At 57.2% G+C, this 56,782-nt stretch carries 57 protein-coding genes and 1 tRNA gene (2 of these 58 only partly in view); 39 read left to right on the forward strand and 19 right to left on the reverse strand.

Going from position 1 to position 56,782, the window contains the following annotated elements; genetic code table 11:
• Positions 1-340, reverse strand: partial view of an SRPBCC family protein gene (locus ACXAE6_RS00765; RefSeq protein ID WP_475143203.1) — the 5' portion only. It extends 107 nt beyond the left edge of the window; the window shows 340 of its 447 coding nt (coding positions 1-340); the start codon lies at positions 338-340; its stop codon lies beyond the left edge, outside the window.
• A 102-nt stretch (positions 341-442) separates the two neighbouring features.
• Entirely contained in the window at positions 443-1,663 is a 1,221-nt protein-coding gene (locus tag ACXAE6_RS00770) for a multidrug effflux MFS transporter (protein ID WP_475143206.1), read from the reverse strand.
• A 148-nt stretch (positions 1,664-1,811) separates the two neighbouring features.
• On the opposite strand from ACXAE6_RS00770, the gene xylB reads away from it, so the two are divergent.
• Positions 1,812-3,260 carry a xylulokinase gene (gene xylB / locus ACXAE6_RS00775; RefSeq protein ID WP_475143210.1) on the forward strand — a complete coding sequence of 483 codons (1,449 nt, stop codon included), beginning with the start codon at positions 1,812-1,814 and terminating at the stop codon, positions 3,258-3,260.
• On the opposite strand, the gene ACXAE6_RS00780 is transcribed toward xylB, so the two are convergent.
• On the reverse strand, positions 3,257-4,165 hold the full coding sequence (locus tag ACXAE6_RS00780) for an oxidoreductase (RefSeq protein ID WP_475143214.1): 909 nt from the start codon (positions 4,163-4,165) through the stop codon (positions 3,257-3,259). The genes xylB and ACXAE6_RS00780 overlap by 4 nt on opposite strands.
• 163 nt (positions 4,166-4,328) lie before the next feature.
• Here ACXAE6_RS00780 and ACXAE6_RS00785 point away from each other — a divergent pair, with 163 nt between their 5' ends.
• Positions 4,329-4,757 carry a PilZ domain-containing protein gene (locus ACXAE6_RS00785; RefSeq protein WP_475143217.1) on the forward strand — a complete coding sequence of 143 codons (429 nt, stop codon included), beginning with the start codon at positions 4,329-4,331 and terminating at the stop codon, positions 4,755-4,757.
• Positions 4,758-4,789: 32 nt separating this feature from the next.
• Here the strand turns inward: ACXAE6_RS00785 and ACXAE6_RS00790 are convergent, their stop codons facing one another.
• A complete protein-coding gene (locus ACXAE6_RS00790; protein WP_475143219.1) occupies positions 4,790-5,539 on the reverse strand; it encodes a ParA family protein in 750 nt (249 codons plus the stop codon).
• 118 nt (positions 5,540-5,657) lie between these two features.
• Here ACXAE6_RS00790 and ACXAE6_RS00795 point away from each other — a divergent pair, with 118 nt between their 5' ends.
• The 5 genes from ACXAE6_RS00795 to ppa all read left to right on the forward strand — a co-directional run bounded on the left by ACXAE6_RS00795 (position 5,658) and on the right by ppa (position 9,493).
• A complete protein-coding gene (locus ACXAE6_RS00795) occupies positions 5,658-5,975 on the forward strand; it encodes a DUF6482 family protein (RefSeq protein WP_475143222.1) in 318 nt (105 codons plus the stop codon).
• Positions 5,972-6,382 (forward strand): DUF3429 family protein, encoded by a 411-nt coding sequence (locus ACXAE6_RS00800; protein ID WP_475143225.1) that lies wholly within the window; start codon positions 5,972-5,974, stop codon positions 6,380-6,382. Before ACXAE6_RS00795 ends, ACXAE6_RS00800 begins: the two co-directional genes overlap by 4 nt.
• Before the next feature lie 118 nt (positions 6,383-6,500).
• Positions 6,501-7,478: a 6-phosphofructokinase gene (gene pfkA, locus ACXAE6_RS00805; protein ID WP_475143228.1), complete on the forward strand. Its 978-nt coding sequence runs from the start codon at positions 6,501-6,503 to the stop codon at positions 7,476-7,478.
• Positions 7,479-7,590: 112 nt separating this feature from the next.
• Entirely contained in the window at positions 7,591-8,877 is a 1,287-nt protein-coding gene (gene aroA, locus ACXAE6_RS00810) for a 3-phosphoshikimate 1-carboxyvinyltransferase (protein WP_475143231.1), read from the forward strand.
• Between the two features lie 85 nt (positions 8,878-8,962).
• Positions 8,963-9,493, forward strand: coding sequence for an inorganic diphosphatase (ppa, locus tag ACXAE6_RS00815; protein ID WP_392800129.1), 531 nt, complete (start codon positions 8,963-8,965; stop codon positions 9,491-9,493).
• Between the two features lie 54 nt (positions 9,494-9,547).
• On the opposite strand, the gene ACXAE6_RS00820 is transcribed toward ppa, so the two are convergent.
• Positions 9,548-10,609, reverse strand: a complete 1,062-nt coding sequence (locus ACXAE6_RS00820) for a DUF2333 family protein (RefSeq protein WP_475143236.1) — start codon at positions 10,607-10,609, stop codon at positions 9,548-9,550.
• A gap of 253 nt (positions 10,610-10,862) precedes the next feature.
• Here ACXAE6_RS00820 and aroQ point away from each other — a divergent pair, with 253 nt between their 5' ends.
• From aroQ to coq7, 11 genes are all read left to right on the forward strand, one after another.
• Positions 10,863-11,303, forward strand: coding sequence for a type II 3-dehydroquinate dehydratase (gene aroQ / locus ACXAE6_RS00825; RefSeq protein ID WP_475143239.1), 441 nt, complete (start codon positions 10,863-10,865; stop codon positions 11,301-11,303).
• Between the two features lie 11 nt (positions 11,304-11,314).
• Positions 11,315-11,776, forward strand: a complete 462-nt coding sequence (gene accB, locus ACXAE6_RS00830; RefSeq protein WP_475143241.1) for an acetyl-CoA carboxylase biotin carboxyl carrier protein — start codon at positions 11,315-11,317, stop codon at positions 11,774-11,776.
• Positions 11,777-11,787: 11 nt separating this feature from the next.
• A complete protein-coding gene (gene accC, locus ACXAE6_RS00835) occupies positions 11,788-13,134 on the forward strand; it encodes an acetyl-CoA carboxylase biotin carboxylase subunit (protein WP_475143244.1) in 1,347 nt (448 codons plus the stop codon).
• Between the two features lie 128 nt (positions 13,135-13,262).
• The gene (gene prmA / locus ACXAE6_RS00840) at positions 13,263-14,162 is read left to right on the forward strand and encodes a 50S ribosomal protein L11 methyltransferase (RefSeq protein WP_475143247.1); all 900 of its coding nucleotides are present in this window, start codon (positions 13,263-13,265) and stop codon (positions 14,160-14,162) included.
• A gap of 120 nt (positions 14,163-14,282) precedes the next feature.
• Entirely contained in the window at positions 14,283-15,386 is a 1,104-nt protein-coding gene (locus ACXAE6_RS00845) for a DUF3426 domain-containing protein (protein ID WP_475143250.1), read from the forward strand.
• Positions 15,387-15,493: 107 nt separating this feature from the next.
• On the forward strand, positions 15,494-16,486 hold the full coding sequence (gene dusB / locus ACXAE6_RS00850) for a tRNA dihydrouridine synthase DusB (protein ID WP_475151684.1): 993 nt from the start codon (positions 15,494-15,496) through the stop codon (positions 16,484-16,486).
• The gene (gene fis / locus ACXAE6_RS00855; protein WP_108164517.1) at positions 16,483-16,797 is read left to right on the forward strand and encodes a DNA-binding transcriptional regulator Fis; all 315 of its coding nucleotides are present in this window, start codon (positions 16,483-16,485) and stop codon (positions 16,795-16,797) included. Before dusB ends, fis begins: the two co-directional genes overlap by 4 nt.
• A 93-nt stretch (positions 16,798-16,890) precedes the next feature.
• Entirely contained in the window at positions 16,891-18,471 is a 1,581-nt protein-coding gene (purH, locus tag ACXAE6_RS00860; RefSeq protein WP_475143254.1) for a bifunctional phosphoribosylaminoimidazolecarboxamide formyltransferase/IMP cyclohydrolase, read from the forward strand.
• A 19-nt stretch (positions 18,472-18,490) separates the two neighbouring features.
• Positions 18,491-19,780, forward strand: coding sequence for a phosphoribosylamine--glycine ligase (gene purD, locus ACXAE6_RS00865; RefSeq protein WP_475143257.1), 1,290 nt, complete (start codon positions 18,491-18,493; stop codon positions 19,778-19,780).
• Positions 19,781-19,866: 86 nt separating this feature from the next.
• Positions 19,867-22,236: a hybrid sensor histidine kinase/response regulator gene (locus ACXAE6_RS00870; RefSeq protein ID WP_475143260.1), complete on the forward strand. Its 2,370-nt coding sequence runs from the start codon at positions 19,867-19,869 to the stop codon at positions 22,234-22,236.
• On the forward strand, positions 22,211-22,852 hold the full coding sequence (gene coq7, locus ACXAE6_RS00875; RefSeq protein WP_475143263.1) for a 2-polyprenyl-3-methyl-6-methoxy-1,4-benzoquinone monooxygenase: 642 nt from the start codon (positions 22,211-22,213) through the stop codon (positions 22,850-22,852). The genes ACXAE6_RS00870 and coq7 overlap by 26 nt, the downstream gene beginning before the upstream one ends.
• 79 nt (positions 22,853-22,931) lie before the next feature.
• On the opposite strand, the gene ACXAE6_RS00880 is transcribed toward coq7, so the two are convergent.
• From ACXAE6_RS00880 to ACXAE6_RS00890, 3 genes are all read right to left on the reverse strand, one after another.
• On the reverse strand, positions 22,932-24,407 hold the full coding sequence (locus ACXAE6_RS00880; RefSeq protein WP_475143265.1) for a CYTH domain-containing protein: 1,476 nt from the start codon (positions 24,405-24,407) through the stop codon (positions 22,932-22,934).
• Between the two features lie 174 nt (positions 24,408-24,581).
• Positions 24,582-25,391, reverse strand: coding sequence for an adenosylmethionine decarboxylase (gene speD, locus ACXAE6_RS00885; RefSeq protein ID WP_392800093.1), 810 nt, complete (start codon positions 25,389-25,391; stop codon positions 24,582-24,584).
• A 70-nt stretch (positions 25,392-25,461) separates the two neighbouring features.
• Positions 25,462-25,881, reverse strand: a complete 420-nt coding sequence (locus ACXAE6_RS00890) for an OsmC family protein (protein WP_475143267.1) — start codon at positions 25,879-25,881, stop codon at positions 25,462-25,464.
• Positions 25,882-26,159: 278 nt separating this feature from the next.
• On the opposite strand from ACXAE6_RS00890, the gene crp reads away from it, so the two are divergent.
• From crp to pyrF, 3 genes are all read left to right on the forward strand, one after another.
• The gene (gene crp, locus ACXAE6_RS00895) at positions 26,160-26,807 is read left to right on the forward strand and encodes a cAMP-activated global transcriptional regulator CRP (protein WP_108164509.1); all 648 of its coding nucleotides are present in this window, start codon (positions 26,160-26,162) and stop codon (positions 26,805-26,807) included.
• Between the two features lie 62 nt (positions 26,808-26,869).
• The gene (gene argA / locus ACXAE6_RS00900) at positions 26,870-28,138 is read left to right on the forward strand and encodes an amino-acid N-acetyltransferase (protein ID WP_475143271.1); all 1,269 of its coding nucleotides are present in this window, start codon (positions 26,870-26,872) and stop codon (positions 28,136-28,138) included.
• A gap of 15 nt (positions 28,139-28,153) precedes the next feature.
• Positions 28,154-28,969, forward strand: a complete 816-nt coding sequence (pyrF, locus tag ACXAE6_RS00905) for an orotidine-5'-phosphate decarboxylase (protein WP_475143273.1) — start codon at positions 28,154-28,156, stop codon at positions 28,967-28,969.
• Here pyrF and msrA read toward each other — a convergent pair.
• Positions 28,966-29,586, reverse strand: a complete 621-nt coding sequence (gene msrA, locus ACXAE6_RS00910) for a peptide-methionine (S)-S-oxide reductase MsrA (protein ID WP_475143275.1) — start codon at positions 29,584-29,586, stop codon at positions 28,966-28,968. The genes pyrF and msrA overlap by 4 nt on opposite strands.
• 112 nt (positions 29,587-29,698) lie before the next feature.
• Between msrA and ACXAE6_RS00915 the strand changes: the two genes are divergently transcribed.
• The 6 genes from ACXAE6_RS00915 (at position 29,699) to oppF (ending at position 36,103) form a co-directional block, all read left to right on the forward strand.
• Positions 29,699-30,088, forward strand: coding sequence for a PilZ domain-containing protein (locus tag ACXAE6_RS00915; RefSeq protein ID WP_475143277.1), 390 nt, complete (start codon positions 29,699-29,701; stop codon positions 30,086-30,088).
• A 313-nt stretch (positions 30,089-30,401) separates the two neighbouring features.
• On the forward strand, positions 30,402-32,069 hold the full coding sequence (locus ACXAE6_RS00920) for a peptide ABC transporter substrate-binding protein (RefSeq protein WP_475143280.1): 1,668 nt from the start codon (positions 30,402-30,404) through the stop codon (positions 32,067-32,069).
• A gap of 199 nt (positions 32,070-32,268) precedes the next feature.
• Positions 32,269-33,192 carry an oligopeptide ABC transporter permease OppB gene (gene oppB, locus ACXAE6_RS00925; protein ID WP_475143283.1) on the forward strand — a complete coding sequence of 308 codons (924 nt, stop codon included), beginning with the start codon at positions 32,269-32,271 and terminating at the stop codon, positions 33,190-33,192.
• A 12-nt stretch (positions 33,193-33,204) separates the two neighbouring features.
• Entirely contained in the window at positions 33,205-34,131 is a 927-nt protein-coding gene (locus tag ACXAE6_RS00930; RefSeq protein WP_475143285.1) for an ABC transporter permease subunit, read from the forward strand.
• Positions 34,132-34,142: 11 nt separating this feature from the next.
• Complete coding sequence (locus ACXAE6_RS00935; protein ID WP_475143288.1) at positions 34,143-35,114, forward strand: oligopeptide/dipeptide ABC transporter ATP-binding protein; 972 nt, start codon at positions 34,143-34,145, stop codon at positions 35,112-35,114.
• Positions 35,111-36,103, forward strand: coding sequence for a murein tripeptide/oligopeptide ABC transporter ATP binding protein OppF (gene oppF, locus ACXAE6_RS00940; protein ID WP_475143291.1), 993 nt, complete (start codon positions 35,111-35,113; stop codon positions 36,101-36,103). The genes ACXAE6_RS00935 and oppF overlap by 4 nt, the downstream gene beginning before the upstream one ends.
• Before the next feature lie 52 nt (positions 36,104-36,155).
• On the opposite strand, the gene ACXAE6_RS00945 is transcribed toward oppF, so the two are convergent.
• Positions 36,156-36,680 (reverse strand): hypothetical protein, encoded by a 525-nt coding sequence (locus tag ACXAE6_RS00945; protein ID WP_475143293.1) that lies wholly within the window; start codon positions 36,678-36,680, stop codon positions 36,156-36,158.
• A 220-nt stretch (positions 36,681-36,900) separates the two neighbouring features.
• Between ACXAE6_RS00945 and ilvD the strand changes: the two genes are divergently transcribed.
• From ilvD to ACXAE6_RS00975, 6 genes are all read left to right on the forward strand, one after another.
• Positions 36,901-38,748, forward strand: coding sequence for a dihydroxy-acid dehydratase (gene ilvD / locus ACXAE6_RS00950; protein ID WP_475143295.1), 1,848 nt, complete (start codon positions 36,901-36,903; stop codon positions 38,746-38,748).
• 35 nt (positions 38,749-38,783) lie between these two features.
• Positions 38,784-39,824, forward strand: coding sequence for an A/G-specific adenine glycosylase (mutY, locus tag ACXAE6_RS00955; RefSeq protein ID WP_475143298.1), 1,041 nt, complete (start codon positions 38,784-38,786; stop codon positions 39,822-39,824).
• Between the two features lie 18 nt (positions 39,825-39,842).
• Entirely contained in the window at positions 39,843-40,112 is a 270-nt protein-coding gene (locus ACXAE6_RS00960) for an oxidative damage protection protein (protein WP_475143301.1), read from the forward strand.
• 187 nt (positions 40,113-40,299) lie between these two features.
• Positions 40,300-40,375, forward strand: a tRNA-Phe gene (locus ACXAE6_RS00965).
• A gap of 596 nt (positions 40,376-40,971) precedes the next feature.
• Positions 40,972-42,582, forward strand: coding sequence for an alkaline phosphatase family protein (locus ACXAE6_RS00970; protein WP_475143303.1), 1,611 nt, complete (start codon positions 40,972-40,974; stop codon positions 42,580-42,582).
• Positions 42,582-43,337, forward strand: a complete 756-nt coding sequence (locus ACXAE6_RS00975; RefSeq protein ID WP_475143306.1) for an FkbM family methyltransferase — start codon at positions 42,582-42,584, stop codon at positions 43,335-43,337. Before ACXAE6_RS00970 ends, ACXAE6_RS00975 begins: the two co-directional genes overlap by 1 nt.
• A 169-nt stretch (positions 43,338-43,506) precedes the next feature.
• Here the strand turns inward: ACXAE6_RS00975 and ACXAE6_RS00980 are convergent, their stop codons facing one another.
• Together ACXAE6_RS00980 and ACXAE6_RS00985 are read right to left on the reverse strand one after the other, a co-directional pair.
• The gene (locus ACXAE6_RS00980) at positions 43,507-44,307 is read right to left on the reverse strand and encodes a class I SAM-dependent methyltransferase (protein WP_475143307.1); all 801 of its coding nucleotides are present in this window, start codon (positions 44,305-44,307) and stop codon (positions 43,507-43,509) included.
• A 15-nt stretch (positions 44,308-44,322) separates the two neighbouring features.
• Positions 44,323-45,372, reverse strand: coding sequence for a glycosyltransferase family 4 protein (locus ACXAE6_RS00985; protein WP_475143310.1), 1,050 nt, complete (start codon positions 45,370-45,372; stop codon positions 44,323-44,325).
• Between the two features lie 115 nt (positions 45,373-45,487).
• Here ACXAE6_RS00985 and ribA point away from each other — a divergent pair, with 115 nt between their 5' ends.
• The 4 genes from ribA to ACXAE6_RS01005 are packed head-to-tail and all read left to right on the forward strand — an operon-like array spanning position 45,488 to position 48,263.
• The gene (gene ribA / locus ACXAE6_RS00990) at positions 45,488-46,114 is read left to right on the forward strand and encodes a GTP cyclohydrolase II (protein WP_475143313.1); all 627 of its coding nucleotides are present in this window, start codon (positions 45,488-45,490) and stop codon (positions 46,112-46,114) included.
• The gene (locus tag ACXAE6_RS00995; RefSeq protein WP_475143315.1) at positions 46,111-46,848 is read left to right on the forward strand and encodes a RibD family protein; all 738 of its coding nucleotides are present in this window, start codon (positions 46,111-46,113) and stop codon (positions 46,846-46,848) included. Before ribA ends, ACXAE6_RS00995 begins: the two co-directional genes overlap by 4 nt.
• A complete protein-coding gene (locus ACXAE6_RS01000) occupies positions 46,845-47,867 on the forward strand; it encodes a zinc-dependent alcohol dehydrogenase (protein ID WP_475143318.1) in 1,023 nt (340 codons plus the stop codon). The genes ACXAE6_RS00995 and ACXAE6_RS01000 overlap by 4 nt, the downstream gene beginning before the upstream one ends.
• A 15-nt stretch (positions 47,868-47,882) precedes the next feature.
• Positions 47,883-48,263: a 6-pyruvoyl trahydropterin synthase family protein gene (locus tag ACXAE6_RS01005; RefSeq protein ID WP_475143322.1), complete on the forward strand. Its 381-nt coding sequence runs from the start codon at positions 47,883-47,885 to the stop codon at positions 48,261-48,263.
• Here the strand turns inward: ACXAE6_RS01005 and ACXAE6_RS01010 are convergent.
• Complete coding sequence (locus ACXAE6_RS01010; RefSeq protein WP_475143324.1) at positions 48,252-49,292, reverse strand: lysylphosphatidylglycerol synthase transmembrane domain-containing protein; 1,041 nt, start codon at positions 49,290-49,292, stop codon at positions 48,252-48,254. The genes ACXAE6_RS01005 and ACXAE6_RS01010 overlap by 12 nt on opposite strands.
• A complete protein-coding gene (locus ACXAE6_RS01015; RefSeq protein WP_475143326.1) occupies positions 49,289-50,107 on the reverse strand; it encodes a CDP-alcohol phosphatidyltransferase family protein in 819 nt (272 codons plus the stop codon). Before ACXAE6_RS01015 ends, ACXAE6_RS01010 begins: the two co-directional genes overlap by 4 nt.
• A 274-nt stretch (positions 50,108-50,381) precedes the next feature.
• Here ACXAE6_RS01015 and ACXAE6_RS01020 point away from each other — a divergent pair, with 274 nt between their 5' ends.
• Together ACXAE6_RS01020 and mdoH are read left to right on the forward strand one after the other, a co-directional pair.
• On the forward strand, positions 50,382-51,848 hold the full coding sequence (locus ACXAE6_RS01020) for an OpgD/OpgG family glucan biosynthesis protein (RefSeq protein ID WP_475151685.1): 1,467 nt from the start codon (positions 50,382-50,384) through the stop codon (positions 51,846-51,848).
• Positions 51,845-53,740, forward strand: coding sequence for a glucans biosynthesis glucosyltransferase MdoH (gene mdoH, locus ACXAE6_RS01025; RefSeq protein ID WP_475143328.1), 1,896 nt, complete (start codon positions 51,845-51,847; stop codon positions 53,738-53,740). The genes ACXAE6_RS01020 and mdoH overlap by 4 nt, the downstream gene beginning before the upstream one ends.
• A gap of 25 nt (positions 53,741-53,765) precedes the next feature.
• Here the strand turns inward: mdoH and ACXAE6_RS01030 are convergent, their stop codons facing one another.
• The 5 genes from ACXAE6_RS01030 to ACXAE6_RS01050 form a co-directional block, all read right to left on the reverse strand.
• Positions 53,766-54,305 carry a cytochrome b gene (locus tag ACXAE6_RS01030; RefSeq protein ID WP_475143331.1) on the reverse strand — a complete coding sequence of 180 codons (540 nt, stop codon included), beginning with the start codon at positions 54,303-54,305 and terminating at the stop codon, positions 53,766-53,768.
• A 226-nt stretch (positions 54,306-54,531) separates the two neighbouring features.
• Positions 54,532-55,497 (reverse strand): endonuclease/exonuclease/phosphatase family protein, encoded by a 966-nt coding sequence (locus ACXAE6_RS01035; protein ID WP_475143334.1) that lies wholly within the window; start codon positions 55,495-55,497, stop codon positions 54,532-54,534.
• 109 nt (positions 55,498-55,606) lie between these two features.
• Entirely contained in the window at positions 55,607-55,765 is a 159-nt protein-coding gene (locus tag ACXAE6_RS01040) for a hypothetical protein (RefSeq protein WP_475143339.1), read from the reverse strand.
• 151 nt (positions 55,766-55,916) lie between these two features.
• On the reverse strand, positions 55,917-56,300 hold the full coding sequence (locus ACXAE6_RS01045; RefSeq protein ID WP_475143341.1) for a DoxX family protein: 384 nt from the start codon (positions 56,298-56,300) through the stop codon (positions 55,917-55,919).
• Between the two features lie 92 nt (positions 56,301-56,392).
• On the reverse strand, positions 56,393-56,782 hold the 3' portion of the coding sequence (locus ACXAE6_RS01050; RefSeq protein ID WP_475143345.1) for a TatD family hydrolase. The gene runs 366 nt beyond the window's last position; only the last 390 of its 756 coding nucleotides appear in the window; its start codon lies off the right edge, out of view; its stop codon occupies positions 56,393-56,395.

Raw genomic sequence — 56,782 nt, forward strand, 5'->3', positions numbered from 1 at the left:
TTCGGCTGTAAAATGCCCAATCGATTTTGGTCCGGCCGCTGGGCGCAATCGACAGCCGAATTTCCATGCGCGGCTGAATGCCGTTGAGGTCACCTTCGGTCACAAACAAACTGGCCGGCTGATAATCCGCCACCCTGACGGCCACTGACTGAATGCCCTTGCCAGGCACCTTGACGTCTTCGAGCCAGGTTTTACCAACGCCGATCTCAGCGGAATCTTTTTCGGCGATGCGGATGACTTCAGGAAACCAGTCGCCGAAGTTGGTCATGTCAGACAGGTAGTCAAAGCTCGGTTCAATGGGTGTTTCGGTCAACAGGGTAAAGCTCGCCAATTTGATCACTCTTGCCTCAGTGCAATAACGCTTTTTAGGGAAGCCTGGTAGTGCGGCTGATTGCACCGGCATCAAGCGGCCAGAAGTCATTTTATGCCGTTTAATTGCCGATCACACTGCGTCCGCCGTAACGCCTTTGGCCAATAACACCAAAACCAGTGCCAATAGCGCACAACCGAGAAAACCCAGCGCCAGCGAATAGAGTGTTTGGTTGTAAAACTGTCCGACCAGCAACGCCACGCAGACAGAAATCAAACTGGACACCGAGGCAATCACCGACGCACCCAAACCCGCCACCCGACCCAGCCATTCCATCGCCAGCGCATTGATGTTGCCGAACAGCAAACCGACGCAGAAAAACAAGCCAAACCCCAATACCAAAAACGTCAGCAGGGATGGGTAACCATCGCCGGACCAAGACATCAATAACAACAAAACCGACAGCACGATCATGCCGACCAGGGCGGTGATGGTCTGGCGCTGCATACCAAGCTTCATCACCAGCCGGCCATTAGTGAAGGATGCCAGCCCGATGCCGGAAGCCAGAATGGCGAAGTAAATTGCAAAGCTCGCACCGGCGTTATAAAGGTCGCTGAAAATCGCCTGGGCGGTACTCAAATAGGTGACCTGGCAACCGAAAATCAAGCCCGCCACAGCGGTGTAAGCCATGACTTTGGGATGACGCACGATCAGGCCGGTATTGGCGGCAAGTTTGCCAAGCGACAGTGGAATGCGTCGCTCCTGACTGAGGGTTTCCGGTTGCCGCAGCAGCAACCAGGTCGCACCGATTGCCGCCAAAACGGCGTAGGAAATAAAGATGCCGCGCCAGTTACCGACGGCCAAAACCAACTGACCGAAGGCCGGTGCCACCATCGGCACCAGGATGATCAGCATCACTACAAAAGAAAAAATGCGCGCCATGGCATCGCCGGAAAACTGATCGCGAATCAGCGCCCGGGTGCCGATTTTGGGTCCGGCCACACCGATGCCCTGAATGATGCGTCCGGCCAAGAGCATCGGCAGACTGGTTGCCAGGGTGGCGATCAGCGTGCCAACCATAAAGATGCCCAGGCCGGTCATGATAGCTGGCTTGCGACCGTAAGCATCGGCCAGCGGACCAAAGGTCAGTTCGCCAAATACCATGCCCAACACCAGCATCGACACCACCAACTGAGTGTCGGTGGTGCTAACACCAAACTGCGCTTCGATGGCCGGCAGGCCGGGCAAGATGGCATCGAGCGATAAGGCCGTTAAACAGGTCAGTAACGCAAAGCCGGCCACCAGTTCAGGCAAGGATCGTGATGGCGGTTTGGGAATGGCGGACTCGGACATGGATTGCTCAACAGCCTGACAAACAGCCGACGAGACTACCGCAACTCAGTCACGTAACAGAAGCGCGGAGATAAAAGTTTTTGACATCTCGGTGCCCCTCCCGGATTATTTTTCGACTAACAAATTTAATAAGAAACGGGCGCAATCTATGTATCTCGGTATCGATCTTGGAACCTCTGGCCTGAAGGCCATCCTGCTCAATGAAAACGGCCAGTTGGTCGCCCAGGCAACCGCACCTTTAACCGTCAGCCAGCCGCAGCCCGGTTGGTCGGAACAGGCACCGGAAGACTGGTGGCAAGCCATGCAGGCCGCCTGCGCCCTGCTGGCTAAAGAGCAAGATCTGAGTACGGTGCGCTCGGTCGGCCTGTCCGGCCAGATGCACGGCGCGACCCTGATCGATGCCCAAGGCGACGTCATTCGCCCATGCATGCTGTGGAACGACGGCCGTAGCGGCAAACAGTGCACCGAGCTGGAAGAACGCCTGCCCGATTTCCGCGAGCGCAGCGGCAACCTGGCGATGCCCGGCTTTACCGCCCCCAAGGTATTATGGGTCGCAGAAAACGAACCCGAAGCCTTTAAGCGCATCGACAAGGTGCTGCTGCCCAAGGATTACCTGCGCTACCGCCTGACCGGTGAGTTCGCCTCCGACATGTCTGACGCCGCTGGCACTTCCTGGCTGAACCCGGCCGAACGCCGCTGGGACGATCAACTGCTGTTCGTCACCGGTCTGACCGAAGCCAATATGCCGCGCCTTTATGAAGGCCCGGATGTGACCGGCGTGATCAGTGCCGCCGCCAGTGCAGCGACCGGGCTGCCACAGGTGCCGGTGGTCGCCGGCGCCAGCGATAACGCCGGTGGCGCCCTGGGTGTGGGTTTGATTGAACCGGGCCAGTCGATGCTCAGCCTGGGCACCTCCGGTGTGGTTTTTACCGTCAGCGATGGCCACCGCGCCGCGCCCGAACAAACCGTGCATGCTTTCTGTCACGCCCTGCCCGGCCGCTGGCATCAGATGAGCGTGAATCTGTGCGCCGCCGAATGTCTGGCCTGGCTGGGCCGCATTACCGGTCGTTCGGTGCCCGATCTGATTGCCGCGGTGGAAGACAGCGGCCGCACCGAAACCAGCCTGACCTTCCTGCCGTATTTAAGTGGTGAACGCACGCCGCACAACGATCCGGGTGCACGCGGTCAGTTTCTGGGTTTGTCGGTCAATAGCGATGCCGTCGATCTGACACTGGCGGTGCTCGAAGGCGTTACCTTTGCCCAGGTCGATGGTTTGCATGCGCTGCACGCCGCAGGCGTCACACCGGCCGATATGAATCTGATTGGTGGTGGCAGCCGTTCGGCGTTCTGGCGTCAGTTGCTGGCAGATGCGTTGAAAATCCCCACCCACGCCCGCGACGGCGGCGATGTCGGCCCGGCTTTGGGTGCGGCGCGTCTGGCACAATTGGCCGATAGCAAAGCCGAGTGGTCACAGGTCTTCACCCAACCCAAGCTGATGGAAACCTGCCAGCCAAACGCCAACCGGGCAACTTACCTGGATGCCCAACTGGCGCGTTACCGCGAGCTATACAAGGTCACTCGGCCGCTGCTGGGTTAACCCTGGTCAGACAACCACCGCAAGCCCGTTAGCTGTTCGCTTCGTTGCCACAGCTGACGGGCAACCTCTGGATTGCGCGCCCGACGCGCACAACCCACCTTGATCGCCCGGCCGCGCAATTCGCGAAATCCTCTTGGCCCGGTGAAGTCACCGCCACTGATGTCATCGCCCAGCGCCGCATAGAGCGTGGGCTGGGCGCCGGCCTGAGCGCTTTGCAAAAACGCCGGTCCCACAATGCGCATCAACCAGGCCGGTAAGTAACGTGCCAACTCGGTATTGGAAACGCCGGGGTGAGCCGCAACCGAGAGGGTCTGATAACCGCCTGACTGCAACCGCCGCTGCAACTCGAAAGCAAACATCAAACAAGCCAATTTGCTTTGGGCATAGGCCGCTACCCGCGAATAACGCTGGCGACTGTTGAGATCGTTCAGCTCGATGGTGCCCCCTCGATGCGCCAGTGAACTGAGTGTCACCACCCGTGCACCGGGCGTCGATTCCAGCCTTGGCAGCAAGAGACCGGTGAGCAGGAAGTGGCCGAAATAATTGGTCGCCATCTGTAACTCAAAGCCGTCTTCGGTCAGCGCAAAGGGCGGAAACATCACCCCGGCATTGTTGATCAGCACATCAAGCTGACCGTATTGAGCTAAAAACAGCTCTGCGAATTCACGTACTGACGACAGCCGGCTGACATCCAGCGGTAACACATGAAGCCTTGCCTCGGGCTGAGCACTCAGCAGTTGCGCGCGGGCGGCTTCGGCTTTGTCGGCGTTGCGACAGGCCATGATCACCGTCATGCCTTTCGCCGCCAGCAGGCGCGTGGTCTCCAATCCCAGTCCGGCATTGGCGCCGGTCACAATAGCCACCTTGCCGGATACATCAGCGACTGCATCCAATCTGAACACCATCGGCATCACCTTAGTCGTTGTGTCTGAGTCGTTCACTGCATCAGCTTAGCCCGGCGCTGTGAATGCGCTGAAAGTCAATGTTCTCAGAGGCGGACAGATGCGCACCTTTGACTATACTGATGGTATGGAACGGGGCCGATCCAGCGCCCGACAGGAGGTTTCTTTGCGTCAGTACATTCGCCATCCGACCGACGTGCCGTTAACAGTCCAGGCAGCCGATACACAGAACCCAGGCGCCCGCCTGAAAAACTTCAGCTGTGGTGGCCTCAGCTTCTGCAGCGACCGCGCCTTGACGCCGGGTCAGACATTGCGTTTGAGCATCGACATCGAAGAACCGCCGTTTGAGATCGATGGTCAGGTGGTCTGGTGTCATGTTCAGGATGACCACTATTTGATCGGCGTTTGCTTTCATAGCGATCAGGATGCGTTTTCGGTGCGCATGGTTGAGCAGCTTTGCCGCATTGAGGAATATCGAGACAAGGTGCAGCGTACGGAAGGACGCACGCTCAACAGAGACCAGGCAGCGCGCGAATGGATTGAACGTCACGCGGCTGAATTTCCCACCTGGCAGCCAGAAAGCACCGGCCGATAAACCAACCACGGCTCGATGCCTGGGGCTGGCGTTCAATGATGCAGGTCGAGCTCACGCATCAGGGTTTTCCACAGCGACTGAATATCACGCACGATGGGATGTCGTGGTTTGATTTCCGCCACAGCGCGACGCTCCAGCGCCATCTTTTCCACCTCAGTGGTGGCGCGAATCGACATGGGTGTCGGTGCATCAAACCGTTCGGAAAATCCGTCGATCGATTGCTGATGCAAGGCCAGCCGGCTGTTCACTCGATTGAAAAACGGCATCAGCTTATCGGCGCTGATGGCGTTGTCGTCGGCAAACTCCAGCACATGTTGATAACTTTCAAAACACAAAGGTGTCGGCGTTAACGGCACCAGAATTCGATGCGCCGCGCGATACGCCTGTTCGATCACCGTATTGATGCCGGGCGGGCAATCGATCAGCACCAGATCGTATTGGGATTTCAGCGAACGCAATAAACGCTTGAGGTGTTTTTCCGACGCTTCGTCGGTCATCAACCGATCGAGTTTGCGCAGGCTTTTGCGCGCCGGCAGCAAATAAACGCCGGAGTAACGCGAGGCTTCAATAAAGTCGTTCCAGTCGACACTGGTGCGCAACCAGTCGCGCGCTTTCAAACCTTTGGCTTCACCACCGGAGAGAAAATAACTGGCCGATGCCTGCGGATCGAGATCAATCAACAGCGTTTCAAAGCCGTACTCACTGGCCTGATGCGCCAGATGAATGGCCGTGGAGGTTTTACCCACGCCGCCTTTCTGACTGTGTATCGCTACCACTTTCATAAGAGGTCTCCCACCGTCAAACGGCAGTCAGGTTATGACAACGCCATGTCGATTCGATGACAGTGCAAACCGAATGTCGACATCGTCCGTATTAAGCAAAAAATCAACAGGCCACCGCATGACTGTAACGTTGAAACAAGCCCGCCAAAACCGCACGCCCTTTACACGCGCCGAGGTAGCGGCTCTGCAGGCGAGCTTTTACCATCTGCACCTGTTTCAGGGTGACCAGGGCCATTTGCTGGTGAATGAAGACGGCAAACCCCTGGTGCTGAAATCCTTACCGGCGGTGCGTCAGTTATTGGCACAATTGCCAGTAGCCGCAGCTGAGTTGGTGCACCGCAGCGCCTTCGGCGAAATGATTGGCCAGGCTGATGGTGACAACACCTTGAGACTGCCGTTAAACCTTCATACTGATGTTCAGGGAGAGCACGAATGACACCCAGCCGTATCATGTTGTTCTGGGGCCTTGGTGGCCTGGCCGTCTTTGTGATCCTGGCGTTGTTGCCCTGGGTGAACCCTGGGCTACTCGATTATTTCCACGATTTCAGCGCGCTTATTCTGGTGTTTCTGACCGGTTCAATGTGGCTGCCGGCAGTGACTGGCGAAGATCGCCATGTGCCCGCTATCAGTCTGTCCATGGCGCTCTTTGTGCTGGCCTGGGTCAGCTTCTATTTGCCACTGTGGCTGGCGGTACTGGTACTGCTGCCGGCCTATCCATTGCTGTGGTGGCAGGAACGTCGTTGGTTCGGCGCTACCCAACCGCTGGATTATCGCAATCTGCGCACTCTGCTCACCTGGACCGTCACCGCGCTGCACATCCTGGCATTGGCTGCGGTTATTTGACGCCGATCAAGCGGCTCGCTTGGCAACGGCAAAAGAACTCGCCAGTGCGATTGTAATTTTGTTACATTCTGTCGCGTTCCGGCACGGCCGGCTTGGATGACCAAAGGACACAGAGCCCGTGAGTCAAGCAGGCGAGATACGCAAAATAGGTGTACTGACCAGTGGCGGCGACGCCCCTGGCATGAATGCGGCGGTGCGCGCCGTGGTTCGAACCGCCCTGGTCAAAGGGCTGGAAGTCTATGGTGTGCGCGATGGTTACCTGGGCTTGCACCAGGACCGCATCGATCGACTCGAACGCCATCATGTTTCCGATCTGATCAATCGCGGCGGCACCTTCCTCGGTTCCGCCCGCTTTCCCGAATTCAAAGAAGAAGCCGTACGCCAGGAGTCCATCGCTAATCTGCGCAAGCACGGTATCGATGCGTTGGTCGTGGTTGGCGGCGATGGCTCCTACATGGGCGCCAAACGTCTCACCGAGATGGGTTTTCCCTGCGTCGGCCTGCCCGGCACCATCGACAACGACGTTGCCGGTACCGACTTCACCATCGGCTTTCATACCGCTCTGAATACCGTACTCGACGCCGTGGATCGGCTGCGCGATACCTGTTCGTCGCATAACCGCATCGCCATCGTCGAAATTATGGGTCGCTATTGCGGCGATCTCACCTTGATGGCGTCGATCGGCAGTGGCGCTGATTTCACCGTGGTGCCGGAAAAAGGCTTCGATGAAGAAGCGCTGATTCAATCGGTGGCCGATGGGGTGTCGCGCGGTAAAACCCATTCGATCATCGCCATTACCGAACACGTCACCGATGTGTCGGCGCTGGCCAAACGCATCGAAGCGCGTACCGGCCTGGAAACCCGCGCCACCATCCTCGGCCATATTCAACGCGGCGGCGTGCCCTGCGCTTTCGACCGCGTCCTGGCCAGCCAGATGGGTGCTTATGCGGTGGATTTGTTACTGCAGGGGCGGGGTGGTCGTTGTGTCGGTATCCAGAGCAACCAGCTGGTGCATCACGACATCATCGATGCCATCGAGAATATGCCGCGCCCGTTCAAACAGGACCTGTACGACCTGACCAATCTGTTGGCTTAATCGGCGCAACGTCTATCGGCAAAAAGTGCAATGCCGTCTTGCCCGCCTGCGGATGCAAGGCGGCGGCGCTTTGACGTAGAATGACCGGCCCATAACCGACCTGCGAACCTCGATGTCCAGCTTGACGCTCCCCGCTTTGCGCCACGCCCGTGGCGAAGTCCAGATTCCCGGCTCCAAAAGCCTGTCCAATCGCATTCTGTTGCTGGCCGCTCTGAGTGCAGGCACCACCCAGATCACCAACCTGCTGCGCAGCGATGATATCCGCCATATGTTGACCGCGCTGGAGCAACTGGGCGTCAGCTTTGAACTCAATGACGATGGCACCGAATGCACCCTGACCGGCCTCGCCGGTCCGCTGGCGCGCGGCCAGAATCTGGAGCTCTATCTGGGCAATGCCGGCACCGCTATGCGGCCCTTGGCGGCGGCGCTGTGCATCGGCGAAGGTCACTTTGAGCTGACCGGTGAACCGCGCATGGCCGAACGCCCCATCGGCGATTTGATTAACGCCCTGGCGCCATTGGGGGCAAGGGTTCATTACCGTGGCGAAACCGGCTATCCGCCGCTGGGTATCGACGCCGGCCAATTGCACGGCGGCACGGTGCAGATCGACGGCAGCATTTCCAGTCAGTTTCTGACCGCCTTGTTGATGGCCGCGCCGTTGTTGAATGAAGCGCTGACCATTGAAGTCGTCGGCGAACTGGTGTCCAAACCCTATATCGACATCACCCTGGATGTGATGCGTCGTTTCGGTGTGTCAGTCACCAACCGCGATTATCGCGCTTTCGAAATCGACGCTGGCCAGCGCTATGTCAGCCCGGGCCGCATTCAGGTCGAAGGCGATGCCTCCAGTGCCAGTTATTTTCTCGCCGCCGGCGCCATTGGCGGTGGTCCGGTGCGGGTACACGGCACCGGTACCGACTCGGTTCAGGGCGATGCCCGCTTTGCCGAAGTGCTGGAACAGATGGGCGCCAAGGTCACTTGGGCGCCGGAGTGGATTGAAGTGAGCAACAACGGACCGCTGCAAGCGGTTGACGTCGACCTGAACCACATTCCCGATGCCGCTATGACCATCGCCACCACGGCCTTGTTTGCGCAAGGTACAACGCGCATTCGCAACGTCTATAACTGGCGCGTTAAAGAAACCGACCGCTTAAGCGCCATGGCCACCGAACTGCGCAAGCTCGGCGCCGAGGTGATTGAAGACGAAGATGCGCTGACCATTACGCCACCGGCGCAAACCGCCAGCGCGGCCATCGATACCTATAACGATCACCGCATCGCCATGTGTTTTTCACTGGCCGCTTTTGGCAGCGGCACGGTGACCATTAACGATCCGGGCTGTACCTCCAAGACTTTCCCGGACTATTTCGATCGCTTTGCCACCATTACTGACGGTTAAGGCGACGGCCGATATAATCGGCGCACTTTTGACTTTGTACTCAAACTAAACGCATACGCGAACGCATCACCTAAAGAGGCCCAACATGAGCTATACCCAAATCCCTGCTGGCAAAGACGTCCCCAACGACATCTACGTCGCCATCGAAATTCCGGCCAACGCCAGCCCGATCAAATATGAAATCGATAAAGACATGGACGCCCTGATGGTCGATCGCTTTATGGCCACGCCCATGTTCTACCCGGCCAACTACGGTTTTGTTCCCAACACCCTGGCCGACGATGGCGACCCGGTTGATGTCTTGGTGGTCACGCCTTACCCGGTTGTGCCTGGCTCTGTTATTCGCGCCCGTCCGATCGGCGTGCTGGAAATGACCGATGAAGCCGGCTCCGATGCCAAAGTGTTGGCCGTGCCGCACAGCAAGTTGAGCTCGCTGTATGACGACGTTCAGGAAGCCACCGACCTGCCGCCGCTGTTGCTGGAGCAGATCAAGCACTTCTTCGAGAACTACAAAGATCTGGAGAAAGGCAAGTGGGTGAAGGTCGACGGCTGGGCCGACGCGGCCAAAGCCAAAGAAATCATCAACGAATCCGTCGCAGCCTATAACAAAGGCTGAATCGAACGGATATAAAAAAGCCGCCTCGACAGGCGGCTTTTTTGTGCCTGACAGTTAACCGTTCGCTAACAGTTCGCGCAGATCAATCAGCGCAGCATTAGCGCGTGAAATGTAGCTGGCCATCACCAGCGAATGATTGGCCAGAACACCAAAACCGCTGCCGTTCAAGACGATCGGCGACCACAGATGACGCTGGGTGGCTTCCAGTTCACGGATAATCTGTTGCAGGCTGGCGCGGGCATTTTTGTTATCGAGCACGGAACCGAAATCCGATTCGATGGCGCGCAGAATATGCAGTAACGCCCAGGTTGTGCCGCGTGCCTCATAGAAGACGTTGTCCACCTGCAGGCGCGGCGTTTTTACCGACTGCTCCTGTGCCGCAGGCGTCGACTGAGCCGCACCGCCTTCACGCGCCAGGTCAGTATTAACCCGACGCTGTTCAACCGAGGCACTGAGCCGTTGCGACAAAGAACCCAAACGGGTTTCCACATCGTTCAAATAAGCGCGCAGGTTATCGGCACGGGCGTAGAACTGTGCCTGGGAATTGGCCGGATCAGACAAGCGGTTGAGGTAGGAATCGACCAAGCGCAGCCCGCGACGATATTCGCCTTCGGTGGAGGGCAGAATCCAGCTGGAATTATCGAAATGGAACAGCGGCTCGGCCTGTGCCAGATCCGGGTCTTCGGTCGATTGCGATTGTGACCGGCTCAGATCACGGCGCATGGCCCGACTGAGATCACGCACCTGAGTGACCACGCCAAACTCCCAACTGGGCATGTTATCCAGCCAGACCGATGGCGGCGCCACATCGTTGGACAGGTAGCCGCCCGGCTTTTCCAGCAGCGTGCGCATCAGTTCGGTCAGGGTGTAGGTGGTGGCGTAACCCACCACCAGTTCGCGATCGTTAGCGCGCGCATGTTGCTCTGCACGGGCGACCGGATCGAAGGTGTTCGGCTCATTACTCCAGTACCAGCCGAGCACGATCAAGACCAACAGCACCAAGCCCAGTACAATACCGAGCCAGCGTCCCAGCCGCCGTGTTGGTATCAGCCCACCGAGACGACGGAAAAACCGACCCGGTCCTGCTGTCATTCGCGCCAAACGTTCACGCCACATAGCTTCACTCCTGTGAGTTTTGCCGCCAGCTTAACGACCTGCCCCGACCAAACCAAGCGACAAGGGTCACTTTAATGCCCGCCACCGCTGGCCGAACCAGCATCAATACGGCTAAAGTGCTCATTTTGATGATGAAAATTCACAACTAAAATTCGCCCACCCAGTTGTTCGGCGAAGTTAACGCCAATATCCTCTATATTTCCGGGCACGTTCACGGATATTTTTACGACAGCGAGGCAATTCAAGACCCTTTATGGCACAGCTGCTCCTGCTTAATGGCCCCAACCTCAACCTGCTTGGTACTCGCGAGCCGACCATCTACGGCCACACCGGGCTGGCTGATATTGAGCAGCACTTAACCCAGCAAGCCCAGGCGCTTGGACACTCACTGGATTGCCTGCAAAGCAATCATGAAGGCGAACTGATCGACCGTATCCATCAGGCTCGAACCGATGGTACCGCCTTTATCCTGATCAATGCGGGCGCTTTTACACACACCAGCATCGCGCTGCGCGATGCCCTCGGTGGTGCCGAAGTGCCCTTTATTGAGCTGCACCTGTCCAACGTGCATGCTCGTGAATCTTTCCGCCATCATTCCTATCTCGCCGACAAGGCTGTCGGTGTGATTTGTGGATTTGGGCCGCACAGCTACGATTTGGCGCTGCAGGCTGCACATCAACAATTATCTCGTTAGAGGAACGCATCATGGATATCCGTAAGGTCAAAAAATTGATCGAGTTGCTGGAAGAGTCCGGCATCGACGAAATCGAAATCACCGAAGGCGAAGAGGCGATCCGCATCAGCCGTTCGTCACGCGCCCTGCAAGCGGCGGCGCCGATGCAATACGCGCCGATGCCGGCCCAGGCTCCGGCCGCGGCCCCTGCTCCAGCAGCACCGGCCGAAAGCAGCGAACCGGCCAAGCCGGAAACCAGCGGCCACGCTGTGCGTTCTCCGATGGTCGGCACTTTCTACCGCGCGCCGTCTCCGACCAGCCCGTCTTTCGTTGAAGTCGGTCAACACGTCAACGAAGGCGACACCATCTGCATCGTCGAAGCGATGAAAATGATGAACCAGATCGAAGCCGACAAGAGCGGCGTCGTTGAAGCCATCCTGCTTGAAAACGGCGAGCCGGTTGAGTTCGATCAAGCCCTGGTCACCATTCGCTAACGAGGCCTGTCATGCTGAAGAAAGTGCTGATTGCCAACCGTGGGGAAATCGCTTTGCGTATCCTGCGGGCGTGCAAGGAGATGGGCATCCAAACCGTTGCTGTGCATTCGGTGGTGGATCGCGATCTTAAGCACGTAAAGCTGGCGGATGAATCGGTCTGTATTGGTCCGAACCCTTCCGTCAACTCTTACCTGAACATTCCTGCTCTGATTGCAGCGGCCGAGGTTACCAACGCCGATGCCATTCATCCCGGCTACGGCTTTTTGGCCGAGCGCGCGGATTTTGCCGAGCAGGTGGAAAAATCCGGCTTTGCCTTTATTGGCCCGACCGCCAACGTCATCCGCTTGATGGGTGACAAGGTGTCGGCCATTGAGGCGATGAAGAAAGCCGGCGTGCCAACCGTTCCTGGTTCTGACGGCCCACTGCCTGAAGACAAAGATCAATGCCTGGCCATCGGTCGTCGCATCGGTTATCCGGTGATGATCAAAGCCGCCGCCGGTGGTGGTGGTCGTGGTATGCGCGTGGTGCGTGAAGAAAAAGACCTGATCGGTTCCATTCAGGTCACCAAATCCGAAGCTGCTTCGGCCTTCGGTGACGGCACCGTCTATATGGAAAAATTCCTGGAAAACCCGCGTCACGTGGAAATCCAGGTCCTGGCCGACAGCCACGGCAATGCCATCCATCTGGGTGACCGCGATTGTTCATTGCAGCGTCGCCACCAGAAGGTGATGGAAGAAGCGCCGGCACCGCACGTCAATGAAGAGTCGCGTGCCAAGGTACTCAAAGCCTGTGTCGATGCCTGTGTCGAAATTGGCTATCGCGGTGCGGGTACTTTTGAGTTCCTCTATGAAGACGGCCACTTCTACTTTATTGAAATGAACACCCGTGTTCAGGTGGAGCATCCGGTCACCGAAATGGTTACCGGTGTGGACATCATCAAGGAGCAACTGCGCATCGCCGCTGGCGAACCGCTGAGCTTCAAACAGGATGAAATCCGCATCGTCGGTCATGCGGTTGAATGCCGAATCAATGCGGAAGATCCGCGCACCTTTATGCCGAGCCCCGGCAAGATAACTCAGTTCCACTCTCCGGGTGGTCTGGGTGTGCGCTGGGATTCGCACATTTATTCCGGCTACACCATTCCGCCCTATTACGATTCGATGATCGGCAAGTTGATCACCTATGCGGACACCCGCGAGCAAGCCTTGCTGCGGATGAACTCAGCTCTGGACGAGTTGGTGGTTGGTGGCATCAAGACCAACACGCCGCTGCAAAAAGAGCTGGTCAACGACAGTGGTTTCCAGCGTGGTGGTGTCAATATTCACTACCTGGAACACAAGCTCGCTGCAGAACAGTAAGCGTTTCGGTGGGCAACGAAGGCAGCCAATGGCTGCCTTTTTTATTGGCCCACCGCTGCTGGCCCAGGTGTCATTCGAGCAACAATCCAGTATCCTCGCGAGCAACTTCTGCACCGGCAAATGCTTTCATGCCCTGGCTACAAATCCGTATTCCAACCGACCCCAATCACACCGATGCCCTTGAAGATGCACTGCTGCTGGCAGGCTGTCAGGCGGTCACTCTGATCGACAGCGAAGACCAACCGGTTTTCGAGCCGATCCGGGGTACCACACCGCTGTGGCAACACACCACGGTGCAGGGGCTGTTCGAGGAAGACGTCGATGCGCTGGCCTTGCAAAAAAGCATCGAACAGTTTGCCGACAACGAAGGCATTCAACTGAGCGGTGCCATCCAGACTGAGATTCTCGAAGACAAGGACTGGGAACGTGCCTGGATGGATGCGTTCAAACCCATCCAGTGCGGCCAACGCTTGTGGATTTGCCCGTCCTGGCTGGAACCGCCGCAACCTGAAGCGGTGAATTTGCGACTCGATCCGGGCCTGGCCTTTGGCACGGGAACGCATCCGACCACCTTTTTGTGTCTGCAATGGCTGGATGAAACCATTGCTGGCGATGAGCGCTTGCTCGACTACGGCTGTGGCTCCGGCATTTTAGGTCTGGCCGCCATTCTGCTCGGCGCTAAACAAATGGACGGCGTCGATATCGACCCTCAGGCACTGGACGCCACCCGCGCCAACGCGTCCAACAATGGCATTGAGAACGACCGTTTTAATGTCTGGATCGACGATCAACAACTGGCACCCAGTTACGATTTAGTGGTCGCCAATATTCTGGCCGGCCCGCTGTGTGATCTGGCTGCGTCACTCTGTCAGCGTCTGCAAAGTGGCGGACGGCTGGCGTTGTCCGGCATTTTGTCGCACCAGGCTGAGGCGGTCATGGAAGCCTATCGCCCCTGGATCGACTTGGATGAACCGGTTGAACGCGATGGCTGGGTGCGACTGAGCGGAACCAAGGGAGCCTCTGAATAATTCCCCCGAGGCTCCCTAGTTGTGATCACTCGGTCGCTCTCATAAACTGAATCGTCCGGTGCTATCGTCAATCACCGGAATCCTTTTTACCGCGCACGGATGCCGATAACTCGAATGGCCATGGCTCAAACTTTCATTACTCAGTGCCCACATTGCAGCACCTCTTTTCGCATCACCGATGAGCACTTGGCGGTCGCCAACGGATCGGTGCGCTGCGGTGCTTGCTTGCAAGTGTTCAGTGCGCGCAGTCACATACTCAATGGCAAACTCAAGACCAAGCCATCGGACCCACCCCGCCCGGCTCAAAAAACGCCGCCCAAAACGCAACCCACCGCGGCCAGCGAGAACGACAGCGACGACTTTCTGTTCGAAGACGATCCCAACGATAACTTTGAAGAATTTATTTTCTCCGACGATGACTTGCTGGGCGAAGACAGCAACGACGAACTCGATGAACTCAGCGATGCGTTCTGGGACCTGAGCGACGACGCCCCGCAACAGCAGCCTGAGCCAAAACCAGCCCCGGCACCCGCCAGCAATAAAGCGGAAACCTCATTCGACATCAGCAGCGATAGCGATAGCGATGCCGATGAAGCAGAATCCAGCTGGTTGATGGACGAGGATGACGAGCCGGAAGACGATTCCGAACAAGCCGCCTCACCAGCGGGCGGCAACCGTGCCGCTCAACTGGCGCAGCAGCTGTCGGCAACCGACTTTGATTTCACCGACGAACAGGCCAGTCGCGGTCGCCGCTGGTTAAGTCTGGTGGTCATCGCTCTGTTGCTGGTAACCCTGGCCGGAGAACTCGCCTGGTGGCAAAAAGATCGCTACGCCCGCCTCGACCCCTGGCGCGGCATCTACCAGTCGGCCTGCAATGTGCTCGGTTGCGAACTGCCGCCTCAGCAGGATCTCACCAACATTCGACCCTCCAATGTTCTGGTTCGTAACCACCCAACGGTCGAGAACGTCAAACTGCTGGACGCCATTCTGACCAACCAGGCGCCCTTCCGTCAGCCGTTCCCAACGTTGATTCTGGAGTACACCGACATCAATGGTGAACGCGTTGCCGACCAGGCATTCAGCCCGGCTGACTATTTACGCGGCGAGCTGACTGGCATCAAACTGATGCCGACCAATACCCGCATTTACGTTTCGATACCCTTTCGTGCTCCGGGCAGCGAAGCAGTCAATTACCAACTGCGCACCGCCCCAGGCCCTGGCTGAAAAAACGGCGCCGATAAACACCGATGTCCGTTGCATGTCAATCTTTAAGTTCGACCGCTAAGTCAGTATCATTCCCCGCCCCTGAGCTGAGCAATTTTTAACCGCTTATCGTGTTTGCCATCGGCCCCTACCAGTTTGATCGCCCCACCGTCCTGGCGCCCATGGCCGGTGTGACTGATCGTCCGTTCCGCACTCTGTGTCGATCACTGGGTGCCGGCCTGGTGGTCTCCGAAATGGTGACCAGCGATACCCGGTTATGGCACACCACCAAGTCGCGTCAGCGGCTCGATCACGATGGCGAAGCCGGACCGATCAGTGTGCAGATTGCTGGCGGGGATGCGCAGATGATGGCCGAAGCAGCACGCGCCAATGTTGCCGGTGGCGCCCAGATTATCGACATCAATATGGGTTGCCCGGCCAAGAAGGTCTGCAACAAGGCCGCCGGTTCCGCGCTGATGCGTGATGAACCCCTGGTCCGCGAAATTCTCGAAGCCGTGGTCGCCGCTGTCGATGTACCGGTGACACTGAAAACGCGCACCGGCTGGGCACCGGATCAGCGTAACGCCATTCGCATCGCGCGCATGGCCGAAGACCTTGGCATTCAGGCGCTGGCAGTGCATGGCCGGACCCGTGCCGATGCTTATCGCGGTGAGGCCGAGTACGACACCATCGCCGAAGTGAAGGCCGCGGTATCGATTCCGGTGCTGGCCAACGGCGATATTGACGGACCGCTCAAAGCCGCCGAAGTGATGAATTACACCGGCGCCGATGGCGTGATGATTGGCCGCGCGGCTCAGGGCAATCCGTGGATTTTCGCGGCCATCAATGACTACCTGGCGAGCGGAGAATTACGACCGGCGCCAAGCCTGGACACCGTAGCCGAAACCTTGGCCGGCCATGTTCAGGAGCTGCACCGTTTTTACGGCGACTATCTGGGCGTGCGCATCGCCCGCAAGCACGTTGGCTGGTACCTCAAAGGCCAGCAGGTGGAACGACCCACCCTCAAAAATTTTAATGCCCTGGAGCAGCCTCAGGCCCAGCTTCAGTGGTTGAACCAGTTGTTTGATCGTTTGACTTCTTTAAAGGAAACAGCCGCATGAGCCTCGACACCTTCGTCACCGATTCCTCCAGTGCCCAACCACAATCCAACGACACCTTTCAGGTCGATGCATCGGTAGAACAGCCCCAGACTCTCAGAGACAGCGTTGAAATCGCCATGCGCAATTACTTCGCGCACCTGGAAGGCCAGGACGTTGCCAACGTTTATCAGATGGTGATGAGCGAAGTCGAAGCGCCCATGCTCGAAGCGGTGATGCGATTTTGCCGCGACAACCAGACCAAGGCATCCCAGGTGCTCGGCCTGAACCGCGGCACCCTGCGCAAAAAGCTCAAGCAATACGGCCTGCTCTAAGCGGCCACCAAAGGCGACCTCAGGGTCGCCTTTGGTTTTTCTGGACCTGTCATTTTCTGACCAATCGAACGACTTTCCGCCCGTGAGGACCGCATGACCCAAGCCCCCCAACGCGCCCTGCTCAGTGTTTCCGACAAAACCGGCATTCTCGATTTCGCCCGCGCCCTGCATGAACGTGGCGTCGAACTGCTGTCCACCGGCGGCACCCACCGCCTGATCAGCGAAGCCGGCATTCCGGTGCGTGAAGTGTCCGATCACACCGGTTTTCCGGAAATGATGGCCGGCCGGGTGAAAACCCTGCACCCGAAAGTGCACGGCGGCATTCTGGGTCGACGCGGCATCGACGATGCGGTCATGGCCGAACACGACATAGCCCCCATCGATCTGGTGGTGGTCAACCTGTATCCGTTCGCCGCAACCATTGCCAAGCCGGATTGCACCTTGGGCGATGCCATCGAGAACATCGATATCGGCGGCCCGACCATGGTTCGCTCTGCAGCCAAGAACCACAAAGACGTCGCCATCGTGGTTAACAGCGGTGACTACGACACCCTGCTGGCCGAGTGGGATGAAACCGGTGGCCTCAGTGCCGCCACCCGTTTTCGATTGGCGCGTTCAGCATTCGAACACACCGCCGCCTACGACGGCATGATCGCCAACTACCTGGGCAGCGTCGATGCCGAAACGGCACCGGCCAGCGTACCGGCACGCAGTGATTTCCCGCATACCTTTAACCAGCAATGGCAGTTGAAAGACGTCATGCGCTATGGCGAAAACCCGCATCAGAAGGCGGCGTTTTATGTCGACGCCCAGCCGTTGGAAGCCAGCGTCGCCACCGCGACCAGCATCCAAGGCAAGGCGCTGAGCTACAACAACATCGCCGATACCGATGCGGCCTTGGAATGCGTTAAAGCCTTCAAGGCGCCCGCCTGTGTCATCGTTAAACACGCCAACCCTTGCGGTGTGGCGACCGGTAGCAATCTACTCGATGCCTACAATCGCGCCTTCCAGACCGATCCAACCTCAGCCTTTGGCGGCATCATTGCGTTCAACGGCGAACTGGACGAAGCCACTGCCCAGGCGATCATCGAGCGTCAGTTTGTTGAAGTCATCATCGCGCCGAGCGTGTCCTCCGCTGCGGCCAAGGTTGTCGCCGCCAAACCCAATGTTCGCCTGCTGGCCTGCGGCACTTGGAACGACGCTGTTGCCGGTTTCGATTTCAAGAAGGTCAACGGCGGCCTGCTGGTGCAGGACCGTGATTTGGGCCGCATCAGTGTCGACGAACTTAAGGTCGTCACCAAGCTCGCACCCACCGATGCTCAACTGGCCGATCTGCAATTTGCCTGGTCGGTTGCCAAATTCGTTAAATCCAACGCCATCGTTTATGCGCGTGATGGCCAGACCATCGGTGTCGGTGCCGGCCAGATGAGCCGTGTTTACAGTGCCAAGATCGCCGGTATCAAAGCCGCCGACGAGAACCTGGAAATTGCTGGCTCGGTGATGGCGTCCGATGCCTTCTTCCCGTTCCGCGACGGCCTCGATCAGGCCGCTGAGATGGGCGTTAAAGCGGTGATCCAACCCGGTGGCAGCATGCGTGATGACGAAGTCATCGCTGCGGCCGATGAACACGGCATCGCTATGGTATTCACCGGCATGCGCCACTTCCGCCACTAAGACGCCCAAGGAGATCATCATGAAGGTTTTGATTATCGGCAACGGCGGTCGTGAACACGCTCTGGCCTGGAAGGTGGCGCAAAGTGCCCTGGTGGAACAGGTGTTTGTGGCACCGGGTAATCCGGGCACAGCGGATGAACCGAACATCGAAAACGTGGCGATTGGCGTTACCGACCTGGAAGCTTTGGCTGATTTCGCCGAACAAAACCAGATCGGCCTGACCATCGTCGGTCCCGAAGCGCCGCTGGTGATTGGTGTGGTCGATCTGTTCGAGTCGCGCGGTCTGAAGATTCTCGGCCCGACACAAAGCGCCGCTCAACTGGAAGGCTCCAAAGCCTTCACCAAAGACTTTCTCGCCCGCCACAATATTCCAACAGCCTTCTATGGCGTTTTCACCGACGCCGCTGAAGCCAAGGCCTATGTGGCGGAAAAAGGCGCGCCCATCGTCGTTAAGGCCGATGGGCTTGCCGCGGGCAAAGGCGTGATCGTCGCTCAAAGCGAAACGGAAGCCTGTGCTGCCATCGACGATATGCTCGCCGGCAACCGCTTTGGCGATGCCGGGTCACGCGTGGTGGTCGAGGAATTTCTGGTCGGCGAAGAAGCCAGCTTTATTGTGCTGGTCGATGGCGAAGAAGTGGTTCCGTTCGCTTCCTCTCAGGATCACAAAGCGCGCGACAACGGCGACACCGGCCCGAATACCGGCGGCATGGGCGCTTATTCGCCGGCGCCGGTGGTGACCGAAGCCATGCACCAACGCATTCTCGAGGAAGTCATCTATCCGACGGTACGCGGCATGAACGCCGAAGGTAATCGTTATCGCGGTTTTCTCTACGCCGGCATCATGGTGGCGCCGGACGGCACGCCCAAGGTGCTGGAATACAACTGCCGTTTTGGCGACCCGGAAACTCAACCCATCATGATGCGCTTGCAGTCCGATCTGGTCGAACTTTGCCTGGCCGCAGTAAACGGCGAACTGGCCAGTCATCAGACCGACTGGGATCCGCGCCCGGCGCTGGGCGTTGTGCTGGCCGCCGGTGGCTATCCCGATGACTATCGCAAAGGCGACGTCATCAGCGGTCTAAACGCCGATTTCGCCGCCGATACCAAGGTGTTCCAGGCTGGCACCGGCCGTAACCGGACCGGAGAAATCGTCACTCAGGGTGGTCGAGTGCTGTGCGTAACAGCCTTAGGTGACAGCGTCGCCGACGCCCAGCAGGCAGCTTATGCCGGCGTTCGACTGATCGACTGGACAGACTGCTATTACCGCACCGATATCGGCCACCGCGCTATCAATCGTCGCAGCAACTGACCTGGCTCAAAGGCAAGGCAAGTCCTCAGTTGGGACCACCGGCTGGGGACGCTATACTCACTTAACGATGTTTAAGTGAGATCACCATGCGTTGTAACGCCCTGCCCATGCGCCCTTTATTGGCCACCGTCTGGTTGCTGTTAATGGCTGGCGTTGTGATGGCCGATCCGGTCTTGCTGAACCAGGAACGCTATCGACTGAGCGTACTAAACGACGCCGATTACCTCGATGATCCCAGTGGTGAACTGCAACTGAGCGATCTCAACAAGCCCGAGATCGCCAACCAGTTCACCCCGGTGCACCAGTCCATTTTGCGTAACGGCGTTTTCGATGGCGGCCACTGGCTGCGACTGAGCCTGACCAACCCCGATGGCCAGCCCCAGCCGATTAACTTTCTGATCGACAGCCACGCCAATCACCTGATCGAACTCTACTACCCTGGCACCGACGGCCAATACCAAACCCTCAGTTCAGGCGCGTCTCTGCCGCTGGCCGATCGGCCGGAGCCGCTGGGCACCTATGTGCTGCCGGTGACCTTACCCGCGGGGACACACACCCTCTACCTGCGTCTGGCCTCGGAAGACCCGCTCAATACTCAGGTCTGGCTGATGGATCGGGCCAGTTTGCAAACGACTCTGGGTATCCAGCTGGGATTACACGCCGCCATGCTGGCGCTGCAGTTACTCGGCTTCGGCTTTGCCATTGGCGCGCTGGTGCGCTATCCGCACCCGGCTTTAGCCTGGGCCTGCCTGTTCAGCTTCGGCCTCATCTTGATGTCAGCCGGCTGGAATGGCCTGGCGGCGCCGCTGCTTCCCAACCTGGCGTTCGTCGATATCCATGCCCGCAATACCGGCGGTGTACTCGCTTTGCTGGGGCTCACAGGCCTGGTGGCTCAGATCCGCAGAGACCACTCTTCGCGCTGGCTCAGGGAATTCCTGCGCTGGGCGCTCCGCTCGCTGGTGTTGATCGCCGCCCTTGCTTTGCTGCCGATTGCGCGTGGTCTTAGCGTCTTCCTACTGACGCTGGCGCCCTTGGCCTTGATCGGCATCGCTTTAAGCTGGTTGCGTTATCGCCAGTCCAATTTGCGCCACGAGCACTGGACTCTGGCGGCCATCGCCTTTGCCAGCCTGGTGTTTCTGCTGGTAATCGGCTCCAGTGCCGGCCTGCTGTTAAGCGTCTCGACCAATGCCATTCTGCTGCATTTAACCGCTGTCATTGCCATCTGGATCGTCTTGCGCGCGGCTTACCACCGGGCCCGGTATCGCGATACCAGTCTGGTCGCGACTGGGCTCAACTTGCCGCTGCTGCACTGGCCGCTGATGCGCAAGCTCAATCATGAGATGCGCGGTCCGATCAACGGTGTGCTGGGGATGTCAGAGTTGTTGCAGGACACCAGCCTGTCCGCGCATCAACAGGAGTACGTCAACACCATGCAGGCGGCCGGTTTTTCACTGCTGCGCCAGGCCGACCAATTGCAGAACCTGGTGCGCATTGGGCTCAATCGCCTGCCGGACAATCAAGACGAGTTCGACCTCTACGATCTGCTCGAAGACGCCATCCAGCCCTATTCCCGCCTGGCCCATGCCAAACAGCTGGAGCTGGTGATGGATGTCGCGCCGGAACTGCCCAGTCGCTATCGCGGCAATGCCCAAATCATCACCCAGATTCTGTCTAACCTGCTCGACAATGCGCTGGCCTATACCGAAAACGGTGAGGTGCTGGTGCAGGTCAAACCCTGGAATGGTCATCGCATTCGCTTCAGCGTCACCGACACCGGTCCGGGCTTGCCTAAGGACATGAAAGACAGCCTGTTCGACTTCCCCACGCCGCCGGAAGACAACGTTCTGTCACCGCGCGAGGTTTATCTGGGTCTTCCTATCACCCGCGTCTTGGTGGGTTTGCTCAACGGCCAGTTATCATTCTCCAGCGAGTTGCGCATCGGCTCGACCTTCTGGGTCGACCTGCCGTTACCCGAAGTGGCCGACAGCGATGAAGCCAACGCCCAGACTCCGGGAGATCTGGCCGACATTCGCCTGATGGTGGTTGACGACAACCTGACCTGCCGCAAGGTCATTGAACATCTGGGTAAAAGCTGGGGTATGGAGGTGTTCAGCGTCAGTAACGGCCAATCGGCGCTGGCCAATCTGCACAACGAATTTCACAAGGGTACGCCGGTGGATGTGCTGGTGCTCGACCAGAATATGCCATCTATGACCGGTACCGAGCTTGCCGAACGCATCCGTGGCGATGAAGCACTCAATCGCGACATTCTGATCATCATGCTCACCGGGGTCGATGTCGGTCAGGCCGACCTCGATGAGAGCCGTCTCAATATTCAATATCTGTTAACCAAGCCGGTATCGGGTCGCGCGCTTAAGCAGACACTGATGCAGGCGATGCCAGACATCCTGCACAATCGGGAGCACCACCATGTCAAGAAGTCTCTCTTTTTCTGATCGTTTGTTCGACAAACTCGACAACGCGCTGAAGACCTTAACTCCCGGGGCCGTCGGCGCCGCCAACCCATCACCGGGGAAGCCTTTCCAGGCTCCGGAACTGAGCCATGAGGAGCGACGACACTTCGCCGGACTGATGCGCATCAACCACACCGGTGAAGTCTGCGCTCAGGCACTCTATCAAGGGCAGGCGACTACGGCCCGCTTGCCACAGGTGCGTGAATCCATGCAACAGGCCGCCGATGAAGAGCTGGATCATCTGGCCTGGTGCGAGCAACGTGTTAATGAACTGGGCGGCCACACCAGTCTGCTGAATCCACTGTTCTATGCGTTGTCGTTTGCGCTTGGTGCGGGTGCTGGTGTGGCGGGTGATCGCTGGTCACTCGGGTTTGTCGCTGCGACTGAAGACCAGGTCAGCGGTCACCTGCGCGATCATCTGGAACAGATTGGTGAGCGGGATCCGCGCAGTCGCGCCATTTTGCAGCAGATGCTCGAGGATGAAGAACGTCATTCGCACAACGCCATTGCCGCCGGAGGACAAGTATTTCCCGAACCGGTCAAGCAGCTGATGACCGCTATTTCCAAGGTGATGACGCGCAGCGTTTATCGACTGTAACGGGAGACGGGAGACGGGAGACGGGAGACGGGAGACGGGAGACGGGAGACGCTGAATACTAGCCGTCTCCCGAGGCGATTCAAGCGCGGATGGGAGCAGCGACCTCGCGCGAATCAAACAGACGACCGGCCAATTGCTTGATATCACGCAGCAATACCGGCTTGGAACGTGTCCAGGAATAAACCGATGCTTGTTGTTCCATCGGTAACTCATCCAGCCATTCACGCAGACGACTGACTACATCAATCGCCGACAGTTTGGACAGGTTATCTTCCAACGCCTGCAGTTCTTCCTGATAGTGATTCAATTGCTCGCCGTACAGAGAATTAAAGTACTGGCACAGCATCAGCAATCGGTGCACCGCCGGATATTGCGTCAGGGCATGGCTGGCGCTGCCGGCAAACTGGTCAGGATTAAACGCCTGCCAGGCGGACGACAGGGAACGGTCCAGGCCATCGCTGACCGCTTCTTCGCTGGCATAGCGATGACAGCTCTCTTGCTCTGAGCGCCAGGCGCGCGTGTGCAACCAACTGGTCATCGACATCAGGGTGTGACCGAAACGCGGATTACGCGCTAAAGCTTCAATGCCATTCAGAGCCCGCATCGCCTTGGCCTGTTGCAGACTGACCGCGATGTTTTCCGGCTCGCTGCGCGCATCGCGACTGAGCGCAAAGCACGCTGGCCACCAGGACACCAAAGGACGAATCGCTTCTTCAAGCCAGATCACCCAGGCGGTAAAACGCTGGCTGTGCTCGGTCGGCAGGATATCTTCGAACCATTCCATCTCGGTCTGAATATTGCCCAGTGTCACCAGCAGCGCCTGGAGGTGACGCCATTGCTGACTGATCCAGAACAGATCCCAGTGCGACTGCAAACGTTCCAGTTCATAACCCATCAACGCACAGAAAGCGCTTTCCATGCTTTGCTGGGCAACGATGGCCGGCAGCGGAATATTCAAAGAGGCATTACCATCCAACAAGCGGTAGCCGCGTTCGGCCTTGGACAAATCAGACGGCACCAGAGGTACGCTCTCGGTAAAATTCAATGCCAGATCCAGCAGCGCCGGTAACTCGCCGCTTTTTAGCTCCAGCTCAACTTCGCTGATCGCCTGCTGCTGGGTTTCGGTCAAAATTTTGCCTTCATCAAGGACCACTTCAATCTCCGCACCCTGGTGTGACACCATCCAGCGGTGGCGATGAAAGTGAGTAGCAAATAAAGGTTTCAGTTCGGCCTCGGTCACATTGGCGGGCAGTTGGTCGGCTGGCAAAACGGACAAATCCAGCGTGCCATCAGCGCGTTCAACTTCCCATTCATCGCGCTGATGCAAGCCGCCAATATTAGAGCCACGGGTTTTCAGAGTCTGAACCCACTGATCGGCTGATTTGCGCAACCGCAAAGCAGCGCCCGCGGCGGTTAAACGCTGATCGACCGTATCGTAGTAGCGGTTTTCCAGATATTGCGAACGGCTGTCCAACCCGGCCAAGAGCGGATGGGCTTTAAAAGCTGCCGTCGCATCCTTCTGGATGCTCAATTTCAGTTCAATTTCCTGGCCCATAGGATAGTTCGCTCCACAGTGGCTTATCGTTATTATGTTGTTGCCTCATGACGGTTTCCCTAACGCCGCCGAAGGTCACTTCCCCAGTTTACCTACCTCGCCCAGCCGGTCTACCACGGTTTGGCGATTCAGATCACACTTTACTTGCTTTGTCAGCGTTTTGTCAGTCTTTACCTAGACCGGACCCGGGCCATTGCTCATATTGCGCGAGTAAAAGATCTCCTGCATCTCCCGCCATAACGCTTGCATGATCTGTTTTTGCTCTGCCTCGGGGAACTCTTCCGCTCCACTGCCAAAGAGGTAATTATCCAGTTGGAAATCTTTCAGCAGCATTTTGGTGTGGAAAATATTCTCCTGATAGATGTTTACATCGATCATTTCGTAAGCAGCTTTAGTGTCTTGCGCCAGATAATTCTGGATGGAGTTGATTTCATGGTCGATGTAATGCTTGCGACCATCGACGTCGCGAGTAAAGCCACGCACGCGATAATCCATAGTGACGATGTCGCTGTCGAAAGAATGAATCAGAAAATTCAGCGCTTTTAACGGCGAGATAACTCCACAGGTGCTGACATCAATATCGGCTCTGAAAGTGGAAATACCATTATCCGGATGACTTTCCGGATAGGTATGAACAGTAATGTGGCTTTTATCGAGATGAGCGACGACCGAATCCGGCATCGGTCCGGGTGACGCCTCGCCATGGTCTTCATCAGCATCAACTGGATATTCGGAAATCAAAATGGTGACGCTGGCACCATGCGGCTCGTAATCCTGGCGCGCAACGTTCAAGACATTGGCGCCAATGATTTCCGTCACCTGAGTCAGGATGTCGGTTAGACGATCAGCGTTGTATACCTCATCGATATAAGCAATGTATTCGTCCTGATGCTGTTCGGTCTTGGCGTAATTAATATCGTAAATATTAAAGCTCAGCGACTTGGTTAGATTATTAAAACCATGCAAACGCAATTCGTCGGTCATCTGACAAAACTCCCACTGGTCAGCATGATGAATTCAGGACGACGGACCCTGGCTGACACCGAACAAAAAATCAAAGTTCAACCACCTCGAAGCTGTGAGTGATTTCAACACCCCCTTTTTCCAACATCATCGACGCTGAACAATATTTTTCAGCCGACAATTTAACCGCCCGTTCTACCTGGCTGGCTTTCAGATCATGGCCACTGACGATGAAATGAACATGAATGCGGGTAAAAACGGCGGGGACGCTATCGGCCCGTTCCGCTTCCAGTTGTGCCTGACAATCGACCACATCCTGGCGACCTTTACGCAGGATGTTGACCACGTCATAGCTGGTACAACCACCCAGACCGCAAAGCACCATCTCCATCGGGCTGGGACCACGACTGTCACCGCCGTCTTTGGCAGCGCCGTCCATAAAACCCTGATGTCCACTGTCTGATGTATATTTGAAAGCCTTATCGCCGGCCCATTGAATGTTTGCCTTCAATTTTCACTTTCTCCACTGTTAACGACATCTTATGTCAGCGAAGATTAACACAGCGTTGGGTTCGGATAGGACGGTATTAAGACAAATTCGTCGGAGCCGTAGCCAGAGAAGGACCCTTCGCCCATAATGCCTTGACAAGGCACGTTAGATACCGTCACTTATTCTATTCCGCTTGGATCGGCCCGGTTCATATGTAACAGCAGGCCCATCTTAAGGACAACAGGCCCCGGTCAGCATGCGGTCGCCCGGGCCATACGAAAACAGGAACGACTCGTACTATGGTCAAACAGCCACTGGAACATCCTCACCTCGATTATTTCCTGTCGCAATGTCACCGCCGACGTTATCCGTCAAAGACCACGCTGATCTATGCTGGCGACAAGAGCGACTCGCTTTTTTACATCATCAAAGGCACGGTTTCAGTCATCATCGAAGATGACGATGGCCGCGAGATGATCATGTCCTACCTCAATACCGGCGACTTTTTCGGAGAGTTGGGTCTGTTTGATTCTCTGGAAACGCGCTCAGCCTGGGTTAAAACCAAAACCGAATGCGAAGTCGCCGAGATTTCCTATAACAAGTTCCGCGAAATCACCCATGACGACGCGCGCATTCTGTATTTTATCGGTGAACAGATGGCCAGCCGCCTGCGAGCCACCACGCGCAAAGTCGGCGATCTGGCCTTTCTGGACGTCACCGGCCGTGTTGCCCGCACGCTGCTCGATCTGTGCCACCAGCCCGATGCCATGACCCACCCCGAAGGCATGCAGATCAAAATCACCCGCCAGGAAATCGGCCGCATCGTTGGCTGCTCACGCGAAATGGTCGGCCGGGTTTTGAAAAGTCTTGAAGAACAGGGCCTGGTCAGCGTTAAGGGTAAAACCATGGTGGTGTTCGGTTCGCGCGAATTCTTCCAACAGCGTTAAGCAGGCTCCCTAGTCCCCGCTGAATTCGTTATCATGGGCCTCCACACAGGAGGCCCTATCCCTTGACCGATTTCGTCCGACTCTTCCGCAACAGTGCCCCTTACATTCATGCCTATCGCGGCAAGACTGCGGTCATCTGGTTGCGTGGCAAGGTGTTGGATTCGGCCGCCATTCAGTCACTGGTCCCCGACCTGGCACTGCTCAACAGCCTGGGCCTGAAATTGGTCATTGGCTTCGATGCCGAAGACGCGGATGGCGCACGGCTCGACAGCGAAGCGCAGATCGACGTTGCCACCATGGATGAAATACTGGCGCGCATTGGTCACTGGCGTTCACGCCTGGAAGCGCACTTCACTCAGGGATTATCCAACTCGCCCATGCACGGCGCCCGCATTCGCGTTATTGGCGGCAACTTTGTCACCGCCCGCCCGGCCGGCGTCGTCGATGGCTGTGATTTGCAGGCACAGGGGCGGGTTCGGCGCGTTGACCATCAAGCCATTCGCACGCACCTTGATCAGGGCCATATTGTGTTGTTACCGCCGCTGGGCTATTCGGTCACCGGTGAGGTTTTCTATCTGGCACCCGACCATTTGCTGGTCGAGACCGCACGCCGTCTGGATGCCGACAAGTTGGTCATCATTGGCGATGACCCACTGCCCTTAACCGAACAACAAAAAGAACTGACTGCCTTCGAGCTGGGTCAGTGTCTGCAAAAGGCAGAGCCTAATCAAGCAGGCAGTCGCGAATTGCAGGCCGCCCTGGCTGCCAGCGATGCCGGCATCGGCCGCTGCCATGTCATCGACGGCCAACAGGATGGCGCCCTGCTCGCCGAACTCTTCACCCGCGATGGTGTCGGCACCCTGGTCGCACGCGATCGCTACGATACCTTCCGGGCCGCCCGCACTGACGATATCAACGGCATTCTGGCGTTGTTACAGCCGCTCGAAGAACGCGGCATTCTGGTACGTCGTGACCGGGAAAAACTGGAAAATGAGATCGACCACTTTTACGTCAACGAGCGCGACGGCATGATCGTCGGCTGTGCAGCGCTCTACCCGATGATTGATAGCGACCCGGCGGTTGCGGAACTGGCCTGTGTCGCAGTGCACCCGGACTATCGCCAATCCGGTCGTGGCGATGCGTTGCTGGCGGCGCTGGAAAAACGCGCTCGTCAGGCACGCATCGAACGACTCTTTGTGCTGACCACCCAAACCGCACACTGGTTTGCCGAACGTGGCTTTGAACCGGCCGAGGTTGGCGAACTGCCGCCGGGTCGGCAGCGGTTGTACAACTATCAGCGCAATTCAAAAGTCTACTTTAAAACGCTTTAACGCATCGGATACCGCATGACATTTATCGAACAACTTAACGCCCGCTGGCAGGCCGGCACTCAACTGTGTGTCGGGCTTGACCCCTTTCGAGAGCGATTTCCCGCCGCTGTGCAAGCGCAAGCCAATGCCATCGAGCAATTCAATAACGCCATCGTCGATGCGACCGCCGATCTGGTCTGCGCCTTCAAACCCCAGTTTGCTCACCACGCAGCGGAAGCCGCAGAAGATCAGCTGAAATCCAGCATTGCTTATATAAAACAGCAGCATCCGGAGGTCCCGGTCATCCTCGATGCCAAACGCGGTGATATTGGCTCTACTGCGGCGATGTATGCCCGTGAAGCCTTTGAGCACTACGGCGCAGACGCGGTAACGGTCAATCCCTATATGGGCGCCGATACCGTGCTGCCTTTTGCCGAGCATCAGGACAAAGGGGTGATCGTGTTGTGCCGGACATCAAATCCGAGCGCCGCTGATTTTCAGGACCGGTTAATCGATGGCGAACCGCTGTATATCCATGTCGCGCGCCAAGCTCAGGAGGTCTGGAACAAATACGGCAATCTGTGTCTGGTCGTCGGCGCAACCGCACCGCAAGAGATGGCGCGCATCCGCGCAGCCGCGCCGGATTTGCCATTACTGGTACCCGGCATCGGTGCCCAGGGTGGTGACTTGGAAGGTACCGTTCGTTATGGCCAGACGTCGCCAGGCCACGGACTGATGATCAATGCATCGCGGTCGGTCATCTATGCCAGCGGCGGTGACGATTTCGCCACCGCCGCCCGGCACGAAGCACAGACGTTACGCGACCGGATCAATGCCCTGTCGGGGCGTTAAAGCGGACAGACCGCGCCGGTGCCTTTCAGGCCGCAATAGCCCAGCGGATTCTTGTAGAGATATTGCTGGTGGTAGGTTTCCGCAAAATAGAAGGTCGGCTTGGGTGCCAGCTCCGTTGTGATCGGGCCTTTATCCAATCGATCCAATTCACTCTGGAACACCGCCTGCGTCTCCCGGGCCACCGCCAGCTGGGCTTCATCGCCGTAAACGGCTGAGCGGTACTGGGTACCGATATCGTTACCCTGACGCATTCCCTGAGTGGGATCGTGCGCTTCCCAGAACGACTTCAGTAATTTCTCCAGTGGCAATATCGCCGGATCGTAAACCACCCGAACAATCTCTGTATGGCCAGTACGGCCAGTGCAGACTTCATCGTAAGTCGGGTTAGGTGTTGCTCCACCGGCATAGCCGACGGCGGTATTGACCACGCCCGGCAACTGCCAGAAATGACGTTCAGCGCCCCAGAAACAGCCCATGGCCAGCAGGATTTCCTCGCACCCGTCCGGCGTTTCACGCATATCGATGTCCAGAACCATATGCTGATAATCAACATCCAGCGGCTCAGAGCGGCCTGGCAGTATGTCTTCCGCCTTGGGTAATTGGGTGGATCGAGCCATGTCAATACTCCTGACAGTCGAAAAATGGGCTTCGCCAGGCAAAGACTGCCTCGCGTTGCGCCCTAGATGCACGCCAACTATAGTGTTTTCAATACCTTCAGAGGAAGTCTTGATGACTAAAGAACAACGCCGCTTTCAGCGCATCAGTTTCGATGCCCGAGTGAGTCTCGACTTCGGTGAAGTGCAGTGCACTGGCGTACTGCGCGATATCAGCCTTAAGGGTGCCCTGGTAATGCTGAATGAAGGCGCCGGTCATATCGAGACCGGCCAGACCGGCGAGCTCAAGGTTCGACTCGATCAGGGTGACGTCGAAATGCAGATGGAAATCAGCGTCGCCTATGTTCATCCACAACGACAAGCCTGTGGGGTCAGCATCCTGTCCATGGACGTGGACACTGCTTCGCACCTGCGCCGACTGGTTGAAGTCAACCTTGGTGACGCCGAGGCGCTGCAACGCGAACTCAGCAAACTGATAGAAGCCATGGAAGCCGAATCCCAGTAAATCGCGCACCAAAACCGGGCAAGAGGCCGAATCGGACGTTATTTCTGTCCGAAAAAGGTGCTGATTTTCTTGCTCACATCATCGCCCATCGTCTGCAAAAAATCCGGTATAATGCGACCTGTAACCGATTTCGGGGACGAATCGGCTCAGTGGTTGTAGAATATGAAAAACATCGTTGATGTTTTTGAAAAGATATGACACTTTCACTGCTTTCCATTGGACGGGTTGGCTTATTTGGCCAACCCGTTCTTGTTTCAATTGTCGGCCTTCATAAGAGGCTGGCAGTCGTCAGTCACCATAAAGAGGATCATCAATGAAACCCATCGCTGAACAGTGGCGACTGAGCCTGGCAGCTGCGGTAATCGCAGGTATTGCCCTGGCCGGTTGCTCAAGTGACGAAGAGTCCACCACCGATACCGCCCAATCCAGCCCTGCCGCCACTCACCCGGTTACCGGTGAACCACTGGCTGCTGAACAAGTGTTCCGCTATCAGGCACTGGATGAAGTTTCTTCCTTCGACCCGCAAGTGGTTGAAGATGTTGACGGCTCCTATATCTCACGCGACCTTTTTGAAGGTCTGCTCAATGCCGACAAAGACGGCAACCCATCTCCCGGCGTTGCTGAGCGTTACGAATCCTCCAACAACAACCAGACCTGGACCTTCTATCTGCGCGATGACGCCAAATGGTCTGACGGCAAGCCGGTAACCGCCGGTGACTTCGTTTACGCTTGGCGTCGGGCGGTTGATCCGGAGCTGGCTTCTCCTTACGCCTGGTATATGTCCCTGATGGCACTGGAAAACGTCGATGCCGTTCTCGAAGGCGACCTGCCAGGTGAAGAACTGGGCGTCACCGCCATCGACGACCAGACTCTGGAAGTCAACCTGGAGCGTCCGCTGCCTTACTTCCCGCAGATGGTCATGCACTCCACCACCTTCCCGTCACCGCAATGGGTGATCGACGAGTACGGTAACGAGTGGACTCGCCCCGGTAACCTGGTCGGCAACGGCGCTTTCACCCTGACCGAATACGTTATTGGCGAGCGCACAGTACTGGAGCGCAACCCGGAATACTGGAACAACGACGAAAACCTGATTGATCGCGTAGAAGCCTACGTCATCAGTGACGAAAACCAGGGTCTGACGCGTTACCAAGCCGGCGAGATCGACAAGACTGATATCCCGTCCGGTCAGTATCCGCGCCTGGAGCAGGAAAGCCCGGAAGAAGCACATGCCGTTCCGGCACTGTGTAACTACTACTACGTCTTCAACAACGAAGTTGCACCCTTCGATGACGTTCGTGTCCGTAAGGCCCTGTCTTATGCCATCGATCGTGACATCATCGTTGAGAACGTCACCCAAGGTGGCCAGTTCCCGGCTTACACCTTCACACCGGAACTGACCGCAGGCTTCACACCGCCGACGGTTGATTTCGCCACCATGACTCAGGAAGAGCGTGACGCCGAAGCCAAGCGCCTGCTGGCTGAAGCCGGCTATGGCCCGGAAAATCCGCTGAGTTTCGAAATCCTGTTCAACACCTCTGAAAACCACCGTGGCATTGCCGTTGCTGTTGCCGCTATGTGGAATGAAAAACTGGGTGTTAACGCCACGCTGGCAAACCAGGAATGGCAGACTTTCCTGGAGACCCGTGGCAACGGTAACTTCGAAGTGGCCCGTGGCGCCTGGTGTGGTGACTACAACGAAGCCTCTACTTTCCTGGATCTGATGCAGTCTGAATCCGGTTATAACGACGCCAACTACGTTTCTGAAGAGTACGATCGCCTGTCTGCCGAAGCCAAAACCATGGCTGACCCGAGCGAAAACTACACCGAAATGGAACATCTGATCGCTGAAGACATGCCCAATGCTCCGGTTTATCACTACACCGAAGTATTCATGCTCAAGCCCTACGTTAAAGGCTGGCGCTATGACGACGTTCAACAGAACACTTACAGCCGCGAGCTGTACATCGTTGAACATTGATCGACTAGCGTTCTAAGTCCGGCACCGCCCTCGTGGCGGTGCCTTTCCTTATAAAGAAAGACCTTCCGCCACCTGATCCATGATTTAACCCTTGTTTGCATAGCTTTACGGCGCAGTCTCTGCGTATCCGAAGGAATGTTCGAAAGCTGGAGTAGGACTTTAGTAGAATAGGCGGCGTTTTTTTCAGCAGGCTAACAGCATGATCAACTTCATCATCAGACGACTGGGTGTCGCAATACCGACACTCCTGGTCCTGATCGTCATTTCCTTCATCATGATGCACTCGGCACCGGGCGGCCCGTTCAACAGTGAAAAGCCGTTACCGCCGGAAGTCATGGCCAATATCGAGGCCAAATATGGCCTGGACCGACCGCTTTACCAACAGATCGGCACTTATATCTACAATATCGTTACCGATTTTGATTTCGGCCCGTCCTATAAATTCAAGGACCGGACCGTCAACGACATGATTGAGAGCGGTTTCCCCGTCACCCTGACCTACGGCTTCTGGGCTTTTGTGTTTGCCGTCGTCCTGGGTATCTCACTGGGGATCATTGCCGCACTCAAACACAACACCAAAGGTGACTATTTTGCCGTCGGTTTCGCCATCGTCGGTCAGGTGTTACCCAACTTCGTGATGGCACCAATTCTGGTGCTGGTCTTCACGCTGCAATTGGGCTGGTTGCCCGGCGGTGGCTGGCGTGGCGGCCAGATCGAATACATCATTCTGCCAGTGATCGCGCTGGGCACCAGCTTCCTGGCCAGCATCGCGCGGATCACCCGGTCGAGCATGCTCGAAGTGCTGAACGCCAACTACATCCGCACCGCTCGCGCCAAAGGCATGCCGTTCCGTCATATCCTGTTTCGGCATGCGCTGAAGCCGGCCATGTTACCGGTGCTGTCTTATCTGGGCCCAACCTTCGTGGTCATGATCACCGGTTCGGTCATCATTGATGTGTACTTCACCACCGGTGGTATTGGCGCTTACTTCGTCAACGCGGCGCTCAACCGTGACTACTCGGTGATCATGGGCGTCACCATTTTGCTGGGCGCACTGACCATTTTGTTCAACACCATCGTCGATATTCTCTACGCCTGGATCGACCCCAAGATTCGGCTCTGAGGGCTTTATTTCATGTTGTTACGTTCCAAAAAAACCGCAGCACTTGCGGAAAACCTGGCCAGTACCGAAATGGCCGGCCGCAGCCTGTGGAAAACCGCCATGTTGCGCTTCGCCCGCAACAAGGCCGCCATGTTCAGTCTGTTTTTGCTACTGGCTGTTTTCATATTTGCCTATGCCGGCCCCCTGGTCGCGCAATGGGAATACGACAAGATCGACTGGAGTGCCATCGGTAACCCAACTGGAGCGGGTCGCCCTTCTATTGAGACCGGCCACTACTTTGGCACCGACAACGAAGGCCGCGACCTGTTCGCCCGAGTCGCATTAGGCAGTCAGATTTCGCTGATGGTCGGCATTATCGGCGCACTGATTGCGGTCATCATTGGCACTCTATATGGCGCCATCGCCGGTTATTTTGGTGGCCGCCTGGATAACGTCATGATGCGTTTTGTCGACATCATGATGTCCATCCCCTACATGTTCTTCCTGATTCTGCTGTTAGTCGCCTTCGGCCGCAGTATTACCTTGCTGTTCATTGGCATCGGCCTGATTTCCTGGATGGATATGGCGCGAATCGTACGCGGCCAGACACTATCACTGAAGAACAAGGAATTTATCGAAGCCGCCGTCGCCACCGGTCTAACCTCCATGACCATTGTGCGCCGTCATATCGTGCCCAACCTGATGGGCGTGGTGGTGGTTTTCGCCACCTTGCTGGTGCCCCAGATGATCCTGACCGAGTCGTTTATTTCCTTCCTCGGTTTAGGCGTACAGGAGCCCATGACGTCCTGGGGTGCACTGATCGATCAGGGTGCTGCCAACATGCGTTATGGCACGATCTGGCAACTGCTTTACCCGCTGGGTTTCTTTATCGCCACTTTGATCAGTCTGTTTTTTATCGGCGATGGGCTGCGTGACGCCCTCGATCCGAAAGACCGCTAAGGCAACGAATTATGAGTTTATTAACCGTGAACGACCTGAGCGTACGCTTCGATACTCTCGATGGCGAAGTGAGCGCGGTCAATGGCCTGAACTTTCATCTGGACGCCGGCGAAACACTGGCAATTGTGGGTGAATCCGGTTCGGGCAAAAGTCAGACAGCTTTTTCCATCATGGGTTTGTTGGCGCGCAATGGCCGCGCCGAAGGCAGTGTGCAGTTTGATGGCCGGGAAATTTTGAATCTGCCGGAGTCGGAACTGAACCACATCCGCGCCGACCAGATCAGCATGATCTTCCAGGACCCGATGACCTCGCTGAACCCTTTTATGAAAGTCAGCCAGCAGCTCACCGAGGTGTTGCGTCATCATAAAGGTCTGTCGCAAAAAGAGGCGCTGGAAGAAGCCATTCGCATGCTCGACGCGGTGCGTATTCCCGAAGCGCGCAACCGCATTCATATGTACCCGCACGAATTCTCCGGCGGTATGCGTCAGCGCGTGATGATCGCCATGGCGCTGTTGCTGCGTCCGCGTTTGCTGATTGCCGATGAACCGACAACGGCACTCGACGTCACCGTTCAGGCGCAGATCATGACCCTGCTCGCCGACCTGCAAAAAGAGTTCGGTACCGCCATCATGCTGATCACCCACGACCTGGGTGTTGTCGCCGGCGCCTGCAAGCGCACCCTGGTGATGTACGGCGGTCGGGTTATGGAGTATGGCGATACTGAGCAAGTGTTCGAAACGCCCAGCCATCCTTATACCCGAGGCCTGCTCAGAGCCATCCCCCGTCTGGATCAGGATGGCGATGAGTTACTGACCATTCCCGGCAACCCACCGAATATGCTCGACATGCCCGCTGGCTGTCCGTTCCAACCGCGCTGCCCCCATGCCGACGAACGTTGCGCGCGCGACATGCCCGCGCTGACCAGCCAGAACAGTCTGAACCGTGAACGTGCCTGCCACTTCGAACCGGAGGCCCTGCGATGAGCGAAGCGAAGCAAAAACTGCTGTCGGTTAAGGACCTGAAAGTCCAGTTCGACATCCACGCCAAGGGTGCCATGCCCTGGACCAAGCCGAAAAAACTGAAGGCGGTGAACAACGTTTCCTTCGATCTGTACGAAGGTGAAACGCTGGGCATCGTCGGTGAATCCGGCTGTGGTAAATCAACTCTGGCGCGGGCGGTGATCCGCATGCTGCCGGTCGAAGCCGGAGAAATCGTCTGGCTCGGTCAGGATCTGGCGCCGTTGAAAGATCGTCAGATGCGTCCGCACCGCAAAGACATTCAGATGATTTTCCAGGATCCGTTGGCCTCGCTGAACCCGCGTATGACCATCGGCCAGATCATCGCCGAACCGTTGCGCACCCATTATCCGAGCATGCCGCAAGCGGAAGTACGGGAAAAAGTGCAGGAGATGATGAAAACCGTTGGCCTGCTGCCCAACCAGGTGAACCGTTATCCGCACGAATTCTCTGGTGGTCAGTGCCAGCGCATCGGCATCGCCCGGGCGTTAATTCTGAAACCCAAGCTGATCATCTGTGATGAACCGGTGTCGGCTCTGGACGTGTCCATTCAGGCGCAGGTCGTCAATCTGCTGATGGAACTTCAGAAAAAGATGGGCCTGTCGCTGATCTTCATCGCGCACGATCTGAGTGTGGTCAAACACATCTCCACGCGCATCATGGTGCTCTATCTGGGTAATGTTATGGAACTGGCTGACGCCAAGGATATCTACCATCAACCGCGTCATCCCTATACCCAGGCATTGATCTCCGCCGTTCCGATTCCTGATCCGAAGATCGAACGCAACAAGGACATCATTCTGATCGAAGGCGATTTGCCGTCACCGATCAATCCGCCGTCCGGTTGTGTGTTCCGCACCCGCTGCCCGAAAGCTCAGGCAAAATGTGCCGATCAGATTCCGTCGCTGGATTACGCGGCGGGAACGCATCAGGTAGCTTGTCACTTTCACGACTGACCAGTGGCCAAAAAAAAACCGCACTCAAGGTGCGGTTTTTTATCACAACCACTTAAAAATTCAGTGGTAATTCAAGACCCACGTTAAACGAAGATGCGTCGAGTTCTTCGTTATCCGTTTCATAAGTCTGCTGCGAATAGCCCAGGGTAATAAAACGCCAACCCGCCTTCAGATTCATACCGATAGTGGTGTCGTATTCATCTTCACGGTCATAGCCTGCGCCACTGGCCGAATAGCTGGCGCCCAGATGTTTAACAGCGCCCAGCTCGGCAAAAAGACCATTATTCAATGAATAGCGTAAGCCCACTTCAACGGGCCAGGCGATCTTAGTGACGTCGACATTTTCAGCCTGAGAAGTGGAGAACTTAAAACCAAAAGTGGAGCGAAGCTGGGTGTTTTCCAGCGGCAGATCCAACAGCACACCACCATTAAAAACCAGTCCATTGCCGGCCTTGATGTCCTGATCAGAACCATCTTCATAGTTAATGGTTTGAATGGTGTCGCCACCAAACTGAGCGTCCAGACCGAACACCGGCGTTACTGACCATTCTTCTGCCGATGCCAACAGTGGAGCCACGAGGAGTAATACCGTCCAGACCTTCATCGTTATTACCTATCTGACCATAAGAATGGCTACATTTATCGGCTTTTAGCAGCCTGTTCAATCCAAAGCTCAAAGTCTGAAACAATCCATTGGCAATATTGCACTGTGTATCGGGTGACCCTTCAGTACAATGGCGCCACTAGAAATCACCGGACGGCGTCCGTGCCCCGCCCGACCAATGCAGGAAAACACCATGCCTGAGTATCGCTCGAAAACGTCCACTGCCGGCCGCAATATGGCAGGCGCCCGCGCGCTGTGGCGCGCCACCGGTATGAAAGATGACGACTTCCATAAGCCGATCATCGCCGTCGCCAACTCTTTTACCCAGTTCGTACCCGGTCATGTTCACCTTAAAGATCTCGGCCAATTGGTGTGCCGGGAAATCGAAGCCGCCGGTGGCGTCGCCAAAGAATTCAACACCATCGCCGTTGATGACGGCATCGCCATGGGCCACGACGGCATGCTCTACAGTCTGCCCTCGCGCGAAGTCATCTCCGATGCGGTGGAATACATGGTCAATGCGCACTGCGCCGATGCCCTGGTATGCATCTCCAACTGCGACAAAATCACCCCGGGAATGCTCAACGCGGCCATGCGTCTGAACATTCCAGTGATCTTCGTCTCCGGTGGTCCGATGGAAGCCGGCAAAACCAAACTGGCCGATCATGGTCTGGATCTGGTCGATGCTATGGTCATCGCCGCCGATCCCAACGCCGATGACGAACTGGTCGAGGAATACGAGCGTTCCGCCTGCCCGACCTGCGGTTCCTGCTCGGGCATGTTCACCGCCAACTCGATGAACTGCCTGACCGAAGCCATCGGCCTGTCTTTACCCGGCAACGGCAGTACTCTGGCCACGCACTCAGACCGCCGCCGGCTGTTCATCGAAGCCGGCCAACGCATCGTTGGTCTGGCCAAGCGCTACTACGAAGAAAACGATGACAGCGTGTTGCCGCGCTCCATCGCCAGCTTCAAGGCGTTCGAAAACGCCATGGCACTGGATATCTCTATGGGCGGCTCGACCAACACCATCCTGCACTTACTGGCCGCCGCTCAGGAAGGCGAAATCGATTTCACGCTGAGTGATATCGACCGGATGTCCCGTAAGATTCCTCAGTTGTGCAAAGTAGCGCCCAATAACCCGAATTATCATATGGAAGATGTGCACCGTGCTGGCGGCATCTACGCCATCCTCGGCGAGTTGGACCGCGCCGGCCTGCTGCACACCGACCTGCCAACCGTGCATTCCAAAACATTGAAAGAAGGTCTCGATCTGTGGGACATCATGCGCACCGACGATTCCGCCGTTAAGGAATTTTTCCGCGCAGGTCCAGCTGGCATTCCAACGCAGGAAGCCTTCAGCCAATCGACTCGCTGGCCAACACTCGATGGTGACCGCGAACACGGTTGCATCCGCTCGCTTGAACACGCCTACAGCAGCGAAGGCGGTCTGGCCGTGCTCTACGGTAACCTGGCCGAAAATGGCTGCGTGGTAAAAACCGCCGGTGTTGACGACAGCATTCTCAAGTTCACCGGCAAGGCGCGCATCTTTGAAAGCCAGGACGCCGCCGTTGAGGGCATTCTGGGTGATAGGGTTAAGGAAGGCGATGTCGTCGTTATCCGCTACGAAGGCCCCAAAGGTGGCCCGGGTATGCAGGAAATGCTCTACCCGACCAGCTACCTGAAATCCAAAGGCCTGGGTAAAGCCTGCGCCCTGCTGACTGACGGCCGTTTCTCCGGCGGCACCTCTGGCCTGTCAATCGGCCACGTTTCTCCCGAAGCGGCCGCCGGCGGTAATATCGCGCTGGTCCAGGAAGGTGATGACATCGTCATCGATATTCCGGGACGCTCCATTCGCATCGACATCAGCGATGACGAACTGGCCGCTCGGCGTACCGAAATGTCGACTCGCGGTGCCGCCGCCTGGAAACCGGCCGCACCGCGCAAGCGCAAAGTCACCACTGCGCTGAAAGCCTATGCTTTGCTGGCCACCAGCGCCGATAAAGGTGGCGTACGCGATGTCGAGATGTTGGGTGACTAACCGCAAAACGCTGAATGGAAGACGGGAAACGCTAGATGCATATTGAAGCCGACTGGTTTCAACAGCGGGTGCTGAACTGGTACGACCAACACGGTCGTAAAACCCTGCCCTGGCAGCAGAACAAGACGCCTTATCGCGTCTGGATCTCCGAGATCATGTTGCAGCAAACCCAGGTCAGCACCGTCATTCCTTACTTCGAGCGCTTTATGACGCGTTTCCCGACGGTGCACGACCTGGCGGCGGCCGATACCGACGAAGTGCTGCATCTGTGGACCGGCCTGGGTTACTACGCCCGCGCTCGCAACCTGCACAAGGCCGCCCGCCAACTGGTTGAAGAATTTAATGGCGAATTTCCGGCCAGCGTCGAGGCCGTCGCCGAACTGCCCGGTATTGGCCGCTCTACTGCCGGCGCCATTCTCAGCCTGAGTCGCGGCGTGCACGCGGCCATTCTCGATGGCAACGTCAAGCGGGTATTGGCGCGTTTCTTCGCGCTCGATGGTTGGACCGGGACCACCGCCAACCTCAAACAACTGTGGCAGTGGAGCGAGTCGCTGACACCCGCTAAACGCGTCGCCGATTTCAATCAAGTGATGATGGATCTCGGCGCCATGGTGTGTGTGCGCTCACGTCCGCTGTGCGATGCCTGCCCAGTGCAGAGCGAATGTCGCGCCTACGCCGAAGGCCGCACCGCCGAACTGCCGGCCTCCAAACCCAAAAAAGAAAAGCCGGTGCGCGACGCCTGGATGCTGATCCTGCAAGCACCAGACGGCCGAGTACAGTTGGTTAAACGCCCAGACAGCGGCATTTGGGGTGGGCTGCATGCCTTCCCTCAATTTGACAGTCGCGATGCCGCCGAACAGCAACTGGCGCTCAGTGGAATCAATGATCCGGCTGAAGACTGGAGCAGTTTTCGTCATACCTTCAGCCACTACCACCTCAACATTCACCCGCTGTTCGTGCCGCTGCGCAGCACACCACCGGCTGTTTCCGAACACGCCCTCTGGTACCATCCGGGACTCGCCGAGCAGGTGGGCCTGAGCGCCCCGGTCAAAGCGCTGCTCGAACGACTGTTCTAAACCAGATGGATCTTGTTCATGACCCGCACCGTCTTTTGCCGCAAATACCAACAGGAACTCGAAGGCCTGGATAAACCGCCCTACCCCGGCCCTCAAGGTCAGGATGTCTTTGAGCATGTCTCCAAACGCGCCTGGACTGAGTGGCAGGAACACCAGACCCGTCTGATCAACGAAAAGCACCTCGTAATGACCGACCCAGACGCCCGTAAATACCTCAAAGAACAAATGCAGAAGTTCCTCAGCGGCGGTGACTTCGATCAGGCTGAAGGCTACGTACCAGAAAGGTGATTGAAGGGGAATCTTTAAAAAAATCAAAGATTTATAAGTTAAAGACTTGACGCCCTTTGGCAAATTCCGTTTAATACTCGCCGTTCGTTTGGGGCGGCTTGTTTAGCGCTGAAAACAGAACATGCCATCGGGTCAAAGACCCGACAGTGTGATACCAAAGCCACTGTATAAAAGCTTGGTTTGAAATGCCCAGATAGCTCAGTCGGTAGAGCAGGGGATTGAAAATCCCCGTGTCGGTGGTTCGATTCCGCCTCTGGGCACCACTTAATTTTTCAAAGAAGCCTCGCACATGCGGGGCTTTTTTATGTCTGACGCTCTGCCAAATCGAACCAGCTTTCTACCTGAGTGGTTCGATGGATCAGCGCCTTCCCTGGCGCTACCCCTGCGGGCGGCTACGCCGTCCATCTTTGCTCCGGGCAAAGATGTCCGCCTCTGGGCACCACCTAATTTTTCAAAGAAGCCTCGCAGACGCGGGGCTTTTTTGTGCCTGAATAGTTCACCAAATCGAACCGCTTTTTACCTCGGTGGTTCGATGGATCAGCGCCTTCCCTGGCGCTGCCCCTGCGGGCGGCTGCGCCGTCCATCTTTGCTCCGGGCAAAGATGTCCGCCTCTGGGCACCACCTAATTTTTCAAAGAAGCCTCGCAGACGCGGGGCTTTTTTGTGTCTGACGCTCTGCCAAATCGCACCAGCTTCATCCGTCTTGGTAAACCGAATTGCAACAAACAGACGGCTGGTATCGCCACCCGTTCCGAGCAATCCGACCAGTGTCGCTTTTGGATTATCAGCACTCTGGGTTAGTCTGCGCGATTACTCGACACGTCCTCTTCTACCATCTGTTACTAATATGAGACCTGTAGATGCCTCATCACCCAGTTATCCGGCACTTGATCACTTTCGTGGCCTTTGTCGGCCTCTTTGTCGCCCTATCCCTGCCTAACCGGCTGGTCTGGATTACACCGTCCGCCTTTCTGTTTTTTCCGCTGGAACTGCTGGTAATCGGTTTTCTACTGCTGATTCCCGGCTTAGCCGGCCGTGGCGTACATGCTCTACTGGCGGTGATGCTCGGCTTGGGTTTGTTGCTGCGCGGCACCGATCTGGTCACCCACGAAATTTTTGCGCGCCGCTTTAATCCGGTTTTCGACAGCCATCTGCTGGCCGACGCCAGCCGTTTGCTGAGTGGCGTGCTGGGCAGCCTGGCATCAGTACTGGTAGCTCTGGGGCTGGTGTTGGTCGTCGCCCTGGTGTGCTGGCTGGCATATCTGATGCTCGGGCGTATTCAACACACGCTGCAATCTGCGCCACGGCTGTCCGCTGTAACGCTGCTGGCGCTGCTGCTGGTCTGGGGTGGGCTGAAAGCTGCAGGCTGGTCGCGGGCCAATACCTTTGCCTGGGATCAACTGGTCGCCCACGGGCGCGATACCCTTCACAGCCTTCAGGATATACAGGAATTTAACGCAACGGTGGGTGACGATGCCGCCGCTGACCTGCCCGCCAGCGGGTTGTTTTCGCGACTGGCAGGCAAGGATGTCTATGTTGTGTTCGCTGAGTCCTATGGACGGGTGCTTTTGGAGCAAGACCCCTTCCGAGAGTCGGTCACCAACACATTGAACTGGGCGGAGACTACGCTGGAAGCCGAGGGCCTGCAGATGCGCAGCGCCTTTCTGACCTCACCGACGGTGGGTGGACTGAGTTGGCTGGCCCACGGGACGTTGCTCTCTGGTGCCTGGATCGACAGCGAAAACCGCTACAACAGCCTGATGCTTAGCGAGCGGCTTACGCTGAACCGGCTGTTTCGGAAAGCCGGCTGGCGCACTGTGGCGGGGATGCCGGCGATCAGTCTGGCTTGGCCCGAAGGCGCTTATTTCGGCTACGACCAGATCTACAATGCGCATAATTTCGGCTACGAGGGACTGCCCTTCAACTGGGTGACCATGCCCGATCAGTACGTCTGGTCGGCCTTGCAGGCGCGCGAGCGCAGCGAACAAGACCGGCCACCGGTTATGGCCGAAGTGGCGTTGATTTCATCGCACGCTCCCTGGACACCCAACGCCCAGTTGGTGCCCTGGGATCAGGTCGGCAATGGCACCATCTTTAACGACCAAGCTCAGGCCGGACCCACTCCGGAAGAAGTCTGGAGCGATGTCACCACCATTCGCCAGTATTACCGCCAGTCGATCGAATACATGCTGGAGGCGCTGGTTTCCTACCTGCAGGAATACGGCGATGACAATCTGGTGGTGCTGATACTGGGCGATCATCAGGCTGCGCCGATGATCACCGGCGACCCCGACAACCGAGACGTACCAGTGCACCTAATCGCTCGCGACCCAGCGGTAATCGAAGCCATCGAAAGCTGGCACTGGCAACCCGGCCTGATGCTGGAGGCCGACGCACCGGTCTGGCGGATGGATGAGGTTCGCGACCGCTTTGTCGAGGCATTTTCCAAACCCGGTAAGGAGACCCACTGATGGCACAAACAACCTGGCGTGAGCGACTCGGCCTATGGCGTTCACTGCTGATGTATTACGGCATTCCCGGTCGACAGTCGCGGCTGCGCCGCTGTTACGGCCAATTTATTCACCCCGGCGATTTGTGTTTCGAAATCGGCGCGCACGTTGGCAATCGGCTGCTGGCCTGGCGCGCTCTGGGTGCCCGTATCGTCGCGCTGGAACCTCAGCCGCTGCTGATGCAAACCCTGCGGCAGCGCTACGGTTCCGACGCCAATATCACTCTGGTCGAAGAAGCCGTGGGTGCCGAACCGGGCGAAGCCACGCTGTTTATCAGTACGCGCACGCCCACGGTCACGACGATGTCGCAGGAATGGATCGCCCAGGTGCAACAGGATGCGTCCTTTCAGTCGGTACGTTGGGATCGTGAAGTGACGGTTCCGGTCACCACGCTCGATGCGCTGATCGAGCGTCACGGCGAGCCACGGTTTTGCAAAATCGACGTCGAAGGCTTTGAACTGGCGGTGTTACAGGGGTTATCGCGACCGCTGGCGGCGTTGTCGTTCGAGTACATCCCGGCCAGCATCAGCACTGCGCTGGCCTGCATCGATCGTTTGGAAGCGTTGGGCAACTACCAATACAACCTCGCCCCCGGCGAAACTCACCGCCTGCAATTCGAGCGCTGGCTGACCCCGGCGGAGATGAAACGCCATTTGGAAGCAACCCGTGAAGGCAGCGGCGATGTGTATGCCAGACGCTTGGGGGAATTTTCTTAACCCTGTTTCAGTGGCATTTGTCCGCATCGGCGACCCGGGGTGCTCCTGTGGGGTCGGCGTAGATCCGTCCATGGAGCCTAGACCGCAGCATCCATGCTGCGGACTCCCCCACAGGAGCACCCCAGGCCGCCGCCGCTGGTCTGCTGAGCCAATGCCGAGTTTTAAGTTCTCAAACCGGCAACGCTAAAACGTCTGTGTGCCCAACGCTGCAGGTACCCAAAGCAGCGCTGGCTTGGCGAAACTGCACCCAGTCTTCCAGCGCGCTGGAGTCGATGTCCGGGTGATCGGCAACCGCCGCGGCTATGCCGGTGATCAGTGCCGACACCATGGCCTGATCGGCTCCATCCAGCTCCCAGGGGCTGCTGGCGGTATGAACTGTAAAGCCGGCCTCAGTGAACAAGCGTTGCATAACCGCACCGGAATCGGGGCCCAGCGCCAGGCCAAAGCCCTTGTCGGTGCGCTGATCCTGATTAAAAGCCGCCAGCACAGCATCATCCAGCGGGTGTTGGGGTGTCCACTCGGTGGTGCCGTCGTAATTCAGGGCGGCATAAAGGCCCAATGGCTGTTGCTGGCTTTGGGCTTTCAGCTTTGTCGCCAGCGCATCGAGAAAATCCTCGGACACCAGATCGAACAACGCCGAGGCGGTGACCAGACGAGCGCCCTCGATAGGCAGTGATGTCAACGCTGCCAGATCCGCTGTGCAGGGCTCTATTCGGTGCGTCTGGCCATGCCGGCGTTCCGCTTCGCCGAGCAAGGTCACATCGTTATCGACCAGGCGCCAGATTAGTGATGGCTGGTTCGGTGAACTGAGCTGTCGCAAGGTGGAACCGGTACCGGCGCCCAAATCAACCACCACCGGGTTTTCAGCCAGTTCCAACCATTGTATTGCCTGATCCTTCAGGCCTTTGTCGCGGGCACGTCGGTCTGCGGCTTCACGCAGATCGAGCCAATCGATACTGAATCCACTCATCGTTGCGGTATTTCCTTATGGGTGTATGGCTTGAACAAGGCGAACCACCTGACCGGCGGTATCGGCCCAGGTGGGTAAGTTGGCGGCCGCGTTGCGGGCACCGGTTTGCAGTTGGCGGCGTAGGTCTTCTTCGGTCAGCAAGGTACGCAGTGCATCTGTTAGCGCGGCTGTGTCGTCAGGTAGTACCAGCAGACCGGCGGATTCAGGCACGACATCCGGCACGGCCCCGGCCCGGGCAGCGATAACAGGTAGGCCCGCAGCCAGCGCTTCGGCGAAGACCATGCCGTAGCCTTCGAACCTAGAGGGCAGCACGAACAGGTCGGCATTGTGGAACTCGGCCTTCAGGTCATCGACCGCGCCGACCAGTTGAATGCGGTCCTGTAGCTGCAATCGGTTCACCTGTTGTTGCAGGGCGTCGCTCCAGTCGGGGTCGAAATCCTTGCCGCCGACAAAGCGGGCCTGCCAGGGCAGATCGACCAAAGGTGCCAACGCATCGATAAGTACATCGTGGGCTTTACGCCGGGTCAGGGTAGCGACGGTCAGCAACTGCATAGGCGACCCGATGCACGGAGCAAAGGGTGTTGGATCAGTGCCGGGTTGCGCCACCACCACCTTTTCCGGTGGCATGGCAAACTGGTCGATCAGAATTTGTCGGGTGTGCTCGCTGGTGACCAGCGTAGAGCGAACGGTGTACAATGCCCGCTGCTCCGATGCCTGAAAACGCTGTTGCTGTGCCGGGTCCAAACCCGACTCCAGCGCCAGCGGGTGATGGCACAAAGCGATGATGCGAAGCCGCTGTGCTTCGGCTTCAGCAAGCTGATCCAGCGTGCCGAAGGCGAGCCCATCGAAGATCACCACCGCACCATCCGGCAGAGCCGCCAGTTTCTGGCGAGCATCTTCCAGCGCCTGGTTATCCGGGAAGGGAAATTGGCTGGAAAGAGCAATCGTTTGGACTTCTAAGCCCAGTTGCCGCAACTCGCGGATCAACCGGCGATCGTAGCGATAACCGCCCGTCGGCGTCGCCAGGTCACCGGGGAATACAAAAAACAAGGTGGTGAAGTTCAACAGAGTTGTGATCCGTTCCAAACAGGGGGGTCGTAACTTATTGAGTAGTGTCCGGGCATGAAAAGCAAGACGCCCAGACATACAAGGATCGTTATACCAACATTAAGAGTACCTCATGTCTATACCTGCCGTGACCCGTATGACCAGCACAAGGATCCCCACTGAATACGGCGATTTCCAGTTGTGCTACTACACCAATACCCTCGATAACAAAGAACACCTGGCTTTTTTTATGGGCGATATCGCCCACGCTGGGCCGGTTCTGGCTCGGGTTCATTCTGAATGTTTCACTGGCGATGTGCTCGGTTCCCGGCGCTGCGATTGCGGTGAACAACTCGACCGGGCCATGGCCATGATCGCCAACGCCGGCGCTGGCGTTGTGCTCTATATGCGCCAGGAAGGCCGCGGCATTGGGCTGCTCGACAAGTTGCGCGCCTATAATCTGCAAGATCAGGGCTACGACACCGTCGACGCCAATTTAATGCTCGGGCACGAAGCCGACGAACGCGACTATTCACTGGCGGCACTGATACTGAAAGATTTGGGAGTGGAGTCAGTACAGCTGATCACCAACAACCCGGCCAAGATCACTGCGCTGGAAGCCGAAGATATTACTGTTTCGCAACGGGTATCGCTGGCCGTCGCGGCCAACACCGATAACGCCGGCTACTTGCTCACCAAGGTGCAGCGTATGGATCATCTGTTGCCCATCGAACCCATCGTTAAATCTGTCAGCTCATGACGCTGAATCAGGACATCGAGCATTGGCTGCTGGCCGAGCAGAAAGCCGCTCAGGGTTCAGGTATCAGCCGCCAGCGCCCGCATATTACGCTCAGCTACGCCCAAAGCTTGGACGGCAGCATTACCACCGCGCCTGGTGAAACCCTGGCACTGAGCAGCGATGCCAGCATGCAGATGACACACCAGTTGCGCAGCCTGCACGATGGCATTTTAGTCGGCATTGGCACCGTCCTGGCCGACAACCCCCGCCTCAACGTGCGCAAATGGACCGGCAAGGATCCGCAACCCATCGTCCTCGACAGCCAGTTGCGCATGCCGCCCAGTTGTCAGCTGTGCCAGAGTGCCGAGCGCGGTTGCTGGGTGCTGACCACTCCGGAAGGCGCGGCCGATCGTGATGACTGTGAACTGATTGTCGTGCCCGGTGATGCCAACGGCCACGTTAACCTCCATGCAGCCATGGCTGTTCTGCACGAACGCGGTATTCGCAGCTTAATGGTGGAGGGCGGCGCTTCGGTGATTACCGCCTTTTTGCGAACGGCCCTGGCCGACGCCGTCATACTGACGGTTGCTCCAGTGTTTGTGGGCGGTTACAACGCCGTAGGCCAACTGGGCGGCGCCGATAGCCTGCCCTTCCCTCATATCGACGATCTGCACAGCCAGCAACTGGGCAACGAGTTGATTGTCTGGGGCCGGCTACGCTACCAGGGTGAAGACGGAACTGGGGTCGAATCATGACCGTTGCTCAGCTCTGGTTTACCGCGCCGTTTCAGGTTGAAGTGCGCAACGTATCTCTGGCACCACCGGCGGCGAATGAAGTTCAGGTGCGCAGCCGTTACTCTGCCGTCAGTCCCGGCACTGAATTACTGCTCTACCGCGGGCAATTGCCCGGTTCGATGGCACTCGACAGCTCGCTCGAATCGCTGCAGGGCGCTTCCCAATACCCGGTGCAATACGGCTATGCCTGTGTCGGAGAGGTACAGCAGGTCGGCGCAGATGTTGACCCGGCCTGGCTGGGGAAAACGGTGTTTTCCTTCCAACCCCACGCCAGTCATTTCACGGCTCGCCCAGACCAGCTGATTGCCGTACCAACCGACATTTCCGCCGAAGCCGCCGTCTTTCTGCCCAACATGGAAACGGCCGTTAACCTGGTGCAGGATGGCCAGCCGATGCTCGGCGAGCGGGTCGTAGTGCTCGGCCAGGGTGTGGTCGGTTTGCTGTTATCGGGTGTGCTGTCGCAATACCCCTTGGCCTCGTTGCAGGCCGTTGAAGGCCAGGCCAACCGCCAGACACTGGCTCGCCAACTGGGCGTACAGGCGGTCTTCAGCCCGGCAGACGCCACTCCAAATCAGCAACCCGATCTGGCCGATGCCGATTTGATTTACGAGATCAGCGGGCATCCCGACGCCCTGAATCTGGCCATTGGTCTGAGTGGTTATGCCAGCCGCATCGTGATTGGCAGTTGGTATGGCAACAAGACGGTATCGGTCGATTTAGGCGGCGAGGCGCATCGCAACCGCCTGCAACTGATCACCAGCCAGGTCAGCACGCTGGCTCCGGCTTTGAGCGGCCGCTGGAGCAAAGAACGCCGCTTCGACGTTGCCTGGGAAATGATTCGCCGTCTCGACCCAACCCAACTGATCACCCACCGGCTGCCATTGCGCAAAGCCGGCACCCTTTACCAGCAACTGCACGACTCTCAAGCCGACTCTCAAATCGAGATGGTGCAGCCGCTGTTTGATTATTCCATTGATTAACCGATAAGGATTTCTATGTATACCGTTGCCGTTACCCAGGATTTTATTGCCAATCATTATCTGATTGGCGGGGACTGGGGTGCTGAGAACAATCCCCACGCCCACCACTACGTGCTCGAAGTGCGCATCGAAAGCGACACCCTGAACGAGCATGGCTACCTGGTCGATATCGTCGAAATCGAAGCCGCCCTGAACCAGGTGGTGGGTTATTACCGAGACAGCATGCTCAACGACAAACCGGAATTCGCTGGCCTGAACCCGAGCATTGAGCATTTCAGCCGCATCCTCAGCGAACAGCTGTTGGCCGACATTACCCCGCCCGGCACCGGTGCACTCACCGTCAAACTCTGGGAGAACGATACCTGCTGGGCGGCTTACCGGCATTCATTCGGCTGATACGGCTTTGCCTTTGCTGGTCAGCCGAGGGCGATGAAAGCTGTACAAACACGCCAAGCCCACCAGCAACACCAGCGCATCGCGCAGCCGGGTCAGTGCAATCAGCCCCAGGGCCGCACTGACCGGCAATCCCAGCAACTGGAACGACCACAACAGCGACGCCTCGATGGTGCCAATGCCGCCCGGCACCGGCAGCAACATGGCCAGCCGCATGCCCACCATGATGGTCAATAAATCGCTCAACGATGGCGAGAGATTAAGAAAGCGCAACAACAGCCACAACTCCAGCAACAACGCCACCCAACCCAGCAACGACAACAGCAAGGCGACCGCCAAACGCCCGCGGTGCAAAGCCAGGGCGCCCTGCATCAAGCGCACCAGCGCCTGCCAGCCGCCTTCTTGGTTAGAATCCTGGTCAGCCGAAGCGGGTCGCCAGCGTTGCACAAAAGGGCGAATCCGATTCGCCAGCCACAGCGGGTGGTACACCACCAGCGCCGCCGCCGCGACCAAGGCAACCAAGACCCCAGCCAAGATGGCCGAGACCTGAAGCCCTTCATCGAGCGGCACCACGGTGGTACCCAGCAGCATCAATACACCCGCGAGCAAGACAGCGATATTGGTCGCGGTCTCCACAAAACGGTCCAACCCCAGCATGGCGACAGCGCGGTGCAGCGGCTGCGCGAAAAGGCGGTGCAACCAGAACACTTGCAGCGGTTCGCCACCAAAATGCGGTCCGGGAGTCAGAAAACTGACCGCACTGCCCGCCTGGCGCATCCGAAATAAACTGACCAAGGATAACGGCGTCTGCACTGCCTGCCCCAGCAATTGCCAACGCTGAACGGCCAAATACAGAATGCCGCCATTGACCAGTGTCCATAGCAGCCAATTGTGCCAACTGAGCTGCTCAAGCTGGGCGGCTATGCTGTGCAGTGGCAACTGCCTGAGCGTCCAAACGGCCAGCGCCAGCGCCAGCAGCCACAGCACTCCGGTGGTGAGGCTCCATCGATTGAAGCCACGATGCGTTGTCATGCAACAGGCTCCCGGCGAGCGCCCAGCCAGCCGCTGACGTGAAGCCAATCACGACAGAAACCCAGCAACAGCGGGATCATCAGGGCAAAGCTTAGCCAGTGGATAACCGATTCAGGCAGAGGTGGCCACAAGGCAAACGCCACCAGCACCATTTGCGCCCCGGCCAGGTATCGACGCATCTGGCTTGGCGGCAGCGCATACACTGGCCGACCGCGTTGCGCCCGCCAGCGGATGCCCCACCGGAACAGGTAATAAGCCACGCTGACCAGCAAATAAACCGCCGGAAGCCGATCGGTAAAGACGGCAACCAGCGGCGCGATCAGCAAACCAAAAGCATCCATGGCGGTATCGAGTTCAGTCCCCAGCCGCGTGGTCTGCTGCTGACGCCGGGCGACATAACCATCAAGCCCATCCAAGGCGGCGGCCAGGGTGTAAAGTACCGCCGGTGCGAACAGCAACCCCGCGTGAAATTGAAGTGGGATGATTGCCAGAAACCCGGCCGTCGCACCAATCAACCAGCCGCGCAGCAGCGTAATACGATTGGCCGTACCCAGGCTGGTGAACACTCGGTTATCGAGGGTACTGACGTTCAAATGCAGCCGCGTGCGGCACTGCCATAACACAAACGCCCAGCCAGCCAGACTGCCAACTAACCAGCCCGCCGCGGTGACCGGCTGATCTGTAAACCATAAAACCAGAGCACCCGCCAGCAACACAGCCGTCCCCAACCAGGCGATGTGCACCCATTCACGCTGCAATGGCGATGACACCCGAGCGCTAAACATAGCGGCAAAACGCGTAAATGAACCCGACATAAGCACTCCGGCTAATGCGAAACAGGCGATAAATGATCATAATACGGACCCCGAAAAAGATGGGGCCGGAGTATACGACCCGAGCGCTGGAAGGGACCAGCGCTCGCAGCCTAACCGACCTCGTACCCTGTTTGAATACGCACGCATCACTCTCGACCCGCACTTGATGGAAAGGAAAAACATCATGCTACCTAGAAGTACCCGGCCCGGTTATTGGGCTGTGGCAGTCTTGCTATTGCTATTAATTGCCGGCCTGCTGTTGAGCCGGTCGCTTATGGCGCCACCGGCGTCAGAGTCCGACACCCCAGCATTTAACCAACCTTGGCTTGAGGACCAGGCCCGCAAATTGGCGAGCAAACCTTTCATACCCGATACCCTGGCCGACAACAGCGCGCTGCGCGCCTTGAGCTATGACCAGTACCGGAGCATCCGGTTTGATCCGAACCACGCCGTCTGGAGTGACGAACCCAGCCCGTTTCAGCTGCAATTGTTTCACCCGGGGTTCCTGCACAACTTGCCCGTTGGCATTCACCTGGTGGAAAACGGCGTGGCTCGTCGCTTGAACTTCGATACCGCTGTGTTCAACTACGACGACAGCACCATTGACGTGAACAACCTCAGCGCCGACGGCTACGCCGGCTTTCGGGTTCACCACCCCATCAACAGCGCCGAATACTACGATGAATTTCTGGTGTTCCTGGGCGCCAGCTACTTTCGGGCGGTCGCTAAAGACCAGTTTTACGGGCTTTCAGCGCGCGGCCTGGCGGTGAACACTGTCGGCGAAGGCGACGAGGAATTCCCGCACTTTTCTGATTTCTGGATTGAACAGCCAGCCAGCGACGACCGCGAAATCATCATCTACGCCCTGCTCGACAGCGCTTCGGTCACCGGTGCCTATCGCTTTACCGTCATGCCCGGCGAGGAGACCGTCATGGACGTCGATGCCAGCCTCTACCCGCGCGTCGACACACCGCGCATTGGCGTTGCCCCGCTGACCTCCATGTTTATGTTCGACACCACCAACCGCGCCCAGTTCGATGATTTCCGCAACGCCGTACACGACTCCGACGGCCTGCAAATTGTGCAAGCCAATGGCGAGCAAATCTGGCGACCCCTGGCCAACCCGGCCCATTGGCAAGCCTCGTCCTTTGAGACCGCAGACTCCGCCATGCCGACCGGCTTTGGGTTGATGCAGCGCCGAGACACCTTCGAGCAATTCAACGACAACGAAGCCCGTTACGACAAACGGCCGTCACTCTGGGTCGAGCCGCTGGGTGATTGGGGCCAAGGCCACGTCGAACTGTTGGAAATTCCGACCGACGGTGAATACCAGGACAACATTGTCGCCTATTGGCAACCGGCTGGTGGCTTGAAAGTCGGCCAGACCTACCGCTACCAATACCGCCTGCACTGGGGCGCGGCCTCGGCCTACGCACCGGAACAAGGGCGCATCACTAACACCGCTTCCGGCCGCGCACTGGGCAGTAATGACCGCATTTTTGTGATTGATTACAGCGACGGGCAAACATTGCCAACATCGGCCGATACCATGCGTATCCATGCCAGCACCAGCGCTGGCGAGATCACCGATGTCAGCGGCACCCTGATAGAGGCCACCGGCCACTACCAGGCCTACGTAAAACTCAACCCGGGTGAAGCCGATTTAGCCGAACTGCGCGTCGCGCTGGAAGTCGACGGCCAGCCCTGGGGTGAAACCTGGCTGTATCGGTGGACGCGATGACAACGACACTCACGCCACCGGCATCGCCCCTGTCCATGCCCACCCAACAGCTGTCACAACGCCCGAGCCAGTTTGCAAGCCGCCAAACGCTGACCACCTGGCTGGCGCGTTATTTTACCTTTGGCGGCAGCCTGGCACTGACCGTCGCCGCCAGTTGGCAAATGGTCCTAACCTTGCCACTGGGCGATGCCGTGACAACAACCGGCCACACCGACTTCTGGGTAACAACATTGCTGTGGTTACTGTTGGGCCTGTTCACCCTGACCTTCGGCTGGATTTCGCTGACAGCAACGTCCGCTATGGCGGCGCTGTTGTTCTATCGCGCCCACCCCGGTTCACGGCAATACCGAGCCAAACCCCATACCCCCTTGCGCGGCAAAACCGTGCTGCTGATGCCCATCTACAACGAGGACGCCGCCAGCGCCTGCGCGGCTCTGGCCTCCATGGGTGAGGACTTGGGCCGTCTGAAGCTGCAGTCGCATTTCGAGATATTTATCCTCTCGGACAGCAACAAATCCGACGTCGTCCGCTCCGAAACCGCCGCGGTGCAGTGTCTACGTGATCGACTCGATGATTGTCTGCCGGTCTGGTACCGCCGACGCACCCAGAACACCGAACGCAAAACCGGCAACATTCGCGACTTCATCAACCGCTGGGGCAGCGCTTACGACTACATGGTGGTGCTGGATGCCGACAGCCTGATCGCCGCTGACACCCTGGCCACCCTGGTACGGGAAATGGATGCCGACGCCAACACCGGCATCGTGCAAACGCTGCCCCGCCAATACGCCGGCGAAACCCTCTTTGCCCGGCTGCAACAATTTTCGAGTTTGGCCTACGGCCTGGTGTTCGCCAGAGGCCTGAGCGCCTGGCAGGGCGACAGCGGCAACTACTGGGGACACAACGCCATCATTCGCATCCGCGCCTTCGCGGCGGCCGCTGGCTTGCCCCAACTGCCAGGCCCACGCCCCTTCGGCGGCGAAGTACGCTCACACGATTTTGTCGAAGCCGCGCTGATTCGGCGCGCTGGCTGGTCGGTACGCATGCTGCCCGACCTGGACGGCTCCTGGGAGGAATGCCCACCCACCCTGCGCGACGCCGCCATTCGCGACCGGCGCTGGGCGCAAGGCAACGTTCAACACCTGGCCGTGTTATGCACTCGCGGTCTGCGCTGGCCGAGCCGCGCGCACATGATCATGGGTGTAATGAACTACCTGACCTCCCTGCTATGGCTCGCCATGATGACGGTAGGCTTGGTGCTGAGCACGCGCTTTGCGCTGCAACAAAGCCAGGGCATTGCCGGTGGCGCGCTGCCCCGGTTCGATTCAGACCGCATGGTCGGGCTGTTCGTGTGCACCATGGCGCTGTTGCTGCTGCCCAAAATGTTGGGACTGCTGGGCGGTTTACTGAGCAAAACGCGGCGCGGCGGCACCAGCCGGCTGAGGTTTTTGGTCAGTGCCTTGCTGGAATTGCTGTTCTCGGTACTGCACGCGCCCATTTTCATGCTGGTACACAGTCGTCACTTATGGGAAATCGCCCGCGGGCAAGATTCAGGTTGGTCCGCCCAGCGGCGGCAGGGACGTGGTGTCATCTGGCGACCGTTAATCGCCAATCATGGCGTGCAGGCCTTACTTGGAATAATGGTGCTCGGCCTGTTGCTGTGGCAATCGTCTTCATTGTTGTATTGGATGCTGCCCACGGTCATCGGGCTGATATTGGCCGTACCGCTTTGCGCCCTCACAGGCAGCAAAACGGCCGGCCAATGGCTGGCAAGGTGGGGTTTGCTGGGCATCCCCGAAGAGACGGCCCCACCTGAGATTATGCAACGCCGACAGGCGTTTCTGGAGACTTATTCGGTAGCTATTAATAACCGAGAAAACAACTCTCGATAATTAATACTCGATAAAAAGACGGCTGTTACAGCATGCGCCGAAACAAGCCGTCTTTATCGATCAGGTGTTTCATCGCCGCGCCAATATGACCGACGATCAATACGCCCAGCGATATCGCCAAGAAGCCGTGAATCGCAAACAAACGATTGGCCAAAGCTTCGTCCACAGGCACAAACGGCATAGCCGGTAACTGATAACCACCCAGGGTCACCAGTGCCGGATATGCGGTAACTCCGGCCCAGCCAAACAACGGCGTTAACACCAGCACGACATAAAGCAAAGAGTGCAAACTATGGGCGGCCAGTTGCAGGTGACGGGGCAACGTATCCGGATACGCAGGTCCCTTAAGCCATACCTTCATGACGATCCGCACCACCATCAGCAACAGAACGCTAAAACCGATCGCCTTGTGCCAGTTGTACAAGGTATTGGTCAAAGCTCCCCAAATATTAGCCTCGGCACGTTCGGCCATTACGATGCCGATGGGTATCAATGCGAAGACCATCAGGGCCATTAGCCAGTGCAGTAGTCGCCAAGCTAGCGGGTATTTTTGAATTTGAGGCATGGTTCAGTTCCCTTAATAAGTTTCAAAGAGGAGATTCGTTCCCTAAAAGACATAATAAAGGTTGTCTTTACTGGTGACTATCTTAAAGCTCGATGCTTCTCAGCCATAACACCTCTCGCCAGGCACTTACCCTGTTGAATGATGCGACACGAGGACTGCCGGTCCGGATGTTTCAGCCAACTGACTCCTCAGAAAAACCTGCTAGGCGGGCAGCTTCGCCACCATCTTAACGAAATGATGATCGAATAATTCCATGGTCCGTACTGTACGGATTATCGTCATCAATATGATCGTTCCAGATGCGGGTGTCCTGGTGTTTCCAGATCATATCCTGGGAATACTCAAAGAATTCTTCCGACACCAGTATGTGGTCCAGCACCCCTTTGTGACTGTTGTGTTCGTGGGTGTAATAGACGTCCCGGAAGGATTTCAGTTGCTGGAAAAACAAGGTGCTGTAGAGCGAACGGTCGGCACCACGAGCCCGATTCGATAGCGTTGGCTGATCGGTAATCAGACTCAAGGTATTGCTCAGCGGATCGTCATTTAAATCACCGATTACAACGACCGGGGTGTTGGATCCACGCAACTGATCGATCAACATCATGCGCAGGGCGGTTGCTTCTGCGGTGCGACGTATGGTCGAGAGGGCGCTGCCAATTGCACTTCGATATTGACTGGGCAAGCGGGTCACCCGAGCAGGCAGTTTGGATTTCAAATGACAGGCGTAAAGCGTAAAGGGTGGCGTATTTCGGTCCGATGAATGAGCAACCTGCGCCTTGATAATACTGCGTGAAAACTGATCAATACTAACGCTTACTTCGTCGTCTTCACCATCACCCTCATCGAGTTTCACTAACTTGGTGAACGGAAATTTTTTGATCACCTCAGCCGAGGTTATTTGCCAGGGAGGACGGACGATCATGGCCACCGCTATATTGTACCAACGGTCTGCGATGTATTGCGTTCGGTACCCGGATAATTCAGCGACCGACAAAACATCATCCAAGGCGTCCTTATGCCAAAGCTCCTGAAATACCACGATATCGGCATCCACCTCAATCAAGATGCGACGGATCCAATCCCGTTTACCTTGATATTCCTTCTGGGTAACAGGCGTGCTGGTATAAGTGGTTAAACCGGCTTTTTGAAAGTTATAGAGATTGAACGAAGCAAAGCTGATATCGGCTGCCACTCTGCGCCCTCCCCGGTTTCATTTGGCACTTTGACTATAGCCGCCAATACCGTTTTAGAAGGTTCCCGTTGCAGGTCGATGACAGATCAGTGTCTGACAGAGAACGATTTTATTGCGAATAACCAGCCAATGAGTGGGTGAAATTGAAGCTCGATGACGCATCGGATTGAGTGTTTGGCATCGCGAAAACAGCCAGCATCGTCACGACCACGACCAGCATCAATCGACGCAATGATGCTTCCAGGGTTTCTGTTTTGGTTAAAGGCATGGAACAAGCTCCGGCTGAGAAGGTTTCGTTATCCCTGTCACAACTTAACCTAAAGCCGCCCCAAAAGGTGTGAAAGGCCGCTCATTACCATAGCGGCCCAAATAAAAAGGGCACCATCTAGTGCCCTTGCCGATCATTAACAGGATTCGGCTTAGCCTTTGCGACCTTCAACGCTCAGACTGCCCGGGCCCATGGCCACCAGGAACAGGAAACCACCAGCGATGGCGATGTTCTTGTTGAAGGAGATCATTTGCATCTGATCGGCCGGATCGAAGTGGAACAAGAGGCCAGAAATGACGCAGAAACCAGCCAACAGAACAGCGGCAATACGAGTCTGATAGCCGATCAATACTGCCAAGCCACCCAGTACTTCAACCAGAATTGCCGGATAGATCAGAATGCCAGGCACGCCGACCATTTCCATATAAGCCTGATTGCCTTCCAGGCCAGTGATCTTGCTCAAACCCGACAGAATAAACATGTAGGAGATCAGCACACGGCCAACCAGCAGAGCCCAGGGAGATAACATTTTCATTGAAACAATCCTTTTTTGAGTTGGTTAGAAAACCCAAATCACTATAGAGAGACCTACAGGACCTGCCTATCTAAATAATTAGAGCTAGTTGATTAGAATTTCTGAAATAGTCGCTGAACGTTGGCGGAGGTCTGTTCCATTAAAGAAACAAGACTCTGAGATCGTGCCTGAGCAAGACAATCCGCCGTCTGCAACAGATCCAACAGAGGATTATCATGGTCTGGTTGCGCCGGACGCATGTCCGGGGCATCGGTTTCCAGCAAGATATGTTCAGCCGGAATACGGGCAAAGGCGTCACGGGTTTTAGCAGACTTCAATATCAGGCTACCGCAGCCGAGATACCAACCTTTATCCAGATAAGCCGTTGCCTGTTGATAAGGCCCCAAAAACGCATGCACCACACCACGGACGTCCGGATAACGTTTGAGCAGCGCCAGTACCCGATCATGAGCCTTCACCGAATGCACAATCACCGGTAACTG

Source organism: Saccharospirillum sp. ABV4_185 (genome assembly GCF_056159245.1).

Bases quoted from the DNA above. Each gene is read 5' to 3' on its own strand.
- ilvD (WP_475143295.1), top strand. From the start codon at position 36,901: ATGCCTGAGTATCGCTCGAAAACGTCCACTGCCGGCCGCAATATGGCA.
- aroA (WP_475143231.1), top strand. From the start codon at position 7,591: ATGTCCAGCTTGACGCTCCCCGCTTTGCGCCACGCCCGTGGCGAAGTC.
- ACXAE6_RS00770 (WP_475143206.1), bottom strand. From the start codon at position 1,663: ATGTCCGAGTCCGCCATTCCCAAACCGCCATCACGATCCTTGCCTGAA.
- ACXAE6_RS01000 (WP_475143318.1), top strand. From the start codon at position 46,845: ATGACCGTTGCTCAGCTCTGGTTTACCGCGCCGTTTCAGGTTGAAGTG.
- ACXAE6_RS00980 (WP_475143307.1), bottom strand. From the start codon at position 44,307: ATGAGTGGATTCAGTATCGATTGGCTCGATCTGCGTGAAGCCGCAGAC.
- ACXAE6_RS00780 (WP_475143214.1), bottom strand. From the start codon at position 4,165: ATGGTGTTCAGATTGGATGCAGTCGCTGATGTATCCGGCAAGGTGGCT.
- ACXAE6_RS00995 (WP_475143315.1), top strand. From the start codon at position 46,111: ATGACGCTGAATCAGGACATCGAGCATTGGCTGCTGGCCGAGCAGAAA.
- oppF (WP_475143291.1), top strand. From the start codon at position 35,111: ATGAGCGAAGCGAAGCAAAAACTGCTGTCGGTTAAGGACCTGAAAGTC.
- ACXAE6_RS01040 (WP_475143339.1), bottom strand. From the start codon at position 55,765: ATGCCTTTAACCAAAACAGAAACCCTGGAAGCATCATTGCGTCGATTG.
- ACXAE6_RS00935 (WP_475143288.1), top strand. From the start codon at position 34,143: ATGAGTTTATTAACCGTGAACGACCTGAGCGTACGCTTCGATACTCTC.
- accC (WP_475143244.1), top strand. From the start codon at position 11,788: ATGCTGAAGAAAGTGCTGATTGCCAACCGTGGGGAAATCGCTTTGCGT.
- ACXAE6_RS00960 (WP_475143301.1), top strand. From the start codon at position 39,843: ATGACCCGCACCGTCTTTTGCCGCAAATACCAACAGGAACTCGAAGGC.
- ACXAE6_RS01010 (WP_475143324.1), bottom strand. From the start codon at position 49,292: ATGACAACGCATCGTGGCTTCAATCGATGGAGCCTCACCACCGGAGTG.
- crp (WP_108164509.1), top strand. From the start codon at position 26,160: ATGGTCAAACAGCCACTGGAACATCCTCACCTCGATTATTTCCTGTCG.
- ACXAE6_RS00915 (WP_475143277.1), top strand. From the start codon at position 29,699: ATGACTAAAGAACAACGCCGCTTTCAGCGCATCAGTTTCGATGCCCGA.
- ACXAE6_RS01005 (WP_475143322.1), top strand. From the start codon at position 47,883: ATGTATACCGTTGCCGTTACCCAGGATTTTATTGCCAATCATTATCTG.
- ACXAE6_RS00790 (WP_475143219.1), bottom strand. From the start codon at position 5,539: ATGAAAGTGGTAGCGATACACAGTCAGAAAGGCGGCGTGGGTAAAACC.
- ACXAE6_RS00820 (WP_475143236.1), bottom strand. From the start codon at position 10,609: ATGTGGCGTGAACGTTTGGCGCGAATGACAGCAGGACCGGGTCGGTTT.
- mdoH (WP_475143328.1), top strand. From the start codon at position 51,845: ATGACAACGACACTCACGCCACCGGCATCGCCCCTGTCCATGCCCACC.
- coq7 (WP_475143263.1), top strand. From the start codon at position 22,211: ATGTCAAGAAGTCTCTCTTTTTCTGATCGTTTGTTCGACAAACTCGAC.
- ACXAE6_RS00970 (WP_475143303.1), top strand. From the start codon at position 40,972: ATGCCTCATCACCCAGTTATCCGGCACTTGATCACTTTCGTGGCCTTT.
- fis (WP_108164517.1), top strand. From the start codon at position 16,483: ATGAGCCTCGACACCTTCGTCACCGATTCCTCCAGTGCCCAACCACAA.
- ACXAE6_RS01015 (WP_475143326.1), bottom strand. From the start codon at position 50,107: ATGTCGGGTTCATTTACGCGTTTTGCCGCTATGTTTAGCGCTCGGGTG.
- ACXAE6_RS00800 (WP_475143225.1), top strand. From the start codon at position 5,972: ATGACACCCAGCCGTATCATGTTGTTCTGGGGCCTTGGTGGCCTGGCC.
- purD (WP_475143257.1), top strand. From the start codon at position 18,491: ATGAAGGTTTTGATTATCGGCAACGGCGGTCGTGAACACGCTCTGGCC.
- ACXAE6_RS00870 (WP_475143260.1), top strand. From the start codon at position 19,867: ATGCGTTGTAACGCCCTGCCCATGCGCCCTTTATTGGCCACCGTCTGG.
- speD (WP_392800093.1), bottom strand. From the start codon at position 25,391: ATGACCGACGAATTGCGTTTGCATGGTTTTAATAATCTAACCAAGTCG.
- ACXAE6_RS00845 (WP_475143250.1), top strand. From the start codon at position 14,283: ATGGCTCAAACTTTCATTACTCAGTGCCCACATTGCAGCACCTCTTTT.
- ACXAE6_RS01020 (WP_475151685.1), top strand. From the start codon at position 50,382: ATGGCGCCACCGGCGTCAGAGTCCGACACCCCAGCATTTAACCAACCT.
- ACXAE6_RS00920 (WP_475143280.1), top strand. From the start codon at position 30,402: ATGAAACCCATCGCTGAACAGTGGCGACTGAGCCTGGCAGCTGCGGTA.
- ppa (WP_392800129.1), top strand. From the start codon at position 8,963: ATGAGCTATACCCAAATCCCTGCTGGCAAAGACGTCCCCAACGACATC.
- prmA (WP_475143247.1), top strand. From the start codon at position 13,263: ATGCCCTGGCTACAAATCCGTATTCCAACCGACCCCAATCACACCGAT.
- ACXAE6_RS00930 (WP_475143285.1), top strand. From the start codon at position 33,205: ATGTTGTTACGTTCCAAAAAAACCGCAGCACTTGCGGAAAACCTGGCC.
- pyrF (WP_475143273.1), top strand. From the start codon at position 28,154: ATGACATTTATCGAACAACTTAACGCCCGCTGGCAGGCCGGCACTCAA.
- ACXAE6_RS00975 (WP_475143306.1), top strand. From the start codon at position 42,582: ATGGCACAAACAACCTGGCGTGAGCGACTCGGCCTATGGCGTTCACTG.
- mutY (WP_475143298.1), top strand. From the start codon at position 38,784: ATGCATATTGAAGCCGACTGGTTTCAACAGCGGGTGCTGAACTGGTAC.
- ACXAE6_RS00880 (WP_475143265.1), bottom strand. From the start codon at position 24,407: ATGGGCCAGGAAATTGAACTGAAATTGAGCATCCAGAAGGATGCGACG.
- ribA (WP_475143313.1), top strand. From the start codon at position 45,488: ATGTCTATACCTGCCGTGACCCGTATGACCAGCACAAGGATCCCCACT.
- aroQ (WP_475143239.1), top strand. From the start codon at position 10,863: ATGGCACAGCTGCTCCTGCTTAATGGCCCCAACCTCAACCTGCTTGGT.
- oppB (WP_475143283.1), top strand. From the start codon at position 32,269: ATGATCAACTTCATCATCAGACGACTGGGTGTCGCAATACCGACACTC.
- accB (WP_475143241.1), top strand. From the start codon at position 11,315: ATGGATATCCGTAAGGTCAAAAAATTGATCGAGTTGCTGGAAGAGTCC.
- msrA (WP_475143275.1), bottom strand. From the start codon at position 29,586: ATGGCTCGATCCACCCAATTACCCAAGGCGGAAGACATACTGCCAGGC.
- ACXAE6_RS00795 (WP_475143222.1), top strand. From the start codon at position 5,658: ATGACTGTAACGTTGAAACAAGCCCGCCAAAACCGCACGCCCTTTACA.
- purH (WP_475143254.1), top strand. From the start codon at position 16,891: ATGACCCAAGCCCCCCAACGCGCCCTGCTCAGTGTTTCCGACAAAACC.
- ACXAE6_RS01045 (WP_475143341.1), bottom strand. From the start codon at position 56,300: ATGAAAATGTTATCTCCCTGGGCTCTGCTGGTTGGCCGTGTGCTGATC.
- xylB (WP_475143210.1), top strand. From the start codon at position 1,812: ATGTATCTCGGTATCGATCTTGGAACCTCTGGCCTGAAGGCCATCCTG.
- ACXAE6_RS01030 (WP_475143331.1), bottom strand. From the start codon at position 54,305: ATGCCTCAAATTCAAAAATACCCGCTAGCTTGGCGACTACTGCACTGG.